Annotated in this window: 53 protein-coding genes and 2 tRNA genes (2 of these 55 cut by a window edge); 33 read left to right on the top strand and 22 right to left on the bottom strand. The window is 60.8% G+C overall.

Annotation, left to right across the window (positions count from 1 at the left end; all coding sequences use genetic code 11):
* From FGE21_RS05325 to ugpC, 4 genes are all read left to right on the top strand, one after another.
* A protein-coding gene (locus FGE21_RS05325; protein WP_139662253.1) for an extracellular solute-binding protein crosses the window boundary here: on the top strand, positions 1-706 show its 3' portion. 602 nt of this gene lie to the left of the window's left edge; the window shows 706 of its 1,308 coding nt (coding positions 603-1,308); its start codon lies beyond the left edge, outside the window; its stop codon occupies positions 704-706.
* Positions 707-780: 74 nt separating this feature from the next.
* Positions 781-1,662, top strand: a complete 882-nt coding sequence (locus FGE21_RS05320; RefSeq protein WP_139662252.1) for an ABC transporter permease subunit — start codon at positions 781-783, stop codon at positions 1,660-1,662.
* 13 nt (positions 1,663-1,675) lie between these two features.
* Positions 1,676-2,587, top strand: a complete 912-nt coding sequence (locus FGE21_RS05315) for an ABC transporter permease subunit (protein WP_139662251.1) — start codon at positions 1,676-1,678, stop codon at positions 2,585-2,587.
* Positions 2,588-2,599: 12 nt separating this feature from the next.
* On the top strand, positions 2,600-3,649 hold the full coding sequence (ugpC, locus tag FGE21_RS05310; protein WP_139662250.1) for a sn-glycerol-3-phosphate ABC transporter ATP-binding protein UgpC: 1,050 nt from the start codon (positions 2,600-2,602) through the stop codon (positions 3,647-3,649).
* Between the two features lie 189 nt (positions 3,650-3,838).
* Here the strand turns inward: ugpC and FGE21_RS05305 are convergent, their stop codons facing one another.
* The 5 genes from FGE21_RS05305 to FGE21_RS05285 form a co-directional block, all read right to left on the bottom strand.
* On the bottom strand, positions 3,839-5,800 hold the full coding sequence (locus tag FGE21_RS05305; RefSeq protein WP_139662249.1) for a hydantoinase B/oxoprolinase family protein: 1,962 nt from the start codon (positions 5,798-5,800) through the stop codon (positions 3,839-3,841).
* 3 nt (positions 5,801-5,803) lie between these two features.
* Positions 5,804-7,831 carry a hydantoinase/oxoprolinase family protein gene (locus FGE21_RS05300; RefSeq protein WP_139662248.1) on the bottom strand — a complete coding sequence of 676 codons (2,028 nt, stop codon included), beginning with the start codon at positions 7,829-7,831 and terminating at the stop codon, positions 5,804-5,806.
* A 101-nt stretch (positions 7,832-7,932) separates the two neighbouring features.
* Positions 7,933-8,898, bottom strand: a complete 966-nt coding sequence (locus tag FGE21_RS05295) for a helix-turn-helix domain-containing protein (RefSeq protein WP_139662247.1) — start codon at positions 8,896-8,898, stop codon at positions 7,933-7,935.
* A gap of 358 nt (positions 8,899-9,256) precedes the next feature.
* A complete protein-coding gene (locus tag FGE21_RS05290) occupies positions 9,257-10,171 on the bottom strand; it encodes an AEC family transporter (protein WP_139662246.1) in 915 nt (304 codons plus the stop codon).
* Positions 10,172-10,278: 107 nt separating this feature from the next.
* A complete protein-coding gene (locus FGE21_RS05285; protein WP_139662245.1) occupies positions 10,279-11,181 on the bottom strand; it encodes a LysR family transcriptional regulator in 903 nt (300 codons plus the stop codon).
* Positions 11,182-11,305: 124 nt separating this feature from the next.
* On the opposite strand from FGE21_RS05285, the gene FGE21_RS05280 reads away from it, so the two are divergent.
* The 19 genes from FGE21_RS05280 (at position 11,306) to FGE21_RS05190 (ending at position 29,008) form a co-directional block, all read left to right on the top strand.
* Positions 11,306-12,085, top strand: coding sequence for a 5-oxoprolinase subunit PxpA (locus FGE21_RS05280; RefSeq protein WP_139662244.1), 780 nt, complete (start codon positions 11,306-11,308; stop codon positions 12,083-12,085).
* Between the two features lie 26 nt (positions 12,086-12,111).
* Positions 12,112-12,348: an acetyl-CoA carboxylase gene (locus FGE21_RS05275; protein WP_139662243.1), complete on the top strand. Its 237-nt coding sequence runs from the start codon at positions 12,112-12,114 to the stop codon at positions 12,346-12,348.
* A gap of 3 nt (positions 12,349-12,351) precedes the next feature.
* The gene (locus FGE21_RS05270) at positions 12,352-13,719 is read left to right on the top strand and encodes an acetyl-CoA carboxylase biotin carboxylase subunit (protein WP_139662242.1); all 1,368 of its coding nucleotides are present in this window, start codon (positions 12,352-12,354) and stop codon (positions 13,717-13,719) included.
* A gap of 16 nt (positions 13,720-13,735) precedes the next feature.
* The gene (locus tag FGE21_RS05265; protein WP_139662241.1) at positions 13,736-14,611 is read left to right on the top strand and encodes an allophanate hydrolase subunit 1; all 876 of its coding nucleotides are present in this window, start codon (positions 13,736-13,738) and stop codon (positions 14,609-14,611) included.
* Positions 14,601-15,572, top strand: coding sequence for a biotin-dependent carboxyltransferase family protein (locus FGE21_RS05260; protein ID WP_139662240.1), 972 nt, complete (start codon positions 14,601-14,603; stop codon positions 15,570-15,572). The genes FGE21_RS05265 and FGE21_RS05260 overlap by 11 nt, the downstream gene beginning before the upstream one ends.
* Before the next feature lie 275 nt (positions 15,573-15,847).
* Positions 15,848-16,972 (top strand): PotD/PotF family extracellular solute-binding protein, encoded by a 1,125-nt coding sequence (locus FGE21_RS05255; protein WP_255731373.1) that lies wholly within the window; start codon positions 15,848-15,850, stop codon positions 16,970-16,972.
* Entirely contained in the window at positions 16,969-17,955 is a 987-nt protein-coding gene (locus FGE21_RS05250; protein WP_139662238.1) for a GntR family transcriptional regulator, read from the top strand. The genes FGE21_RS05255 and FGE21_RS05250 overlap by 4 nt, the downstream gene beginning before the upstream one ends.
* Before the next feature lie 233 nt (positions 17,956-18,188).
* Positions 18,189-19,274, top strand: coding sequence for an ABC transporter ATP-binding protein (locus tag FGE21_RS05245; protein ID WP_139662237.1), 1,086 nt, complete (start codon positions 18,189-18,191; stop codon positions 19,272-19,274).
* Positions 19,271-20,137 carry an ABC transporter permease gene (locus FGE21_RS05240; protein WP_139662236.1) on the top strand — a complete coding sequence of 289 codons (867 nt, stop codon included), beginning with the start codon at positions 19,271-19,273 and terminating at the stop codon, positions 20,135-20,137. Before FGE21_RS05245 ends, FGE21_RS05240 begins: the two co-directional genes overlap by 4 nt.
* Positions 20,138-20,140: 3 nt before the next feature.
* Positions 20,141-20,992, top strand: a complete 852-nt coding sequence (locus FGE21_RS05235; RefSeq protein ID WP_139662235.1) for an ABC transporter permease — start codon at positions 20,141-20,143, stop codon at positions 20,990-20,992.
* Entirely contained in the window at positions 20,989-21,705 is a 717-nt protein-coding gene (locus tag FGE21_RS05230) for an SDR family NAD(P)-dependent oxidoreductase (protein WP_139662234.1), read from the top strand. The genes FGE21_RS05235 and FGE21_RS05230 overlap by 4 nt, the downstream gene beginning before the upstream one ends.
* The gene (locus tag FGE21_RS05225; RefSeq protein WP_139662233.1) at positions 21,702-22,457 is read left to right on the top strand and encodes an SDR family NAD(P)-dependent oxidoreductase; all 756 of its coding nucleotides are present in this window, start codon (positions 21,702-21,704) and stop codon (positions 22,455-22,457) included. The genes FGE21_RS05230 and FGE21_RS05225 overlap by 4 nt, the downstream gene beginning before the upstream one ends.
* Positions 22,458-22,524: 67 nt before the next feature.
* The gene (locus FGE21_RS05220; protein WP_139662232.1) at positions 22,525-23,748 is read left to right on the top strand and encodes a PotD/PotF family extracellular solute-binding protein; all 1,224 of its coding nucleotides are present in this window, start codon (positions 22,525-22,527) and stop codon (positions 23,746-23,748) included.
* A gap of 69 nt (positions 23,749-23,817) precedes the next feature.
* On the top strand, positions 23,818-24,924 hold the full coding sequence (locus tag FGE21_RS05215; protein WP_139662231.1) for an ABC transporter ATP-binding protein: 1,107 nt from the start codon (positions 23,818-23,820) through the stop codon (positions 24,922-24,924).
* Positions 24,925-24,934: 10 nt separating this feature from the next.
* Positions 24,935-26,287 (top strand): amidase, encoded by a 1,353-nt coding sequence (locus FGE21_RS05210; protein WP_139662230.1) that lies wholly within the window; start codon positions 24,935-24,937, stop codon positions 26,285-26,287.
* A 43-nt stretch (positions 26,288-26,330) separates the two neighbouring features.
* The gene (locus tag FGE21_RS05205) at positions 26,331-27,233 is read left to right on the top strand and encodes a polysaccharide deacetylase (protein WP_139662229.1); all 903 of its coding nucleotides are present in this window, start codon (positions 26,331-26,333) and stop codon (positions 27,231-27,233) included.
* 56 nt (positions 27,234-27,289) lie between these two features.
* Entirely contained in the window at positions 27,290-27,595 is a 306-nt protein-coding gene (locus FGE21_RS05200; RefSeq protein WP_139662228.1) for a hypothetical protein, read from the top strand.
* Complete coding sequence (locus tag FGE21_RS05195; protein WP_139662227.1) at positions 27,592-28,563, top strand: GTP-binding protein; 972 nt, start codon at positions 27,592-27,594, stop codon at positions 28,561-28,563. The genes FGE21_RS05200 and FGE21_RS05195 overlap by 4 nt, the downstream gene beginning before the upstream one ends.
* A complete protein-coding gene (locus FGE21_RS05190; RefSeq protein ID WP_139662226.1) occupies positions 28,499-29,008 on the top strand; it encodes a tyrosine-type recombinase/integrase in 510 nt (169 codons plus the stop codon). Before FGE21_RS05195 ends, FGE21_RS05190 begins: the two co-directional genes overlap by 65 nt.
* A 150-nt stretch (positions 29,009-29,158) precedes the next feature.
* Here FGE21_RS05190 and FGE21_RS05185 read toward each other — a convergent pair.
* Positions 29,159-29,244, bottom strand: a tRNA-Leu gene (locus FGE21_RS05185).
* Positions 29,245-29,411: 167 nt separating this feature from the next.
* Here FGE21_RS05185 and FGE21_RS05180 point away from each other — a divergent pair.
* Positions 29,412-29,990, top strand: coding sequence for a YqaA family protein (locus FGE21_RS05180; protein WP_139662225.1), 579 nt, complete (start codon positions 29,412-29,414; stop codon positions 29,988-29,990).
* Positions 29,987-30,451: a disulfide bond formation protein B gene (locus tag FGE21_RS05175; protein ID WP_139662224.1), complete on the top strand. Its 465-nt coding sequence runs from the start codon at positions 29,987-29,989 to the stop codon at positions 30,449-30,451. The genes FGE21_RS05180 and FGE21_RS05175 overlap by 4 nt, the downstream gene beginning before the upstream one ends.
* A gap of 75 nt (positions 30,452-30,526) precedes the next feature.
* Here the strand turns inward: FGE21_RS05175 and FGE21_RS05170 are convergent, their stop codons facing one another.
* Positions 30,527-30,958, bottom strand: coding sequence for an Lrp/AsnC family transcriptional regulator (locus FGE21_RS05170; RefSeq protein WP_139662223.1), 432 nt, complete (start codon positions 30,956-30,958; stop codon positions 30,527-30,529).
* 108 nt (positions 30,959-31,066) lie between these two features.
* Between FGE21_RS05170 and rocF the strand changes: the two genes are divergently transcribed.
* Positions 31,067-31,996, top strand: coding sequence for an arginase (rocF, locus tag FGE21_RS05165; RefSeq protein WP_139662222.1), 930 nt, complete (start codon positions 31,067-31,069; stop codon positions 31,994-31,996).
* Positions 31,997-32,040: 44 nt separating this feature from the next.
* Positions 32,041-33,087, top strand: a complete 1,047-nt coding sequence (locus tag FGE21_RS05160) for an ornithine cyclodeaminase (RefSeq protein ID WP_139662221.1) — start codon at positions 32,041-32,043, stop codon at positions 33,085-33,087.
* A gap of 59 nt (positions 33,088-33,146) precedes the next feature.
* Here FGE21_RS05160 and FGE21_RS05155 read toward each other — a convergent pair whose 3' ends face one another.
* From FGE21_RS05155 to FGE21_RS05140, 4 genes are all read right to left on the bottom strand, one after another.
* Entirely contained in the window at positions 33,147-33,638 is a 492-nt protein-coding gene (locus FGE21_RS05155) for a hypothetical protein (RefSeq protein WP_139662220.1), read from the bottom strand.
* 10 nt (positions 33,639-33,648) lie between these two features.
* Positions 33,649-37,032: a hypothetical protein gene (locus FGE21_RS05150; RefSeq protein ID WP_139662219.1), complete on the bottom strand. Its 3,384-nt coding sequence runs from the start codon at positions 37,030-37,032 to the stop codon at positions 33,649-33,651.
* A 1-nt stretch (position 37,033) separates the two neighbouring features.
* A complete protein-coding gene (locus FGE21_RS05145; protein WP_139662218.1) occupies positions 37,034-38,320 on the bottom strand; it encodes a hypothetical protein in 1,287 nt (428 codons plus the stop codon).
* A gap of 176 nt (positions 38,321-38,496) precedes the next feature.
* Complete coding sequence (locus tag FGE21_RS05140) at positions 38,497-39,081, bottom strand: HNH endonuclease (RefSeq protein ID WP_139662298.1); 585 nt, start codon at positions 39,079-39,081, stop codon at positions 38,497-38,499.
* Positions 39,082-39,340: 259 nt separating this feature from the next.
* Between FGE21_RS05140 and FGE21_RS05135 the strand changes: the two genes are divergently transcribed.
* Entirely contained in the window at positions 39,341-40,036 is a 696-nt protein-coding gene (locus FGE21_RS05135; protein WP_139662217.1) for a pseudouridine synthase, read from the top strand.
* 8 nt (positions 40,037-40,044) lie between these two features.
* Here the strand turns inward: FGE21_RS05135 and FGE21_RS05130 are convergent, their stop codons facing one another.
* A complete protein-coding gene (locus FGE21_RS05130; RefSeq protein ID WP_139662216.1) occupies positions 40,045-40,710 on the bottom strand; it encodes an alpha/beta hydrolase in 666 nt (221 codons plus the stop codon).
* A complete protein-coding gene (locus tag FGE21_RS05125) occupies positions 40,707-41,339 on the bottom strand; it encodes a DNA-3-methyladenine glycosylase (RefSeq protein ID WP_139662215.1) in 633 nt (210 codons plus the stop codon). The genes FGE21_RS05130 and FGE21_RS05125 overlap by 4 nt, the downstream gene beginning before the upstream one ends.
* Positions 41,340-41,417: 78 nt before the next feature.
* Here FGE21_RS05125 and FGE21_RS05120 point away from each other — a divergent pair, with 78 nt between their 5' ends.
* Positions 41,418-42,641: an MFS transporter gene (locus FGE21_RS05120; protein WP_139662214.1), complete on the top strand. Its 1,224-nt coding sequence runs from the start codon at positions 41,418-41,420 to the stop codon at positions 42,639-42,641.
* 5 nt (positions 42,642-42,646) lie between these two features.
* On the opposite strand, the gene FGE21_RS05115 is transcribed toward FGE21_RS05120, so the two are convergent.
* The 4 genes from FGE21_RS05115 to FGE21_RS05100 form a co-directional block, all read right to left on the bottom strand.
* Positions 42,647-43,423: a squalene/phytoene synthase family protein gene (locus FGE21_RS05115; protein ID WP_139662213.1), complete on the bottom strand. Its 777-nt coding sequence runs from the start codon at positions 43,421-43,423 to the stop codon at positions 42,647-42,649.
* Entirely contained in the window at positions 43,413-45,044 is a 1,632-nt protein-coding gene (gene cimA / locus FGE21_RS05110) for a citramalate synthase (RefSeq protein WP_139662212.1), read from the bottom strand. The genes FGE21_RS05115 and cimA overlap by 11 nt, the downstream gene beginning before the upstream one ends.
* A complete protein-coding gene (gene cysS / locus FGE21_RS05105; protein ID WP_139662211.1) occupies positions 45,044-46,414 on the bottom strand; it encodes a cysteine--tRNA ligase in 1,371 nt (456 codons plus the stop codon). The genes cimA and cysS overlap by 1 nt, the downstream gene beginning before the upstream one ends.
* A 240-nt stretch (positions 46,415-46,654) precedes the next feature.
* Complete coding sequence (locus FGE21_RS05100; protein WP_139662210.1) at positions 46,655-47,173, bottom strand: hypothetical protein; 519 nt, start codon at positions 47,171-47,173, stop codon at positions 46,655-46,657.
* Positions 47,174-47,650: 477 nt separating this feature from the next.
* Here FGE21_RS05100 and FGE21_RS05095 point away from each other — a divergent pair, with 477 nt between their 5' ends.
* Entirely contained in the window at positions 47,651-49,198 is a 1,548-nt protein-coding gene (locus FGE21_RS05095; protein WP_139662209.1) for a trimethylamine methyltransferase family protein, read from the top strand.
* Positions 49,199-49,511: 313 nt separating this feature from the next.
* Here FGE21_RS05095 and FGE21_RS05090 read toward each other — a convergent pair whose 3' ends face one another.
* From FGE21_RS05090 to pdxH, 5 genes are all read right to left on the bottom strand, one after another.
* On the bottom strand, positions 49,512-53,162 hold the full coding sequence (locus tag FGE21_RS05090; RefSeq protein WP_139662208.1) for a vitamin B12-dependent ribonucleotide reductase: 3,651 nt from the start codon (positions 53,160-53,162) through the stop codon (positions 49,512-49,514).
* An 825-nt stretch (positions 53,163-53,987) separates the two neighbouring features.
* Positions 53,988-54,064 (bottom strand) — tRNA-Pro (locus FGE21_RS05085).
* Between the two features lie 43 nt (positions 54,065-54,107).
* A complete protein-coding gene (locus FGE21_RS05080; protein ID WP_255731370.1) occupies positions 54,108-54,575 on the bottom strand; it encodes a DUF192 domain-containing protein in 468 nt (155 codons plus the stop codon).
* A 5-nt stretch (positions 54,576-54,580) separates the two neighbouring features.
* On the bottom strand, positions 54,581-55,123 hold the full coding sequence (locus FGE21_RS05075; protein ID WP_139662207.1) for a cold-shock protein: 543 nt from the start codon (positions 55,121-55,123) through the stop codon (positions 54,581-54,583).
* Positions 55,124-55,252: 129 nt separating this feature from the next.
* A complete protein-coding gene (pdxH, locus tag FGE21_RS05070; protein ID WP_139662206.1) occupies positions 55,253-55,858 on the bottom strand; it encodes a pyridoxamine 5'-phosphate oxidase in 606 nt (201 codons plus the stop codon).
* 219 nt (positions 55,859-56,077) lie between these two features.
* Between pdxH and fabI the strand changes: the two genes are divergently transcribed.
* From fabI to FGE21_RS05055, 3 genes are all read left to right on the top strand, one after another.
* Positions 56,078-56,884, top strand: a complete 807-nt coding sequence (gene fabI / locus FGE21_RS05065; protein WP_139662205.1) for an enoyl-ACP reductase FabI — start codon at positions 56,078-56,080, stop codon at positions 56,882-56,884.
* 6 nt (positions 56,885-56,890) lie between these two features.
* Positions 56,891-57,406, top strand: a complete 516-nt coding sequence (gpt, locus tag FGE21_RS05060) for a xanthine phosphoribosyltransferase (RefSeq protein WP_139662204.1) — start codon at positions 56,891-56,893, stop codon at positions 57,404-57,406.
* A 180-nt stretch (positions 57,407-57,586) separates the two neighbouring features.
* A protein-coding gene (locus FGE21_RS05055) for an aminotransferase (RefSeq protein ID WP_139662296.1) crosses the window boundary here: on the top strand, positions 57,587-57,671 show its 5' portion. The gene runs 1,091 nt beyond the window's last position; only the first 85 of its 1,176 coding nucleotides appear in the window; its start codon is at positions 57,587-57,589; its stop codon lies off the right edge, out of view.

The following is a 57,671-nucleotide window of genomic DNA, read 5'->3' as shown; positions in this document are numbered from 1 at the left end:
CAACCTGCCGTTCGCCACCAATGACAACGGCTATGGCGGCGCCGAAGGCACCAAGATCCTCGTCAACAACGATGCCATCAAGGCGCATTTCACCGCACTGACCGAGTGGAAGGAAAATGGTCTGTTTGAATGGTACGGCACCGGCTGGGGCGATAACGCCACGCCGTTTGAGGAAGGCGAAGTCGCAATGTGGATCGGCTCGTCCGGCTCCTTTGGCGGCCTGATGAAAAAAGACCTCGGCTTTGACTTCTCCGCGACTGTGCTGCCCTATTGGGAAGCAGTGACCACCGAGCCCAAGCAAACCTTCATCGGTGGTGCGTCCCTCTTCGCGATGTCCGGTCATGATGCCGCAGAAAACGAGGCCGCGGCCAGGTTCTTCCAGTATCTGACCTCCCCTGAGGTGCAGTATTTCTGGCACAAGGAAACCGGCTATGTGCCGATTACCGAAGCGGCCTATGAGCTGGCCAAGTCAGATGGCCACTACGATCGCTTCCCGGCCGCCGAAGTCGGCATCCAGCAACTGTCGCTGCCCGGTGGCGAGAACACCAAAGGCTACCGTATGGGCTTTTACGTCCAGATCCGCGACGTGATGAACCGTGAATACGGCCGTGTCCTGTCCGGCGAGACCTCTGTCGAGGACGCGTTTGCCAATATCGAAAAAGAAGCCAACGACCTGCTGGCCCGCTTTGCCAAGACCCAGGGCTGAGCTGACCTGAACCCGGGACACCCTGCGCGGCTTGCGCGGGGTGTCCTCATTCTTTTGCCGATGAAAGACCACTCATGAAACGTGCCGGATTTACCACCGTCTGGCTGCCCGTAGCGCTTTTGCTGCCGCAGTTGATGATCATCGCGATCTTTTTCTACTGGCCTGCAGCCTGGGCAGTGCAGTCCTCATTCTATCTGCAGGACCCCTTCGGGTTCGGATCCACCTTCGTCGGGTTGGAGAATTACACGGACCTGATGACCAATGTCGAATACGCCAAGGTGGCGCGTTTCACGGTGATCTATACGGTGCTGGTCACGTTCTTCTCGCTCGCACTGGCGCTTTTGTTGGCGGTGAAAGCCGATACGGTCATCCGGGGGGCAAAGTCCTATCGCACGTTGCTGATGTGGGTCTATGCGATCGCGCCACCGGTTGCGGGCTTTATGGGGTTGATGTTTTTTGACCAGCGCAACGGCCCGCTGACTGAAATGTTTCAGGCCTTCGGCTGGGAGTTTCGCCTTGGAGCCGACTTCAACTCGACCGCCACGGCGATGGTGATCGTCGCGGTCTGGAAGCAGATCCCGGTGAATTTCATCTTCTTCCTCTCCGGGCTGCAGTCGATTCCAAAAGCCGTGCGCGAGGCCGCCTTGATCGACAACCGCTCGGCCACGGGGCGGTTCTGGGACGTCACATTCCCGCTGTTGGCGCCGACCGCCTTCTTCTTGTTGATCATCAACATCACCTACGCCCTGTTTGACACGTTCGGCATCGTCGACACGCTGGTGCGCTCCGAACCGGGCAACAACCCGGTCACATTGGTCTACAAGGTGTTCGTCGATGGGTTCCGTGGCAACGATCTTGGTGGATCCTCGGCGCAGTCGGTCATTCTGATGATCCTCGTCCTTGTGCTCACCGTCTTTCAATTCCGGCTGATCGAACGCCGGATTCATTACACCTGAGGGGGACGCGACCATGGCAGATATAACCCAATCGGGCGATGTCTTCTCCGCAACACCTGTGCGGCGGCGACCTCGGATCAAACTGCGCCACATTGGCGACCATGCCATCCTTGTGGCGGGCGCCTTGTTGATGGTGTTTCCCATTGTGCTGGTTTTGATGACGACTAGCTTCGAGGATGCCGACATCGTCAAGAACGGGCTGCAATTCGGGTTCGAAGGTCAGATGCTGGAGAACTTCGAGGCGGCCATGTTCGAGGCCTCCGGCTTCACCAAAACCATCACCGGCACACGGATGCTGATGAATTCGATGATCCTCGGCCTTGGCTTTGCGATCGGCAAGATCGTGATCTCGATGATGGCGGCCTATGCCATTGTCTATTTCCGGCTGAGGTTCGCGACCTTTGCGTTCTGGATCATCTTCACGACATTGCTGCTGCCGCTGGAGGTACGCATCCTGCCGTCCTACGAGGCGATCCAGAGCATGGGGCTGGCCAATACCTATACCGGTCTCATCGTTCCGCTGATCGCCTCGGCGACGGGGACGTTTTTCTTTCGACAGTTCTTCCGCTCGATCCCCGAGGAACTGGTGGAGGCCGCGCGGATCGACGGCGCCGGGCCGGTGAAGTTTTTCATCGATATCCTCGTGCCGCTGAGCCGGACGATGATTGCCGCCATCTTCATCATCATGTTCGTCTACGGCTGGAACCAGTATCTCTGGCCGACCCTGATCACCACCGATGAAGGCATGTTCACCCTCGTGCGTGGCATCAAACAGATCGTGCAGGTGCTGAGTCAGACCGGAGCCATGATCCCCGAGTACGGCAAGGCGCTGGCCCTGTCGCTGATCGCGATGATCCCGCCGGTGCTGATCGTCATTTTCTTCCAGAGCTGGTTCGTCAAGGGCCTCACGGAATCCGATAAATAAGGAATAGAACCAATGGCACAGGTAACCCTGGACCGTGTCCGCAAGACCTACCCCAACGGACACGAAGCCGTGCATCCCTGCAGTGTAGAAATCCCCGACGGCGAGCTGGTCGTGCTGGTCGGCCCGTCGGGCTGCGGCAAATCCACCTTGTTGCGGATGATCGCGGGGCTTGAGGACATCACCGACGGGGCACTCTCCATCGGCCGCGAAGTCGTGAACGACCGCGATCCCGCAGACCGCAATATCGCGATGGTCTTTCAGAACTACGCGCTCTACCCCCATATGAGCGTCGCAAAGAACATGGGCTACGGGCTCAAGAACCGCGGTGCAAGCAAGGCCGAAATCGACACCAAGGTGCAGGAGGCGGCCCGGATCCTGAACCTTGGCGACTATCTTGACCGCCGCCCCAGCCAGCTCTCCGGCGGTCAGCGTCAACGCGTGGCCATGGGCCGCGCCATCGTGCGTGATCCGGAACTGTTTCTGTTTGACGAGCCGCTGTCGAACCTCGATGCAAAGCTCCGCAACCAGATGCGGATCGAGATCCGCGCGCTGCAACAGCGCCTTGGCGTCACCTCCGTCTATGTGACCCATGATCAGGTCGAAGCCATGACGATGGCGGACCGCATCATTGTCCTGAACGGTGGTCGGGTGGAACAGATCGGGACGCCGACGGAAATATACGAGCATCCCGCCTCCACCTTTGTTGCCGGTTTCATGGGGGCGCCCCCGATGAACCTGATGCAGGCCCATATCGCCGACGGGGTGCTGACGCTCGGGGAGGAGACCCACCTGCCCTTCGCCGCGCCCGCCGTCGCAACCGATAGCGTCCTTGTGGGGTTCCGCCCGGAGGATGTGCGTCTCGGTGGTGACGGGTCTATGATGCTGCATGTCGAGATCATCGAGGAGCTCGGCGCGCATCGTCTGCTGCATGGAAAACTGGGGGGGCAGCCGTTTTCCCTCAGCATCGGCAAGGACGAGGTTGCAGGTCTAGGGGCGCAGCCGATCACGCTCCCCCGCGACCGCATACATTTCTTCCACCCGGAACGCGGCACCCGGATCTGAGCCCCTGCGGGCGGTGGGTGCCTGGCGGCTTGGCGGTGAGACCCGGGCGCAACTTTGTGCCGCACAGCCTCTCCGGCCTGCCACTCCGGCCTGCCGCGCCGCCCCGGCCCGCCCCCCTGGCGCTCACGAGAAACATCACTGGCACAGGCCGCCCGGAAATTCGGCCGAAATTCGGCCTGTGCCTCTGTCTCAAGTCCAATGTGCGACCGACCGCCGCTCAAAGCTCTCGCGGAATTGCTGCGTTGATCTGGGCATCAAGGCGCCGCTGCCCCAGTCGAGGATAACCGCGTATTGGCGCACGGCGTCCATCTCATCGATTTCACCGTCGCGATACATCCGCGACACGTCCTCTGGATCCATGCGTGCCCAGGCGACGCGGTTTGCGCGGATATGCGCACGGGCCCGGTCCGTTGCCGCGCTGTCCACGTCGTAATCCAGCAGATCGGCGTCGTTGACCCGGATCACCACGCCGTAGTCCGTCTTGGCCCGTGCGACCGAGACGTATTCGTCGATCACATCCTGACGCACCCGTTCCGGATCACGTTGCAACGGATCGCCGTATCCGCCGCCGCCGGCGGTGGGGCGGGTGAACTTGTCGCCGCTCCTGATCTTGTAGTTGGAGAAGACCGAACCCAGCCAGTGCTGCTCGGCGGTGTCCGCATGTTCGACCATCAGACCATGCGGCATGGACGGCAGGCCGCCCTCGACACCCCAGACGACCGCGCGCTCGCGGTCGCAGATATAGGATATCACGGTATTGTCGGCCTCCAGCAGCGTCGAGGCCTTGATGACCCCCGCACCACCGCGCCACTTGCCCGGCCCGGCGCTGTCCTGTTTGATCTGGAATTCATCCGCCCGCGTCGGGTTCACCCGCTCGTTGCCCTCTGAGGGCTGCGACATCAGACCAGTCCCGAAACAGGCGGTCGTGACGTCGCTGCCGTCCTTGCCATTGCGCCCGCCCCAGCCTCCGGGAAGCCATTCATAGAACATATAGATCGGCTTCTCCGCCTTGCGCAGGTCATTGCCCCCGGCAAGCAGGTATTCAAGATTGAAGGCGCAAGCGATGGCGCGCTCTGGCATGATCTGCGACCACATCTCGAAAATGGCATTCATGATCTTTTCGAATGGCATCAGGAAGCCGGTGACAGCGACAGGCCATTCCGCACTCACCACGCTGTTCCGGGGCGCCTTGATCGTGACCATGCGGTAAAAACCGCTATTGAGCGGAAGATCCGGGAAAAAAGTCTTCATCCCCGCCACCACGGCCGAGAAAGTGGCCCCATGCGCCGAGTTGTAGATTGACGATATCGTCGGGTGGCTGCCCTCAAAATCATAGAGGATCTCATCGCCCTTGATTGTCATCTTTATATGGATCGGGATCATCCCTTCGCCGGCGCCCGGATCGCGGTCGATGTAATCCACCGCCTCCCAGGTTCCGTCGGGCAAGCCCGAGATGCGCTGACGCACGGCACGTTCTACATAGTCCTGTACCTCCTCCATGCCCTGTGTCACCTGCCCGCGACCATATTTCCCCACAAGGCGCTGAAGTTCGCGCTCCGCGACCTGTGTGGCCTGCGCCTGTGAGTGGATATCACCGATGATGGATGCAGGGTCGCGCGTGTTGGCCGCGATCATATTGGCCACATCAGCGCAGAATTTCCCCTTGTGGAACAGTCGGATCGGCGTGATCCGGACTGCCTCGCCAAACATCTCGTGGGCCGCAACGTTGAAGGAGCCGGGCACCGATCCGCCGAGATCAGACCAATGCCCGTTGGACTGCGAAAAGCCGATCAGCGTTTCCTCGTCGAAAATCGGCCGGATCAGGCGCACGTCGCTGAAATGGGTCCCGCCCGCATAGGGATCGTTGATCGCATAGACATCGCCGGGATACATGTCCCCCTTGAACGCGCGGATGACATCCTTGCAGGTGTAATGCAGCGTGCCCACATGCACGGCGATATCCGAGTTGCCCTGGGCCACACAGTTGCCATCGGCATCATGCAAACCGTTCGAGAAATCGCGGTTGTAGATCACAAAGGAATAGCAGGTCCGCAGCATCTGTTCTGCCATTTGATCGACGGAGGTGATGAAGGAGTTTTTCAGTACTTCGAAGGTCACCGGATCAAGGTCGGGTCTGGAAAGGCGCGTCATGGGTCACTCCTTCACGCGAATATGAATGTTCATGTATTGGTCGATCCAGGTCGTCGCTTCGGGGGGTATCACCACTGTGGAATCGACTTGCTCGACGATGGCCGGACCGCTGAATTCCGCCCCGGCCTTCATTTTGGCCCGGTCATAGATGGCGGCCTCGCAGGCCGCGCCTTTGAACCAGACGGTGCGATGGCCGATTGGATCCGGGGCATGGCTGACCACCTCGAAGGACGGCAATCGGGCTTTTTGCACCAGGCCGGTTGCCTTGACCCCGACCCGGAAGATGCTGACAGGCGACTCTTCGCGCCGGAAATTATATTCCCGCTCGTGTTCGGCGTGAAACCCGGTCACAAGAGCGTCGGTGCTGGTGATTTTGGATGGCGCGGAAACTGCGAGGGACCGCCATTGGCCCTGGTACATCATCTCGACCGTGCGCTGCAGAAGCGTATTCTCGGGCGATACGCCTTCATGGCGCAGTCGCGCCACCGCCTCCTTCTCGATACGGGCAAAAGCGGTCTCGAGGTCATCGGGTGTCGTGCTGGCGGCATCGGCCATAAAACTGTCGGAGAAGTCATGTTGGATATCGACCAGCAAGCAGCCCATCGCAGAGGTCACACCGGGGTTCGGTGGTACAATGACAATCGGGATCGAAAGCTCGCGGGCGACTGCCGCACCATGCAAGGCCCCCGCTCCGCCAAAGGCAATCAACGCGAAATCGCGCGGGTCATGGCCCCGGCTGATCGACAGCAGACGGACCGCATTGGCCATATTGGCATTGGCGACGTCGATGATGGCCTCTGCGGCGGCGTGCAACTCCATTGCAAACGGCTCTGCCACCGTTTCGCGCACCGCCTTTTCGGCCAGCGCCGGGTCGAGCGTGATGTCCCCTCCCGCGAGGCTGCAGCCCAAACGGCCGAGGACAACATTGGCATCGCTGTTCGTGGCGGTCGTGTTGCCGTTGGAGTAGCAGGCCGGTCCCGGATGGGCCCCGGCGGATTGCGGCCCGTTGCGCAGCGATCCCCCCTCGTCCTGCCAGGCCAGCGAGCCGCCACCCGCACCGATGGTCAGCACCTCGATGCTGGGAAAGCGGATCGGGTAGCCATATTCGATGTACCAGTCCTTGGTGACCGTAGAGTTCCCCCTGTAGGTCAATGATACATCGGTGCTGGTGCCGCCCATGTCGAAGCCGATGGAATTCTCATATCCGCAGAGATTGCCGATAAAGCGGCTGGCGATGGCGCCCGCCGCAATGCCGGAACCGGCGAGCCGCGCGGCGAAATCCTTCACGCTCGCCGGTGTCATCACGCCGCCGCCGGTATGCAGCAGCAACAAATCGCGTTTGTAGCCGCCCTCCGCCAGTGTGTCGCTCAGGCGTGAAACGTAATCGACCACAACCGGCGAGACGACGGCGTTGACCATCGTGGTCGAGAACCGCTCATGTTCGAAAATCTCTGGCATGACCTCGGAGGAGATCGAGATATGCACATCCGGCATTTCCTCGCGCAGGATCTCTCGCATCCGGACCTCGTTCTCACCGTTGACGTAGGCGTTGATAAAACACACGGCGATTGCCTTCACCTCCCGCTTCCTCAGCACGGCGGCCACACGGCGGGCGTTATCTTCGTCCAGCGCCCGGATGATCTTCCCGCTCGCGTCGATGCGTTCGCTGACCGTCAACCGGTCCCGCCGGGGAATGTAGGGTTTGGCCACGTCCTTGTAGGTGTCCCAGAGGTCCTCCTTGTTCGACCGCCGGATTTCCACCACGTCGCGAAAACCCTCGGTGCAGACCATCGCCGCGCGCGGCAGCCTGCGGGTGATCAGCGCATTCGTGGCGACCGTCGTCCCGTGAGAAAACATGGTGACATCCGACAGCGCCACCGTCGCATCCGTCACGCCCGTCATGATCGCCCGCATCGGATCATCCGGTGTCGATGGGGTCTTCTCAATCCGGATCCGGCCGGAATCCTCGTCCATGATGCACACATCGGTAAAGGTTCCTCCGACGTCTACCGCCACTCTGGTTCTGGTCATCTGCTGTTCCTGACATGTTGCACGCCTGTCGGATGGCCGACCGACATCGTTCTGTGCCACGGGGGCTCAGTCCTTTGGTTTCGTTGCTCAGTTTAGGTCTGTTAATCGAGGCAGCGCTGCGCCTCTGCCCGGGATTTCTTGCGGGTGTCTGAGGGGGTGCAGCCAAATCGGTTGCGGTAGTGTTTGCAGAATTGCGCGTGGTCGTAGAAGCCCCATTTATGCGCGATCTGCGCCATCGTCGAACTGTCATGGGCCATCGTGAGCGTCTCGTGGCAGCGCGCCAACCGCTTGTCACGGATATAGCCCGCGACCGAGCATGCGTTTTCGGCAAACAAGCCCTGAAGATAGCGCAGGGAAATACCGCAGGCTTCGGCCACCTGCAGCGGGGTGAGTGTCGGGTTGGTGAGGGTGTCGCGGATGAATTGCTCTGCGCGTTGCAGATGCGCCGCGCGGATGGTGGACACGGAACTGTCGAGGATACGGTCGTCGCTGCGCATCGAAAGACAGAGAAGGTCCAGGAGGTGCTGGCCCGCCAATTCCCGCGCCGCGTCATTGATGACGTCGATGCTGTCGATGGTATTGCGGATCGCGCCGACGAAGAAGGAGCCGACACCCGTGGTGGCGTCAAAGGTCAGCGCGCTCAGCCGTTCGGTCGGACCCAGCCGGGATTGCACACTGGAGGTCGGCACCTTCAGCACCCAAAGCTTGTTGCGCTGCTCATGCGAGAATTCATAGGGCATGTCCCCTTGTTCCACCAAAAAGCTCCCCGGCGCGCAACGGGACTGGCGCGATGCCTGCTCAAACAGCACAGTCCCGGTATGGGGGATCGTGATCAGCAGGCTGTTGCCCTTTTCCTCCGCAAAGTGGCTCTTGTGGCGGCGGTACATTACGCCATCGCAGTGCATTTCCGACAGCCCCAGGATCCCCAGCCCCCAGGACCTGAGCGAGCCGCTGAACGCCTGTGGATCGCGGCAGTGTACCGAGAGCGGAAAATAGGTCTCCGAGATTGTCCGGGACCACATCGCATTTTTGTCGGTCGCTGCGTCATTGTCGGTCGAAACAAGCATCCTTTCCCTCCGTACGGCGCGTCACCTGGAACCGCAGACCTCTTTCTCCCGGTTTTCTCCCGGTGAACTCTAGCTGCTCCCGGTGTGCGAAATAGGCGATTTGCGCACAAAAATTTGGACCCGAGCTGGCTGGCGTCCTCCGCAGGCAACTCACATCCCGAAGGGGAAAAGTCCCGGTTGCCTTCGTCCCGCCCGTCCTGCGCATCCCCTCCCTGCTTTCAGCAGAGGGCAGGTCAGCCTGCGGCGCAGAATGGCTGATGGCCGGTCCGGGACACGGATTTTCGCCCCCGCTCTGAACGGACACCCAGCGCCGATCGTATTCGCGCGCGCCGATCGCTGTCAATTCGCGGCCGAAACGTCAGCCGACGAATGATATGATCAAAGGCAATGTTATTGCGGAAAAGGCCGTACCATAGAGCACAGTTCGCGCAGAGAGCGCAACGCTGATCCCCTCGGCGCGCGCCATGACATAAACATTCGCCGCCGGCGGCAAGGCGCCCATGATGATCGCCGTCGCGACCCAGACCGGATCAAAACCAGAGATCCCCCAAAAGGCGAGGGCCACCGCCAACGGATGCACGATCAGCTTGACCCCGAGGCAGGCGCCGAGCCTTGCGCCCATTGCGCCGCCGCGATTGCGCGCCAGTGTGAGGCCAAGCGAGAACAGCGCCGCAGGGGCGGCAGCGTTCTGAAACCCGGTCAACGGCGTGTCGAGGACGGCCGGAAGCGCCAGGCCGGTGCGCGCAAACACGAGCGCCGCCAGCGTTGCGAGGATGAACGGATGGGTCACTACCTTGCGCAGCGACTGGGCCAACCGGGCAACGCCGCGTCGCCCCTCGCCGATCATGGCAGGCCATATGGTAAAGATCAGCAGCACATCAGCGCAAAAGACAAAGGCCGCCGGCGCACCCGCTGCAGGGCCGAGCACGGCAACAGTCAGCGCAGGGCCCATATATCCGATGTTGGAATAGCTCGCCGCGAGCCCAAAGACCGCCGCATGGTCCTGGGTCCTGTTGCCGCGACCGATCAGCCAGCCGATCACGAACATCAGCCCGGTCATCGTGGTTGTCACCGCCAGGAAACCCATCAGGCTGGCGGCGCCAGGCGGGACCGCCCGCACCGACTGGAACAGAAGCGCGGGCAGTGCGAGGTAGAAGACAAAAGCATCCAGCCAGCGCTGTTGTTCCGCCCCATATCGCAACAGGGTCTGGGCCACACCGCCGGCGAGGATGAAGATGAAAAAGGGAGCGATCAGACCCAGAGCGGCGATCAAAACTGGGCGCCCCTCAGGTCAGACACGATACTCTTCCATGCATTGGTTCGGATATTCATGGCGCGACTCTATGGGTAAACTCTTCCGACGGCACAAGGCTCTGTCATTCAAAACTGCAGCTTTGGAGACAGAAAAGCCGAGGTGAAATATGACTTCAGCGCTTGGACGGCCGGGGTCGGCGGTGTGGACCCATTGAGGGCCAGCCCGACGTCCATCGTTGGGATTTCCACATCCGTCGGCACTGTCTCGATCCGCCGCCCTTCCAGCGACCAGGGGCGGTACACCATGTCGGACAGAATCGTGACCCCCTGCCCGTTGGCCACCAGTGAGCGTACGGCCTCGACCGAAGAGGTGCGCAGCTTGATGCTGGGGTGGGCATTGCTGATGTTCCAGTATTTCATAGTCGTATGCGCGGCTTCGTCCACGGTCAGCATGACATAGGGTTCCCTGGCGATGCTGTGCAGTGACACCGCGCCCTCCTCGCAAAACCGGTGCCCCGCCGGAACCCAAAGACGCCTTGGCGACTTAAGCAGGGTGAGCGTTTCGATGCCGTCGCGGTGAATGTTCGACGTCAGGACCACCGCCATGTCGATCTGACTGCGCAGCAGCTGTTCCTCAATGCTCTGCCGGTTCAGTTCGACGATTCGAATCTCGATGGAGGGATGAAGCTGCGCCAAACGGCCAAGGTGATAGGGCAGGAAATACCCAAGGACCGTATAGGTCGCGGCGATGGTCAGGCTGCCACTGATGTCGGAGGTACCGCGATGGATCTGATGGGCCGCATCGACCTTTTCCAGAATGTCCCGCGCCACCGGCAAAAACTCGCGCCCCGCCTCGGTCAGCTCCATGCCCTGCGCGCGGCGTTGAAACAATGTCACGCCCAGAAGCCCCTCAAGATCGCGAACAGACCCCGTAACCGCAGATTGTGAGATCGACAGCATCTTCGCGGCCCGGCTGACCTGTCCAGTCTCCGCCGTTGCGACAAAATACTTCAAGTGTTTGAAATTCAACGGCTATCCCCTTCGCTATCCGCTTATCATTATCTCTTTTTTCGATAATGCAACAATAATAAAAAGAAATACCAATTTCACTACAAGCTGCCATCATGGGTCCAAACAGTGGAGGGATGTGACGATGAAAGAGGCGGTCGATTTGAATTGCGACATGGGCGAGGGATTTGGCCAGTGGGTGCTGGGGGACGCCCCCGACGAAGAGATCATGCAGATCATCAGTTCCGCTAATATCGCGGCGGGCTTTCACGCGGGCGATCCCAATTCGATGGACCGTGTGGTCAAACTGGCTCAGGCGCATGGCGTCGGGCTGGGCGCGCATCCGGGCTATGGCGATCTGCAGGGCTTCGGGCGGCGCTACATCCGGACCGGCGCCGCAGAGCTGATCAATGACATCGTCTATCAGATCGGCGCGATCCGCGAATTTGGCCGCCGCCACGGTGCACCCTTGCAACACATAAAGCTGCACGGTGCTCTCTACATGGAAGCGGCCGTAAACGAAGAAGTATCGGAAATGCTGGTGGACACCCTGCAGGCCACCAGCCCTGACGCCCTGTTGTTCTGCATGAGCATGTCAAAGACCTATGCCGCCGCCAAGCGGGCGGGTCACCCGGTCATCCGCGAATTCTACGCCGACCGGGAATACGACAACTCAGGCTCTATCGTCTTTCGCAGGCAGGTCGGACGGCCGGATCCGCAACAGATCGCCGAGAAATGCGTCAAGGCCTGCCGGACCGGCATGGTCACCACCGTCGAGGGCGACGAAATCGAAATCCCCTTTGACTCGATCTGTTTCCATTCGGACACCCCCGGTGCACTGGTTATGGGGCAAGCCATCCGTGCGGGCCTGCAAGAAGCAGGCATCCGCATTGAAACCGCCGCAGAAGTCGCGAAAACCCTTTGAATACATCACTCAATCAGGAGACCAACATGACCCAGGTTCTTTCTCCCGTTCCGGGCACATTCTACACCCAGCCCGCCCCGGGTGAGCCGCTTTACAAGCAAGTCGGCGACCCGGTCGCGGCAGGAGACGTCGTCGGCCTGATCGAAGTCATGAAGACCTTTATTGACGTCAAGGCCGAGACCACGGGGACATTCACGGGCTATCTCGTTGACGACGGCGCGGCGATTGGTGCGGGCGCGCCGCTGGCAGAAATCGAGGATTGATACATGGCGATCAAACGCTTGCTGATCGCCAACAGGGGCGAAATCGCCGTGCGGATTATCCGCGCAGCCAAGGCAATGGACATTCACACCATCCAGGCCCATTCCGAAGCCGATGCCGACATGCTGGCGGTGCGGCAGGCGGATGAGGCCGTCTGCATTGGCCCCGCACAGGCCGCGCAATCCTATCTGAACGTGGAGGCGGTGGTCGCGGCCGCCAGGGCAACCGGAGCTGATGCGGTACACCCCGGTTACGGTTTCATGGCCGAAAACCCGGCCTTCGTGCGCGCGCTGGAGGCCGCTGGCATCACATTTGTCGGCCCCTCCGCAGACATCATCGATCGCATGGGCGACAAGGTGGCTGCCCGGCAGGCTGCCGAAGCGGCGGGCGTGCCGGTGGTGCCGGGCTCGAAAGGGCGGCTCGATACGGTGGATGAGGCCGTGGCGGTCGCGGCCGGTCTGGGGTATCCGGTGATGATCAAGGCCGCGGCCGGTGGCGGGGGCAAGGGGATCCGCATTGCCGAAACCGAGGCGGATCTGCGCAGGATGGCGCCGCAGGCGCAGGCCGAGGCGGATGCCGCCTTTGGCGATGGCGGGCTCTATCTTGAACGCGCCATCCAGTCGCCCCGCCATATCGAAGTACAGATCATGGGTGACGGCACCGATGCGGTCCATTATTTCGAGCGTGAATGCTCGATGCAGCGCCGTCGTCAGAAAGTCTGGGAAGAGGCCGGCGCCGCCTGTCTGGACGAGACCACGCGCGCTCACCTCTGTGATACCGCAGTGTCCCTGGCCAAGGCCGTCGGTTACGTCGGGGCGGGCACGGTGGAATACCTATATGACAGCGCCACAAGGGAATTCTTCTTTATCGAGATGAACACCCGCATCCAGGTTGAGCATCCGGCAACGGAAATGCTGACCGGCACCGATCTGGTGCAGGAGATGATCCATGTGGCGGGCGGCGGGGCGCTGCGCCAGTCCCAAAAAGACATCACCCGCAGCGGCCACGCAATCGAGGTGCGTCTGAACGCCGAGGATCCAATGATGCAGTTTCTGCCCTTTCCGGGTCAGGTCAGCAGCCTGCAGCTGCCCGAAGGCGCGGGCATCCGTTTCGATCACTTCCTCTACGAAGGCTATCAGGTGCCGCCGTTCTACGATTCCCTTCTGGGCAAGCTGATCGTCCATGCCGAGGATCGGGACACCGCCATCGAGCTGATGATCACCGCGCTTGAGGGGCTGGAAATCGGTGGCCTGAAAACCACCAAGCCACTGCATCTCGCGCTGGCGCAGGACCCGTCTGTGCGGGCGGACGATTTCCATACACAATGGCTCGAGCCCTGGCTGGCGGCGGGCAATCTCAAACCAACCCCCTAACCACAGGAGGCAAATCGTGAAAACACGCTATACCTACGGCGGCGACGAACACATCTACGTCGAGATGGACGATGAAATGTCGCTGGACGCGTTTTTCAAATCCCTTTCGATGAGCAATGCCGTGCGCGACGCCGGAATTGAGGGCGTCACGGAAATTTGCCCGGCAAACGCGTCCTTTCAGGTCCGCTTCGATCCCGAAGTCATCACACCTGAGGCGATGATGAAAAAGGTGCAGGAGCTTGAGCATAAGTCGGCGGATGCAGAGAAACGGTTGAAAACGCGGATCATTGAAATTCCGGTCTACTACCAGGATCCCTGGACCCATGAGACATTGATGCGGTTCCGCGAACGCCATCAGGATCCGTCGGGAACGGATCTTGACTATGCCGCGCGGATCAACGGCTTTGACAGGGCTGAGGACTTTATCGAGGCGCACCACGCGCAGCCCTGGTTTGTTTCGATGGTGGGTTTTGTCGCCGGGCTGCCGTTCCTCTATCAACTGGTCGGGCGCGAACAGCAGTTGCAGGTGCCAAAATACCTGCGTCCGCGCACAGACACCCCCAAGCAGACAGTGGGCTATGGGGGCTGTTTTTCCTGTATCTATTCGGTGCGCGGCGCCGGTGGCTATCAGATGTTCGGCGTGACCCCTATGCCGATTTTCGACCCGGAGCAGAAGCAAAGCTATCTGCGTGACTTTATGGTGTTCTTCAAACCGGGCGACATCGTGAAGTGGAAGCCGATCAACCGGGAGGAATATGACCGCATTCTCGCCGAGGTGGAGGCCGACACCTATGTGCCGCGCATCGCCGAGGTCGATTTCGATCTCGAAGCCTTCAACGCGGATATGGCCGGCACCAACGCCAAACTGATGGAGGCGCTCAATGTCGCTTAAAGTCATTCAACCGGGCCTCTCGACCTCAATTCAGGATTTGGGCCGCCCGGGCTATTTCCATCTTGGCATCCCCATTGGCGGGGCGATGGACCGATTTGCGCTGCGCGTCGCGAATATGCTGGTCGGCAATCCCGAGGGCGCTGCGGGGCTCGAGGTGGTCTTCCTCGGCCCGGAGATCCTGTTTGAAAAGGACGCCCTCGTCGCCGTGACCGGAGCAGACCTGCCGGCAAAAGTCGATGGCGAACCACAGGAGGCTTGGACCGCGTTCGAGGTGAAGGCCGGTCAGACGCTGTCGTTTGACTTCCTCAAATCCGGTGCGCGTGCCTATATCGCAATCAGTGGCGGGCTCGACACCCCCCCGGCCCTCGGCAGCCGCTCCACCTATCCGATCGGTGCGTTGGGCGGTATCGAAGGGCGCAATGTGCAGGCTGGCGACGTGATCCCGCTGGGCGAAACGGAGATGATCGAACCGGGTCTGAATGTGCCCGCGCACTTGCGCCGCCTGCCGGGCACCCCTGCCGAACTGCGGGTGCTGCCCGGCCTATATTGGCACCGTCTGACCGCCGCCGCACAAGAGGGATTTTTCGACGATGACTGGAGCGTCGCCCTTGAGGCAGACCGGATGGGATACCGGTTCAAAGGCGGCAAGCCACTGGCCTTTGTCGACCGAGAACAGCCGTTCGGCGCCGGGGCTGATCCCTCCAACATTGTCGACGGTTGCTATTCCTACGGCTCCATTCAGGTGCCGGGCGGGTTGGAGCCCATTGTCTTGCACCGGGACGCGGTTTCGGGGGGCGGCTATTTCACTTTGGGGGCGGTCATCTCGGCCGATATGGACCTGATCGGGCAGCTGCAACCCCATACGCCCGTCAAGTTCCGCAAGGTGGATATGGACGAGGCTCTTGAGGCGCGGAGCGCGCGCAAGAAAATGCTGGCCGCCGTCCGGACCCATCTCGGCTGAGCCCGCACATGACACCCGTCCCGGCGCCCTGCCCGTTTCAGGCCGCCGGGGCCCTATTCTGACACGCCGCCTTGAATGTAGAACCCGCCTACGCCCTGATGTTTCAGGCAAACATTGATGGCGACAGACGCTCTTCCCCGCCTCGAGGGAAACCAAATCCAACCCTGTCCGTGGATCCGGCCAAAATGAACAGACTTGCCTCCCCCCCTCACAAAAAGCGGCGTTTACTGCGGGTTCGGGGCACCGATGTGACCTTGCTCGCGCAAGTGCGTAACATGGCCGTGGCGGACCTCGGCTTTGACATTGAGCACGAGTCCCTCGACTTTCTGACCTGTCAGCACCGCGCTGCGGTCGACCCGCAGGGCTACGACATCTACGAGCAGTGTTTCCACAACCTCGATATCGTTTGGTACTGGGGGGCCCTGCAGCCGATCCAGACCGACCGGATCACGCAGTGGGACGACATCGGCGACCTCGCCAAGGCGGGGGGCATCAGCAAGTACACCTGGCACGGCCACGGCGATGCCCCGATGCGCAAGCTCTATGTCCAGCCCGACGGCACATTGGGACCACACCCAATGTCAACCATCAGTATGCTGCCAACCGCGCATAACGTTGACAGCTTTGGATTCGACCGCCGCCTTTTTGGCGATGAGGGGCCGGAGGGATCCAGCTGGGCCTGGCTGCTTGACCGGCGTGCCCGCGGGCGGATCGCCCTGGTGGATGAACCTGCAATCGGCATTTTTGACGCCGCTCTTGCGGCAGAAGCCAATGGCGATCTGACGTTTCAGGACATCGGCAATATGACCGTAGACGAAATCGACAGCCTGATGGCGCTGCTCGAAACCCTGCGACAACAAGGTTTTTTTGTCGGCAGCTGGCTGTCGCCCGACGAGGCCGAAGCCTTCATTCAGGCAGACCGCGTCTCAGTGCAGAGCATGTGGTCGCCGTCCTATGGAAACCTGGGCGAGATGACGGGGATTTTTCGCGAAAGCGTGCCGCGTGAAGGGTACCGGGCGTGGCATGGTGGTGCATCGCTCGCGCGCCACCTTACAGGCGCAAAACTGGACATGGCCTATGAATATCTAAATTGGTGGCTGACCGGCCCGGCCGGAGCGCTGATGGCGCGGCAGGGACATTATATGACGAATTCCAAAGGGGTGCGGGAATATCTGAGCCCGGAGGAATGGGGCTATTGGTATGATGGAGATCCCGCGCGCTGCGACCTCAAGGGGCCGGACGGCAGGATCGTCGTCCGCACTGGCCAGCGCCGCCCCGGCGGGGCCTACCGGGAGCGGGTCAGCAGGATCGCGCTCTGGAATACCGTCATGGACGAATATAATTACGCAGCCCGCGCCTGGAAGCGCTTTATCAGGTCGCTGGGGAGCCCCGCCTCATGAGCCCGAAACCCACACCCCCTGGGCAGGCGCCGCTCTATGAAACCATCAGCAGCGTTCTGCGCCACAATATCCGCTCGGGGCGCCTGCCGGATGGGTTTGTCCTCATCGAAGGGCCGATCGCCAAGCTGATGCAAACCAGCCGCGCGCCTGTGCAGGCCTCCTTGCGGATGCTGAACGCCGAAGGGTTGATCCACAGGTTCCGCGGGCGCGGATATCTGGTGGGCGACGGCCAGACAAACCCCGCCCCGATCCGCAGGCCGCTCGAAGAGTTCGGCTTTGAAATTCCGCACATATCCCGCTCGGCCCTTGCGGTGCGCGGCACCTGGCAGCGGGTCTATGACAAGGTCGAGGCCGAAATCGCCTCCTGCCAGATTTTTGGCGAGTTTCGGGTCATTGAAACCGAATTGGCCAACCATCTTGGCGTCAGCCGTACCGTGGCCCGCGACGTGCTCAGCCGACTGAATGAACGTGGGCTGATCCGCAAAGGCGCAACCTCGCATTGGCTTGCCGGGCCGCTGACGGCGAGAACATTGCGCGAAAAATTCGAGCTGCGCAGCATCATGGAACCGGCCGCCCTGATACAGGCCGCCGACCACATCGACCACGCTCAGATCGTGGAGATCAGTCAGCAGATCGACAGCGGCAAGGTAAAGGACTCGGCTGAACTGGATGATGCCCTGATGCGGCTGTGCTTTGAACGGGCGCCAAACAGCGCGCTGGTGGAAATCATCAGCAACAACCGCCTACTGCTCTCGGCGATGGACAAAGCGCTCAGCGATCTTGGCCTGCCGGAAGATCCAGTCGCGCAGGATCAATACCGCATTCTGTTCGAGCTGATCGGCTCCCGGCAAACCGATGCCGCAACGGCCTACCTGAAGGAACATCTGCGCATCCTGTCGTTCAAGAGCCTCGCCCGGCTCAAGATTGTGGCGCTGATTCCCGAAAGCGAGTCGCGGCCCCCATATCTGATTCCGGTCCACTAAAATGCATTTCGCATCCAAAAGGCATTTGTGATGTGGAATAATTGTTCACATTCCGGCAAATCTTCTATCTCAGGTAGAGTATTTCACGGAAACCTTCGAAAAGATGGCTATTGCCGTGGCACAAAATTAGCCATTTCATACTTTATACAATTTGCGATGTGGGCGCCGGAAAACCGTCCTATTGCTGCCCCAACCCGGAATGAGGGCGGCCTTCGCAAAAGAGAGAGGGCTCTATGACGCAAAGCGAACCTATATTTCGGTTGGAGGGTGTGACGCATAAGTACGGCGACCTGACCGCACTTGACGGCATTGATTTTGTCGCCGAAGACAACAGCTATATTGCCCTGCTTGGGCCCTCGGGATCCGGCAAGACCTGCCTTCTGCGCGTGATCGCAGGGTTTGAGAAGCCGGACACCGGTCGTATCTGGTTTCAAGGCCGCGATATCACCGACCTGCCGGCGCATGAGCGTGGCATTGGCTTTGTGTTTCAAAACTTCGCCCTGTTCCCGCATCTGACGATCTTTGAGAACGTGGCCTTCGGTCTGCGCAATGGGGCCCTGAAAATATCCGCCGCCGAAATCACCGACCGGGTGTCGAGCGCCATCGAGATGGTGGGGCTCAGCGGGATGGAAGATCGCAGCCCCGATCAGATTTCCGGCGGTCAGAAACAACGTGTTGCGCTGGCGCGCTCGCTGGTGCTGCAGCCGAAGCTGGTGCTTTTGGATGAACCCCTGGGGGCACTGGACGCCAACCTGCGCGAACGGATGCAGACCGAGCTTCGCGCCATCCGTGAACGGCTCGACGTGACCTTCCTGCATGTGACCGGCAGCGAAACCGAAGCGCTGGCGATGGGCGATCAGGTGGCCGTTCTGGACAAAGGCCAGATCGTGCAATACGGCACGCCGGAGGCGATCTACGACAGCCCTGCCCTCTCGGATGTGGCGCTGTTTCTCAATAGGTTCAATCTCTTCGACGGCCGGCTTGATGGTGCCATCTTTGAAGGACCATTCGGCGCGACGCCCGTCTCCTCTGTCCGGGCGAACACAAGCGACGTCTACGCAATCCGATATGACCGCACCCGTATCTTCGATGCAGACGTGGTGGATTTGCCGGGTCCGGCTCTGCCCGTTCGCTACCTCGCCAGCGAATACCTCGGATCGTCAATCGTCTTCCTGTTCGAGACCGAGGACCGCAAAACCGTCGAGGTCGACCACCACCTCAGCCTTGGTGAGCCGCGCGATCTGACGGTCGGTGAGAAATACACACTGTCATGGGATCCCGCGCAGGCGATCGTATTCGGAAAGGAAACCGCAAGATGAGCGCTGCAACCCCGTCCCGGGAGACGTCAAACACCGTCCGCCTGCTCGCCCCCGGCGTTGTCTGGATGATCCTGTTCCTCGTCGCTCCGATCATGATGATCCTATATGTTTCATTCTGGACCCAGACGACATTCGCCATCAACTCCACCTTGACCCTCGACAGCTGGAAGAATTTTTTCGGCTCCGAAGCCTATGTCGGGGCATTGTGGACGACCATTCGCCTGTGGCTGATCGTTCTGTCGCTGACCATCCTGATCGGCTATCCTGCGGCGCTCTATGTGGGGCTGCTGGTCAAGAGCAAGACTGTCTCGACCATCCTGCTGGTGCTCTGTGTGATCCCCTTCTGGACCTCCTTCCTGATCCGCGTGCTGGCCTGGCGGCCGATGCTGGGCAAGGAGGGCGCGATCAACATCATTTTGCAAAAGCTCGGCCTCATCGACAGCCCGATCGAAGTGCTGCTGTTTTCAGAGTTGTCGGTCATCATCGGCATGACCCAGATCTATGTGGTCTTCATGGTCGGCCCTATTGCCTTCATGCTGGGGCGCATCGACCGCAATATTATCGAGGCCGCCCGCGATCTTGGCGCAGGCTTTGGGCGCATTTTCTGGAAGATCGTCCTGCCGCTCAGCCTGCCGGGCGTTGTGGTCGGCTCTATCTTTGTCAGCGTCATGGTGCTCGGGGAATTCGCCACATCAGGCGCCTTGTCGGGACGCAAGGTGAACCTCCTCGGCAATATCATCGTCACCCAGGTTGGATCGCTGAAATGGGCGATGGCCTCGGTCGTCGGAGTAATCCTGACAATACTGTTGGGCATCGTGGTTGCAGGCTTTCTGCGCATTGTCGACCTGAAGCGGGAGATCTGAGAGATGGAATCCAAGGTCCTTAAACCGATCCTCGCCGTATACGTCGGCCTGTTCATCCTGTTTCTTTATGGCCCGTTCATCGTTTTGGGCATCCTGTCCTTCCAGCAAGGCCCCGAAGGCGGTCCCCAGTTCCCGATCCTCTCCTGGTCAACCTACTGGTATCAGCACCTTTTCGGCCTGACGCCGCCCTCGCGGATCGCACCCTTGCCGGTTGGCGAAGCGCTGATCCGGTCATTGGTGCTGGCCTTCATGACAATGGTCACCTCGACTGTCCTTGGCGTCATGGCCGCACAGGCGTTTCGCAAACGGTTCCGCGGGTCGGGCATCGTGTTCTACCTGATTGTGCTGGGCATGATGGTGCCGGGCGTCCTGACGGGGCTGGGCACATCGCTGCTCGCCAACAATGTGCTGGGCATTGACCGGCACTGGTGGAGCACGGCGTTTCTCGCCCATGTGGTCTATACCTTCCCCTTTGCCTTCCTGGTGATGCTGGCGATCCTCAACCGCTTTGACGGATCGGTGGAGGAAGCCTCCTGGTCGCTGGGCGTGTCCCCCATCAGAACCTTCCGCAAGGTGACCTTTCCGCTGATTTTTCCGGGCGTGCTGTCGGCCATGCTCTTTGCCTTCACGCTGAGCTTCGACGAGTTCCCGCGCACCCTCTTTGCATCCGGGCGGGACCAGACCTTGCCGCTGGCGATCTACGGCACCTTCTCGGTCGAAATTCATCCCAACATCTTCGCTTTTGGCGTCATGACCACATTGTTCTCATTCGCGCTGCTATCGGTCTACGGCATCCTGATGGCGCTGAGCGTCCGGCGCGCCAAGAAGATGGCTATGCAGGAAGACATCGCATGAAAACCGTCATTATTACAGGCGCAGGATCCGGGATCGGACTTGCCGTCGCCACAAAGCTCGCGGCCCTCCGATACAATGTCGTCGTCAATGATTACGACGCCGAGGCCGCGGACCGCGCAGCAAAGGAGATCGGCGGCGTGGCCGTGCAAGGCGATGTCTCAAACGAGGCTGATGTCGCGCGCATGGTCGAGCGCTGCACCGAGGTATTCGGCGCGCCAACGCATCTGGTCAACAATGCAGGCCACGTTCATCAGTCGCGCTTCGTCGATCTGGAGCCTGCCGACTTTGACCGCATGATCGCGGTCCACTTGCGCGGCACCTATCTCTGCACCCGCGCGGTCCTGCCCGACATGTTGAAAAGAAAATCCGGTTGCGTGGTCAACATGGCGTCGCAACTGGGGCAGATCGGAGGAATTGAACTGGTCCACTACTCCGCCGCAAAGGCCGGGATCATCGCAATGACCAAGGCGCTGGCGCGCGAGGTCTCGACCGGGGGCGTGCGCGTCAACGCCGTGGCGCCCGGCCCGATCAACACGCCGCTCGTGCGCGCCCTGTCAGACGACTGGCGGTCGGCCAAGGCCGCCGAGCTGCCACTGGGCCACTTTGGCGAGCCGGAAGATGTGGCCGAAACCGTCGCATTCCTCTGTTCTGACGCTGCGCGGATATACGTAGGCCAGACCCTTTCCCCCAATTCCGGAGACGTAATGCTATGACCTCAATCGCTTTGATCACCGGCGCCGGAATTGGCATCGGACGGGCCACCGCCAAGGCGCTCGCCGCCCGCGGAGACCATGTCGTGGTCACCGATGTGCTGGAGGATGAGGGCCGCAATGTGGTGCAGGAGATCCGCAAGGCGGGCGGCGAAGCCGAATTTCAGCATCTTGATGTGACCGACACCCGGCGCGTCGATGCCGTGGTCAAGGACATCGAAACCCGTTTTGGCAGGATCGACACAATCGTCGCAAACGCGGGCATTGCGCACCGTGTTCCGCTCGAACACCTCACCGACGAGAAATGGGATCAGACCTTTGACATCGATCTCAAGGGGATGCTGCGGGTGATCCGCCCTGCCGCGGCCGGGATGAAGGCGCGCGGCAGCGGGGCGATTGTCTGTCTGTCGTCGATCATGGGCGTCGCTTATGGCTGGGACGAACATGTCCACTACTCCGCCGCGAAGGCGGGCGTGGTCGGGCTCGTGCGGGGGCTGGCGGTGGAACTGGGCCGGCACGGGGTGCGCGTCAACGGCGTGGCACCGGGCTACATCCGCACCGCTCAGCTGTTGTCAGAGAAACATTCACTTGGTCCCGAAGGTGCCAAAACAGTGGGCGATATCGTGCCCCTGGGACGCATCGGTCAGCCTGCCGACATTGCTGATGTTGTGGGTTTTCTCGCGTCCGATGCCGCGCGGTATCTGACGGGACAGGTCATTACCGTGGACGGTGGGCTGATGGTCGGGCGCTACTGAACACCAAAGGAAGGTCTGCCTTCCCAAAAACAACCAAAATCAAACGACCTCAACAAGGAGTATAACAGTGACACATGCGACTCTCTCTCGACGCAACTTTTTGAAGACCACAGCAGGCAGCGCCGCGCTTGCGGCTGGCGGGGTGCCGTTTCTCGGCGCGCAGCAGGCCTTTGCGGCTGAACTGGGCAACCAGGAATTGCGCACTGTCGGCCTGTCGGTGACGGTTCAGGAACGCATCCTGAACGACTTCAAACAGAAATCCGGCGTCGGCGCCGTCAGCGGCAAGGCCGACATCTTCCCCAACACCCAGACGGAAATCCTGTCCGGGTCAGATGCCTATGATTGCTGGGAAATCATCGGTGAACGCCTTGCGGCGATGGTTGCCACCGACAAGCTGGCACCGATTGAGGCCGCAAACCTCGAGAACTGGGCCGGGATCCGCGACACGTTCACCAAATCGTCCGACCGCTGGGACCTCAACCGTCAGATCGTTGGTCAGATCTGGGAAGACGAAAGCCAGACGCGCCTCAATATGGTGCCGACGGTCTACAATTTCGACTCCATTGGCTATCGCCCTGACCTTGTCGAAGCAGAGGAGGCCTCCAAATGGTCGTCGCTGTTCGATCCCAAATTCAAGGGCAAGACCGGCCTGAACGTTGACCCGCTGATTGCATTCGGTCAGGCGGTTCTGGCGATGAACGAATTGGGTCTGTTGGAAGTCTCCAACCCCGGCAACCCGGACGCCGAAGCCATTGAAGAAGCGGCAAAGTTCCTGATTGCCAAGAAGAAAGAAGGGCAGTTCAGAGCGCTTTGGGGGGACTTTGGCGAGCTGGTGAACCTGCTGGCATCGGGCGAGATGGTCATTGCCGACGCCTGGCAGCCTGCTGTCATGGCCGTCAAGGCGCAGGGCGTTGAATGCTCCTATGCGACGATGGAAAGCGGCTACCGTGGCTGGGCAATCGGGGTCGCCCCCCTCAAGACCTCGACGAACCTCGAAGCGGTCGCAGCCTACGCCGATTACTGGCTGTCCGGTCCCCCCGCCATCGCGGTGTCCGAACAGGGCTACTACTCCCCCACAACCAACGTCAAAAACGTCATGGACGCCGACAAATATGCCTTCTGGTACGAGGGCAAACCCTGGGTTGGCGCAACCGAGCGCGGTATCAAAGAGGGCGATCTGCGGGATGGCGGCTCGCTTGAGGAACGCGCCTCCAACGTCGCCTACTGGCACCAATGGCCGGATGAATACGACCTGCTCATTCAAAAATGGGACGAATTCCTTTCCGCATAACGCCCCCGGTTCAGCCGGCCAACCGGCTGAACCCACCCTTCCCTCTCCCCCCGAACAGGACGATTTCCCTTGGCCTACGATCTTCAGCTTACAAATGTCTTCAAGACCTACGACAATGGAACACCGGCCGTTATCGACTTCAATCTGGACGTCGATAAAGGGGAATTCATTGCATTCCTAGGCCCCTCGGGATGTGGGAAATCCACCACCCTGCGGATGATCTCGGGGTTCGAAACGGTCACCTCCGGCGATCTGATGATCCGCGGCAAACGCGTGAATGATCAACTGCCCGAAAAGCGCCCCACCTCGATGATCTTTCAGAACTACGCGCTGTTTCCGCATATGAATGTGCGCCAGAACGTGCTCTTTGGCCTTGAAGTCAAGAAGATGCCGCGCGGCGAAGCAAACCGCAAAGTCGATGAAATTCTTGAAAAACTGGGTCTGAGCAGCATTGCGGATATGGCGACCACCCGCCTGTCGGGGGGGCAGAGGCAGCGTATCGCGCTCGCCCGCTCGCTGGTGGTCGAACCCGACATCCTGTTGCTGGATGAACCGCTTGGCGCGCTTGATGCGAACCTGCGAAAAAGCATCCAGAATGAATTAAAACTCCTCCAGCGCGATCTTGGGATTACGTTTGTATTTGTGACCCACGCACAGTCCGAGGCGCTCGCCCTGTCGGACCGGATCGTGGTGATGAACGCAGGTCGGGTGGAACAGGTCAGCCCCCCGCGTGAACTCTATACCCGCCCCAGCAGCCAGTTCGTGGCCCGTTTTATCGGCTCCAACGCCATCCTGCCCGGAACCGTCCGGACACAACAGAACGGCACGGTGATGCTGGATACGGCCTTTGGCACCTTTGGCGGCGCCAACCGCGCAGGCCTCGACGCGCACCCGGGACGAGAGATGAGCATCATTCTGCCCGCCGAAGCGGTGGACCTTGTGCCCGCCGATGTGCCCGAGGATGACATCCGCGCCAGCTTTGGCTCCAACGCGATCCCCTGCACCATCGACAGCCTGCAGATCGTGGGCCACATCATGCATATGATCGTGCGTTTCGCCGACGGCAAACTGATCAATGTCGAAGGCCATGTGGACAAGTATCGCGACAGGCTCAAGGCCGGGGGGCGCGCGTTCATTGCGTGGAAGTCCGCCAATTCCACTGTCATCGACCATTGAGGGGGCTCAGATGGCTCCTCTGACCGCAAGCGATATTTCTGTTGGGCTGCGCTCCGGCAAACTTGACCCGGTGACCGTGACGGAGCAGGTTTTTGACCGGCTGGCGGCGCATGGCGACGATGCAATCTATATCGACACTCTGCGAGACCGGGCGATGACCGAGGCGCAGGCGTCGCGGCTGCGGTATCGGGCCGGCCTGCCCGCCAGCCCGCTCGATGGGGTGCCCGTTGCCTGGAAGGATCTGTTTGACCTCAAGGGCCGCGTGACCACCGCCGGGGCCGTGGTCACCAAAACCGATCCCGCGGCGACCACAGATGCGCCCGTGGTGGCGACGGCCCACCGGGCGGGCATGATCAGCACCGGCACGGTGAATATGACCGAGTTCGCCTATTCCGGTATTGGCCTCAACCCGCATTATGGCACCCCGCGCAATATCCATGCCCCTGCCGGACAGGCGCGCAGCCCCGGCGGATCGTCCTCGGCCTGCGGCGTGGTTGTGTCGGCTGGGATCGTGCCTCTCTCGATGGGTTCGGACACCGGCGGATCGGTGCGGATACCGGCCGCATTCAACGGGGTAGTCGGATACAAGACCTCGTTCGGACGCTACCCGATGGAGGGGGTATATCCGCTGGCCAGATCGCTCGACACGATCGGTCCGCTGGCCCACACCGTGACGGATTGTGCGCTGTTCGATGCGGTTCTGCGCGGCAAAGACGCGCCAGAGACCCCTTCCGCAGACCCGGCCACGCTCAACTTCGTTATTCCCGATGACGTCCTGCTCGGGGACCTGGCACCCGCCGTCGCCGTGAACTTTGACGCCACCGTATCGCGGCTGCAGGACGCAGGTTCCCGCATCCGGCGGATTTCCCTGCCCGAACTTTCCGAGCTGAGCGACCTGATCGCGCAACATGGTGTTCTGGCCGGTGCCGAGGCGCTGGCGCTGCATCGCGACCGGATCTCCGGAGCTGCAGCGCAGCAGATGGACGCCCGCGTGGTCCGGCGCATCAAACTGGCCGAGCGCATGAGTGCAGTCGACGTGCTTCTGCTTCAACAGGCCCGGACCCGGACCAAAGCCTCGACAGCCAGAGCCATCGGCACGGCCATCGTCTTGTGCCCGACCACGCCGACGACCGCGATGGAGACCGCCCCCCTGGAAGCGGATCAGGATGAATTCTTCCGCGCCAACGCCCTGACCCTGCGCAACACGTCGCTGGGCAATTTTCTGGATTGGTGCGGCGTTTCTATCCCCAATGGCACCGATGCGGACGGCATGCCCACCGGTTTTCTGCTCTCGGCGCCGACGGGCCAGGATACCGCCCTGCTGGCCGCGGCCATGGGATGCGAAGACATCATCCGCGGCTGACGCCGCCCTGACAGCACTTGGAAAAATCAGAGGAGACTGAGAAATGAGCAAGAAAATCTATTGTGCCTTTGGCACCGATATCGACTCCGTCGCGGGCCAGATCGGGTCCTATGGCGGGGGCGATTCCCCCAATGACATTCAACGCGGTATCTTCGCGACAGAGGTCGGGGTGCCGCGGCTGCTGCGCCTGTTCAAAAAATATGAGATGCGGACATCATTCTTCATTCCCGGCCACTCGCTTGAGACCTTCCCCAAGGAGATGGATATGATCGTCGAAGCCGGCCACGAGATCGGTGCCCACGGCTATCTGCACGAAAACCCCGTCGCGATGACCCCATCCCAGGAAGAGGACGTTCTGGTCAAGTCGATCGAGCTCATCAAAGGGCTCACCGGTGAGGCGCCAAAAGGCTATGTCGCCCCATGGTGGGAAATGTCCAACGTGACCGCGGCCCTCCTCGGCAAGTACGGCTTCTCCTACGACCACAGTCAAAGCTATCGCGACTTCCAGCCCTTCTATGCCCGCGTCGGTGACGAGTGGACCGTGATTGATTATTCCAAGACCGCTCAGGAGTGGATGCACCCGCTCAAACACGGCAAAGAGATCGACCTGGTGGACATTGGTGCGAACTGGTATGTCGACGACCTGCCCCCGATGATGTTCATCAAGAATGCGCCCAACAGCCACGGCTTTGTGAGCCCGCGCGACATCGAGCAGATGTGGAAAGATCAGTTTGACTGGGTTTACCGCGAGATGGAATACGGCGTGTTTCCGATCACCATCCACCCCGACGTTGCAGGCCGCCCGCAAGTGCTGCTGATGCTGGAGCGGCTGATCGACTATATCAATGAACATTCCGGCGTCGAATGGGTGGACTTCAACACCATCGCGGACGACTTCCGCAAACGCTTCCCCTTTGACAGCGACAAACGTCCCGAAGTGATCTGATCACCAGCGGGCAGCGCGCTCTGCGCTGCCCTATGCCCAAGCTATGAGGTCTCAAGATGTGCAACGCCTGTGGTTTTCCAACACGCCCCGGCCATTGGACCGACGCGGGAGCGGATAATGCCGGCGACCGTCTGCGGCTGCAAATGCGGCGCGCGCAGATTTTGAACCGGTTGCTCAACAGCTATGGGCTGAGCGCCCGACCGCCCGGTCACGGACCGGGTTTCGCGCTGTCTTCTTTCACCGGCCGGACTGCTCTGCTGCCCGATCTCGAAGCCGTCTGGGAAGAGGCCGCACGTCAGATCGGCGCTCCTATTGACCCGCTTGCCCCGCGCTTTACCGCAGCGCCCGCCGCCCCCCAATGACCACGCAAACCGACGACGGCCGCCTGCGCCTGACCATCCTGGGAGGCTACCTGGGATCGGGAAAGACGACGTGGCTGCGCCATCAATTGTTCGAGGGCCACTTTCCCGCGGCTCATATCCTCGTGAACGAAGCGGCCCTGACACCCGTTGACGATACGTTGCTCGCCGCGCAGGCCGCCAGCATGACGCTGCTCGTTGGGGGCTGCGCCTGCTGCACCGGCAAAGAGGATCTGATCGCCGCATTGCGGGCCCTGTGTGACACCCGAAGCCGCCAAAGCGCCAAAGCGCGCGGCAGCAATCACATCATCCTTGAGACCAGCGGTCTTGCCGATCCTGCTGCCATTCTGACTGCGATCCAGTCCGACGGGGTGCTGGTGCATCATATCCGTGCGGTCCAGACCATCGTGCTTGTGGACGCGCTCCACGCGGTCAAACAGCTGCACAGCGAACACCTGAGCCGCGCACAGATTGAGGCTGCCGACCGCATTATCCTGACCAAGGTTGACACCGTCACCGACCCTACACTCGCGGCCGTCAAATCGACTGTGAAACAGCTGAACCCCGGTGCAAAAATCGAGGCGGCGGCGAAGGGCCTTGCCGTCTGCCTGCCGAACCTGCCGGAGGCCAAAGCCTATGCACTGCCGCTGTTGTCAGACGGCACCGCTCCGATCCTCCCCACCAGGATCGAGATCCCTCCGGATGTGGACTGGGCCACGTTCTCGGTCTGGCTCTCGGCCCTGCTCTATGCGCGCGGAGACGACCTGGTGCGGGTCAAAGGTGTGTTCGACACGCCCGCGGGCCCGCTTTTGCTGCAGGCAGTGCGAAAATCCGTCCAGCCGCCCGAACGTCTTCCCACCGCGGATCACGACCACCGAAACCAGATTGTCTTTATCGGTCGCGGCTATGAAAGCGAAGATCTCCGCAACTCACTTGCCTATTTCAGGGGTAAAAGTTCAGCCACGATCTGAGCCGCGTCGGTGTTTGCGCCGTTTGGCGAGGGTTTGCGTGATGAGGGGCACCGGCCAGCGCCCTGGTCCGGCTGTGGCGATGCGTTTCGATCAGTTTTCGGATCACTACATGAAGGTCACCGACGAAAAAGGAGGTCAGTCCTTCGAAATCTACGGCCCTGAGTTTCTACGGGAATACGTCAGCTCCCTCCCGAAAAAGGGAGCCCATCTGATGGCGCGTAATCTGACGCAGCCACTTGGATATGACGCTGTGCAAAAGAAATTCGCGGCATGGCGCAAAAATCTGGGTGATGAGGCCAGGGCGTTTACCCTGCATGGCCTGCGCAAACTCGCGATTATCGAGCTGGCAGAGGCAGGAGCGACCGACGCCGAGATCCAGGCGGTGACCGGACAGAGCGCGGAAATGGTGGCCTACTATAGAAAAAAGCCAGCCGAAAGACTTTGAGTCGGGCGGCTCAAAGCCGCAGAGACCAGAACGGGAACAGAACGTGACTGTGGGTATCGGCTGTGGGTAACACCAGTCAAGCCAGCCCTGAACGAAAAACCGCCGATCTTGCGACCGGCGGTTTTCTCTAGCGAAAGCAATGCTTTGCGATGGTACCCAAGGCCGGACTCGAACCGGCACGCTGTCACCAGCGGGGGATTTTGAATCCCCTGCGTCTACCATTCCGCCACTTGGGCCTGAGGCATTTCCTACCGTCGCTTTTGCCCAAGGTCCAGAGGCAAAATTACGCAAGAGAGAGGAAAGTGACGGAAAATCCGACCCGTCGCGCACTGTTGAGTTGACGCCCGGGCCGACCCATGCGACCCCGGCTGCGATGATCTGCAGTTTGGACTTTATGTCACTGATGTTACGCCCCCTTTATGACCGCACGATGGCTCTGGCCGATCATCCCAAGGCGCTGTGGTGGCTGGCTGCCGTCGCTTTTGTGGAAAGCTCCGTCTTTCCGATCCCGCCCGATGTCCTGATGATCCCGATGATCCTGGCGCGGCCATCGCGCGCCTGGCTCATTGCGCTGGTTGCTCTGCTGGCCTCGGTTGCAGGCGGGCTTCTGGGCTATGTGATCGGGGCGTTCTTCTACGACAGCATCGGTCAGCCCATCCTTGAGGCCATGGGCAAGGCAGACAAGATGGCGGAGTTCAATACCCGCTTCAACGATTTCGGGTTCTGGGCCGTGCTGATCGCCGGTGTGACACCCTTTCCCTACAAGGTCATTACCATCATGTCCGGCTGGACCGGCATGCCAATTGTGACTTTCGTGGCGACGTCGCTGCTGGCCCGGTCGCTGAGGTTCTTTCTGGTCGGGGGGCTGTTGTGGAAATTCGGCGCTCCGGTGCGGGACTTCATTGAAAAACGGCTTGGACTGGTCTTTACCGTCTTCTGTGCCCTCCTGCTGGGTGGCTTTCTTGTTCTGAGGTATCTATGACGTTCAGCCGATTTCTTGTTTTGCTGGCCGCAGGCGGATCTGCGGCGCTGCTTCTTGGGGCCTTCGCGTTTCAGCATATCGGCGAGCTCGCGCCCTGCAAGATGTGCATCTGGCAACGCTATCCCCATGCTGCCGCCGTTGGCTTCGGGGCGCTGGCCCTGGTGATCCCGGGTGCCATCCTGCCCTATCTCGGGGCGCTGGCCGCATTCACGACCGCAGGCATCGGTGCCTTTCATGCCGGAGTGGAACGTGGCTGGTGGGAGGGGCCGACAACATGCACCTCCGGGCCGATAGAGGGGCTAAGCAGCGAAGAGCTGATGAACCAGATCATGTCCGCGCCCCTTGTGCGCTGCGACGACATACCCTGGGAAATGCTGGGCCTGTCGATGGCAGGCTGGAACGCAGTCCTGTCGTTGGGCTTGGCGGCGCTCTGGATCGCGGCGGCACGGTCTGTGCGCTGACCACGAACCCCCGTACAGCTGCCCCGGATCACAGATCCCCTGGGCCCGTTCCGAACCTATGACCCGCTCGAAATTTCAGACCCGGCTGTCCTTCTTTGTCGCCAGCAGAAGGTTCGTCTCGCTGGTCACTACACCATCAAACATGCGGATCTTGGCGAGCGCTTCATCCAGCGTCTCAAGGGTTTCGGTTCCAAGCTCAAGGATCAGATCCCAACGCCCGTTGGTTGTGTGGATGGCCCGGACCTCCGGCAGCCCCTGAAGCTGACGGGTAATCCGCGCCGTGCCCCGGCCTTCGATCCCGATCATCATCAGCCCTCTGATCGGATCACGGAGCACGTCTTCTTTCAGCACCACTGTAAACCCGAGCACGTCTCCACGGGCCTGCAGGCGTTCAATCCGGCTGCGTACGGTGGTACGGGACAATTCCAGTTGCAACGCAAGGTCAGACAGCGACGCCCGGGCGTCATGACGCAGCGCACTGATCAGGCGTTCATCCGTTTTGTCCATATTTGGCCTCCGTTTTGAATTTTCTTCTCCCCTTATGAGCAATTTGCCCTCTGTTTTCCACCTCAATTCGGAGAAATATCAGGGGCAGACCAAATCACGGAGAGCCGTATGTCCACTCGTCATTGTATTCTTGTTGGTGCGCCCGTTGACAGCGGCAAGCGGCGTGCGGGGTGCCTCATGGGGCCAGACGCCTACCGGACCGCCGGTCTCGCAGCCGCGCTTGAGAGCCTGGGTCACACGGTCGAAGACATCGGCAATGTCATCCCTGCCCCCCACGCGCCCGACGACGGCTCTGGTAAACTGTACCAGCCCAACCTGACCCGCGCCTGGACCGAGAGCCTGTCCGAGGCCGCCGAAGCCGCGATGGCGCGCGGTGTCCCGATCTTTCTCGGGGGCGACCATGCTCTTGCGCTGGGGACTGTGCGCGGGGTGGCAAATCATGCGGCCACGGTGGGCCGTCCGCTCTTCGTGCTCTGGCTGGATGCCCATTCAGACTACCATACGCTCGACACAAGCGATTCCGGTAACCTGCACGGCACCCCGGTCAGCTACTTCACCAATCGCGCGCCCTTTGAGGGGTTTCCCCCGGTTCCGCATCCGGTACCGCCTGAGAACGTCTGCATGATCGGGCTCCGCTCTGTGGATACGGCAGAGCGCGAGGCGATGGAGACGGTCGGTATCCGCCGCCATGACATGCGCGACATCGATGAAAACGGCATTGCCCGCCCGCTGACCGGTTTTCTGGAGCGGGTCGCCGAGCAGAACGGGATGTTGCATGTGTCACTGGACGTGGATTTCCTCGACCCGTCCGTGGCTCCGGCGGTCGGCACCACGGTGCCCGGTGGCGCCACCGTCCGCGAAGGTCACCTCGTCTGCGAGATCCTGCACGATTCCGGGCTAATGACCTCGATGGATCTGGTCGAGCTGAACCCCTTCCTCGACGATCGCGGGCGGACGGCCCATCTGATGGTGGATCTCTGTGCCTCCTCCATGGGACGACGGGTCTTTGACCGCCCCACCCGAAGCTACAACGCGTGATCAGCCGGGGCACCGCGCCGGACCTCTTGTGAAAGGACATTGAAATGACCCAACCCTCAGACAAGGCCCTGGTCCCTTTTGTCAGCGTCGACAATATGATGCGGCTCACTCATCATGTCGGCGTGGAGCAGATGCTGCGGGATCTGGCCGACTATATAGAGGCGGATTTCAAGCGCTGGGAGCTGTTTGACAAGACGCCGCGGGTCGCCAGCCATTCGGATGTCGGGGTGATCGAGTTGATGCCGACCTCCGACGGCGAGGCCTATGGGTTCAAATATGTGAACGGGCATCCCAAGAACACTTCCGAAGGTTTGCAGACGGTGACCGCATTCGGGCTGCTGGCGGATGTATACACCGGCTATCCGGTCCTGCTCACCGAAATGACCATCCTGACCGCGCTTCGCACGGCTGCGACCTCGGCCATGGTGGCGAAATATCTCGCGCCCAAAGGGGCCCACACAATGGCGATGATTGGCAATGGCGCCCAGTCGGAGTTCCAGACCCTCGCGATGAAATCGATCTGTGGAATTGATGCCGTGCGCCTCTATGATATCGATCCCGCCGCATCCGAGAAATGTGCAACGAACCTCGCAGGCCTCGGTGTCGATGTGACCATCTGCAAAACACCGGAACAGGCGATCGAAGGCGCGCAGATCCTGACCACCTGCACCGCCGACAAGCAATGCGCGACGATCCTGACCGACAATATGGTCGGCAGCGGTGTTCATATCAACGCGATTGGTGGCGATTGCCCGGGCAAGACAGAACTGGCAGCAGCCATTCTCAATCGCTCTGATGTATTTGTGGAATACCCGCCACAAACCCGCATCGAGGGCGAAATACAGCAGATGGGTGCGGATTTCGCCGTGACCGAGCTGTGGGAAGTCATCCTTGGCAGGAAACCGGGCCGCACGGGCGAACGTCAGATAACCCTCTTTGACAGTGTCGGTTTCGCGATCGAGGATTTCTCGGCGCTGCGGTATATCCGGGATCGTATCGCGGGCACCGGCTTTTTTGTCGACCTCGACATGCTGGCAGATCCCGACGACCCGCGCGACCTCTTTGGCATGGTTCAGCGGGCCCAGGTCTGACAGCAAAAAATCGGTGGGGGTGGTCCGCAGGGCGGCTGGCCAACCCCACGCCGCATCACTCAGTCGCCTGACAGCGCCTTGATGGCCGCATCGGACCGTGGCCCGAGGCCATCGCGGTCTTCCCGGCTCGCGTCTGGCCAGATCTCAGCGGCGATGGTCCGGAACCGGATCCCCGCATCAAGGAGCGCCTGTAGCACTGCCTCTTTGGGGTAGCTTTGCGGATCCATATCCTCGCCGCTGATGGTGATCCTGTCGTCCTCGGCGTTCAGGGTCACCTCCTGCGCCGTGCCCCAGCTGGCATAGGGGGCGGGCTCGCCGGCCAGGAGTTTGATCACCGCATCAAAGCAAAACGCGGGCATCATGAAAAACAGCGGATCATCGATGTCGTACAGAGCGTCCTTTGATTTGATCGTCAGCCTGCCCTCCTGCAGGTAGCTGACATCGAACGCGTCGGGCTCGCGTGCCAAAATCCCGGGCAGCTCTTGCTCCGGCACGATACGATCCGGTCCCAGGATCACTTCAAATTCGACGGATACGGGGTTCGCAGTCATACGCTCGGCCTCATATATTCAGCGCGTCCTTGATGGCGTGCATGTCCTTGTTGTGTACCTTCTGCAGGTTTGGTCCGCTAACAGGAAAGAACTGCCCGACGTAGGTTTTTGGAGGGGTATCGGTGCTGCCGGGGTCCGGGTTGAAACCGATCTTGCTGGTGACCGGCTGCACATGACCGTCGGCGTCGGTATATGAGCCGTTGACCGGCGAAAAATACCCGTAGTTCCCGGTGAGGTCGTCCACATCTTCCGGTGGGCTTCGGCGGGCCGTGACACCATCCGGGCGCAGAAGGTTTGTGTCCGGACTGCCGCCCCCGAGCATCCGCTGATAGGGAGGAGGGCCACCGGGGAACCCTTCGAGCGATTTGGTGACCGCCTCGCTGATTTCGGCGCAGCCCACGTCGCGCGGATAGAGCGTCACGGGCGTGTTGGCGTTGATCGAGAGCAGCTGGAACTTGTGATTCTTGCGCGTGTGCCGTTCCAACACATGGTCAGCACGTAGATTGGTCGCCGCCTTGCCGGATGGGGTCAGAGCCACGGTTTGCTGGCTCGGCGGGACAGTTTCACATTCAAACGACGCAGCCGTATAGATCAGCGTGTTCAAATCCAGCTTGGGCGTCATTCCGGTCTGGGGCGCTCCGTCCCGGGCGTTCAGCTTGTCAAAGAAACAGGTCTTCAGATCGGAAGGGTTCCCGTTCCGGGTGCTGCCCGCAAACATGATGTTGCGCAGCCCCTTGCCCGGTTGCATCGGCGCGCCGTCAGCAGAGGGTTCAAGGACCCAGTCCGGCGCAGAATCGATCGCATCCAGCGTGGTCTTCAGATCCGCCATGTGATCGCCGCCGGTCATGAAGGCGTCATAGATCCCCCGGAGCGCGCCACCCGCTTTTGCAGAGCCGTCCTTCGGCGCAATGCCATAGCGCATGATGCTCGCCAGTCGCGACTCCTTGCCGGTGGCATCCCGTTGGCTGAGCCCGCCATCATCGAGCAGTTTCTTGAATTTCGGGGCATCGGTGGTGCCGCTGAAACCGGCGAGCATATCGATCAGAACCCCGGGCGCCTTGGTGCCGGTTCCGTCCGCTGCACCATCGGGATCGGCAAGACATCCGTGTTTGTAGAGATCGCCCAGCACCGCCGGATACCGGCCAAGATCCCCGGCAATCATCACCCCCTTGAAGTCGGCAAGCGCATTGGGGGAGGCCGTGGTGTCATTCAGCGCCGCCAGAAGGGTCGTCAACCCGGTCGGGTCACCATCGCACCCCACCGCAAACAACTGGGCGAGACAGTCCTTTTCAGTCCCATTGGCATGCCCGCCGCCGTCCAGTGTCCCAAATCCTCCGTCTTGCAGGAGGTTCTTCAAATTCAAACCGTTGGGGGCAGTGCTCAACGCGGTCGTCAGCGCCTTGAGACGGCCCGCCTCCGCCTTGCATCCGGTGCCGATCAGATGCCCGAGCACCTCGGGATCCTGACACAGGCCGCTGTCTTGGATGGTTTGTTTCAATCCTGCGCATGCCGCCGAATCCATACCGGCGCAGAGAGCCGCAAAGGCGGCGCAGCTTTGACTGGCGTAGTCACTGTCCGATTGCCCGACAGAGCGCGGACCGCCCGCGAACTTCAACATGAACCCAAGGCATTTGGGATCTGTATCTTCGGGACCAGCCAGACCGTCCGTGCCGGCGAGGCCGCCGGTGGTCAGCATCTGTTTCAGCCCCTTCATGGCCCCCGCGTCCGCCATTGACTGGCCCAGCCGGATCACTTCGGCCGGATCCCCGTCGCAGCCTGTGGCAATCAGCGCACCGAGCGTATCCGGCGCCTCCCCGAGGCCTCCCATTTCGACCATTTGCTTGAGCCGGAGGCGGTCACCCTCCTCGGAAAACCCTTTGCAGAAGTCCCGGAATTTCTCCGCATTTCCTGCGCATCCGACCTGCAGAATCGCTTGCAAGGCTTTGGGTTTGCTTTCTAATCCAGACTCAGAGGTCAGCGCTTTGAACGCAGCTATATCCGTGCCGAAAGCCGCGTGAAGATCGCTCACCCCACGCCCGTCCCCCGTCTTCAACAGCTCGGCCACGAAGGAGGTGCCAAAGTCCGTGCAGATTGCAAAGATCTCGGCCTCGGTCTTTCCGCTCTCGGTGAGTTTTTTCACCGCAGCCTCACCGCCAAGATCCTTCATCGCCGTTTTGAACGCAGCGGCGCCGCCGAATGCATCCGCCAGCGACAGCAGCTTTTCGGCAGAGAGCGTTTTCGCAACCGAGCCCAATTCCTCGGCGGCAAAGACCTTGAGCAATTCGGAAACTGCCTTGCGCCCGCCGAACCTCGCTTCGAACTCCGCATAGTCGTCGAGGGTGGTGCCGGCGGCGGTGCACAGCGCCTCGATGCTGTCGCTGCCGCCAAGAGAGGCCAGTTCCTCTGCCACCTCGTCCGCCAGGCGCAAAAGATCCGTGCAGGCGTCATCCGCGGCCTGATTTCTGTCCGTGGTGATCGGCGGCTCAAGCGCGGTGTCCAGCCGGTTGCGCGCGTCGCTCAGGCGTGTCTTTTGATCGGCAAGATAGCCGGTTTCCGTGACAGCCGCGCCCTTGTCCCGGATGCGTTGGTGTTCCTCCGTCCGCAGTTTGACGGCCTGCGCGATCTCCTCCGTGACCAGGCGCAGCTCCGCCAGCGCCTGCCCGGCCGTTCCCAGTGCCTCGTCCGTCAACGGATCCGATGTCAGGGCGCTGTCGATTCGCGTGCGAATCTCGGCGATCCGTGCGGCCTCACCGCTGTCCCATCCCACCACATCGTCACAGGACCCGGCCGCGTCGCGACATTCCCGGGCCCGCGTGGCCCGCGCAGTCACCGTTGCTGTCACCTCTGCGATCCTCTGGCGCAGATCCACCAAACCGGTCTCTGCAAGGTCCAGTGCTCCGGGCGTCATCGGGTCGGTCTGCAGCGTCAGGGCAATCTTGTCGCGTTGAGCCATGATCGTGGAGTGTTCTCCAGAGACGCATCCCGCGGGCGGCATCAGGCTGGTCAAGTCGTCGGACAGGCTCTCTCGCCGCTCAAAACGGTCGCCAACCCGCCGTCGCACCGTATCCAGAACGGGTCCAAGCGCAGCGATATCTTCCTCAATCTGACGCAGCCGATCCTCAGTGGCCTCCCCAATCTCGGCGCTCAGGCGGTGGGCCGTCGCCAAGACGTCTGACAGCTCATCCGCAAGCGCCCCCGCGACCAGCATCTGCGCCGTTGCATCGGCGGGCACGACCCGGCGCAACGCCGTCATCACCCGGCCCCGCAAGGCCTCTGTTTCAACCGCCTGCGGATCCGGGACATCGAGATCGATTTCGATGTTCATCAGACGGGCAACCTCGGTCAACCAGGCGAGATCCTCCGCGTCGGAGAGATCGTCAAGCGGCTCTCCCATCCTAGGCCTCCTTGTCGCCGTGATCGCCGGCAAGCGACAGATCGATGGATTTCAGCGCCCGGGCCAAGGTGCTGCGGACGTTGACCTTGACACCGAGCGGATTGGTTTCCAGCAGCGGCAGGAGCTTGTCCGACTTCAGGAACTCCAGCATGTCGGACCGCGCTTTCCTGAGATTTTTGAGCGCCGTCGCCCGGGTGGCCTCCGTTGCGGTGTCCATGTCCATGAGAGCGGCCTGAAGGCGCACCAGACGGTTGCCGGTTATGCCATTGAATCCGGCATCGGCAACACGCTGAAACAGGGGGTGTGTTCTGGACCGCATCGCGGCCTGCAGCGCCGAAAACTGAACATCAACGCTTTCTCGTGCCGATTGCCAAATTGGCAGAAGACGCGCGCCGGACGACCCACCTGCCCCACCTGCCGCTGCGGCTGTCCGGCCATGCTCGGCAAGGGCCTGTTCGACCCCTGCGAGGGTTTCGGCTGCCGACACCGTTTCCGACGCGCGCAGGTGTGAGGTTGCATCCTCAAGTGATCTACTGAGCCGAGATTGCACTCCGGCGTCCGAAACCGCAGCCACGGCTTGCTTCAGGGCCTTCAGGCGCGGGATCAATTGCAGGATCGCCTCTTTGTCAGCCGACCGCTTGGCGCCGGGCCTCTCCTCAACCTTGGTGATCGCGGCCTCGATCACGTCGATCCGCTCCGACGCGGCTGCGAGGTCTCCGGAGGTGATCAGGGCCTCTGTCTGGGCGATAGCAGACTGCAGCTTTGTCTGGGCATCGCCAGGCAATGTCGCCAGCCGTGACCGCTGCGCCTCCAGTCTGCTTGCAATGTCCTGCGCATCCAATGGCTCCGGCGTTGGGACCGGGGCCCTTTGCGAGGCGACAACGACCGACGGACCCGCGGTCTCCTCCATCAGCTCGGGATCCTCCGCGATATTGTCCTCGATGTCAGAGTCGAGAATGTTTCCATCGCGGTCCAGAACCTGAACATTCAACGATACCTTGTTGAATTTCAGGTATTTCTTCACCTGCTTTGCCAGCGCGGGAAGGATGCGGTCACAGGTCAGGATCAGGCATGTCCCGTCGACCTCAGCAGAGCCAAAAGCGACCTTCGCTCCGGCCCCCTCCTTTTTCGCCACCTTGGCGATCAGGGCCGGTTCCCGTTTCCGGTGCATCCCAAGGTAGTGTTCTGAGTTGGATTTTCCGGGATTGAAGGCAAAAGCAACAGGCTGTTTCCGCGCGAATTTGACCATCGTCTTGAGTTCGGGACCGGAGACGGCGAAATCGACCATGCGAGCGTCAGCTCCTTTGAAAACTGGACCGGTGAATTAAAGTGACGCTCAGACTAATCGCCTCATGGTAATATGCAATAATTTTTGCGCGGGCGGACGGTCCGCGCTGGTGTATAACTCCGGTAGACCATGGAACCATCTGTTCACGCTGGCTTTCGCCGCGAAACTGCAGCGTCTCAGGCGTCGAGCTCACTATCCCAATACAGATAGTCGATCCAACTGTCGTGCAGGTAGCCCGGCGGAAACTTCCGGCCGACATTGCGCAACTCTTCTGCGGCAGGACGGCGGGGCGGTTTGCGCAGGTTCATGCCCGCACGGTGCAGTGACTTGGACCCTTTCTTGAGGTTGCACTTGGAACAGGCGGCCACCACATTCTCCCAACTGGTCACCCCGCCGGCCGCACGGGGGACCACGTGATCAAACGTCAGATCTCCCTTGGCGCCGCAGTACTGGCAATGAAACTCATCCCTCAGAAATAAATTAAAGCGCGTGAAGGCCACGCGCTTTTGAGGTTTTACATAGTCTTTCAGTACAACGACCGAAGGTATTCGGATTTCAGTACTGGGGCTGCGCACCACTTCGTCATACTCGGCCACAATGGCCACCCGGTCGAGCCAGGCCGCCTTGACCGCATCCTGCCAGGGCCACAGCGACAATGGATAATACGACAAGGGACGATAATCCGCATTCAACACCAGCGCCGGGTGCTGTTTCAGAGCGCTCGGCTCTCGTACGAATTCAGTCCTGAAGTCACCGTCCATATATGTCACCCTCGTCCTGCTTGCCACCACCTGGCACCAAAGCGGAGACCACGCTCCAGATTACGTTTGACTATATATCGTGGCCGAGACCTGACAAGCCCCCACGACACACCAGATATCGTGTGAAATAGGATGATTCCGTTACAGGGGCATGACAGTTATCCACAGCGCAAAAAACGGGCACAAAAACCGCCGTCCGGATCCGTGCCACTCTTTCGCGAAGGTTGCGCATGGCAGCGGACGGACGTAGGACGCCAGCATGACTCGCCTGATCCGTTTCAACAAGCCCTTCGATGTGCTGCCGCAATTTACCGATGCCGGAACCGACGGCAGCCCGAGGTCGACCCTCAGCGCCTATATCGATTGTCCGGGCGTCTACCCGGCCGGACGGCTGGACCGCGACAGCGAAGGGCTGATGCTGCTGACGGATGACGGCAGGTTGCAGGCCTGGATCAGCGATCCGAAGCACAAGCTGGAAAAGACATATTGGGTGCAGGTCGAAGGCCAGATTGATGCGCAGGCGCTTGCAGCCTTGCGCCAGGGGGTCGAGCTGAAGGACGGGTTGACCCGCCCTGCGACGGCCCGCGCTATCGAAGAGCCGGAGGGGCTCTGGGCGCGGACCCCTCCGATCCGGGCGCGAAAATCGGTGCCGACCTCCTGGCTCGAACTGCGCATCGCGGAAGGACGCAATCGCCAGGTGCGCCGGATGACGGCGGCTGTGGGCTACCCGACCCTGCGGTTGATCAGATATGCAATCGGAGCCTGGACGTTGGACGGGCTGACGCAGGGACGGTGGGAGGTGCTTGACCCACCGCGCATTCCCGGGCCGCCAAAACCCGCGCAGAAACCGCCCCGCCGGAAAGCACTCACCGCCACAAGACCACAGTCCGACAAATCCGGCGCGCCCAACCAAACGTCTCCGCGCCGGAAACCGCGTTCAAAAACAAAGCGCTGAGCGGCAGATCAGAGGCTCAGCTTGTCCCGCATGAACGCCAGCGCCACGCTCAACCCGTCCGGGGCAATTCCATGGGCTGTGTCTTTCATCACATGGGCAAAGACGTCCTGGAACCCGGCGTCCTGCAGCGCCTGCGCCGCTTCGGGCAGCGACTGTGGCGGCACCACATCATCCTGATCGCCGTGCACCAACAACACCGGCATCCGGCTCACGACCTCGTCCTGGAAGGTCTCGGGCGAGAGCAGACGCCCGGAAAAGGCAACGATGCCCGCAACAGCATCCTCGCGTCGCGGTGCCACATGCAGGCTCATCATAGTGCCCTGCGAAAAGCCGAACAGAACCACCTGTTCCGGCAGCAGATCCTCATCAACCATCAGCGCATCGAGAAAGGCGTTCAGGTCCTCCACCGCCGCCATCATACCCCGCATGGATTCCTCTTCCGAGGAGCCGTCGATCCAGGGGATTGGGAACCATTGGAACCCGAACGGCGCCCCGGCGCAGGCCTCCGGCGCATCCGGCGCCACAAACAATGTGTCCGGCAGGTGCTCTGCCAGCGGATCGGCCAGCCCCAAAAGGTCGGCGCCATTCGCACCGTAGCCGTGTAAAAACACCACCGCCGAGCGGGTTTCGCCAGACAGCGCCTCTTTGCGGCCGGCGTTCAAAACTCGAGTCATCGGATCCCTTCCCTGTCCTTTGCCACATGGTAATAGGCCCACAAAAGCCGCGCTGCAACTGACCGCCAGGGGGACCAGTCCTCGGCCATCTGGCGCAGCTCTCTTTCCTTGGGACGTGCGGGGAGATCAAACAGCAATCGTGCGGCCTCCTGCAGGGCAAGATCACCGGGCGCGAAAACATCTGCCCGCCCGAGGGAGAACATGGCGTAGATTTCCGCGGTCCAGACCCCAATCCCCGACACCTGCGTCAGTTCAGCGATCACATCTTCGGTTTCTCTGCCGCGCAAGCCTTTGAAATCGATGCGGGCTTCGGCCAGGGCGCGGGCGTAGCGAATTTTCTGGCGGCTCAGCCCCACCGCACGCAGGTCGTCATCGCTGGCCCGAAGGATCTTGCGCGGCCCCGCCAGATTCGCCTGTTGCAGACGGTTCCAGATTGCGTTGGCTGAGGCCACGCTGACCTGCTGGCTGACGATCGCGCTCAGCAATTGGGCAAAGCCGTCGGGTTTGCGCCGCAACGGCAGCGGACCGGTGAGCATCAGCGCATCGCCAAAGCGGCGATCCTGCTCCGCCAGCCATGCTGCCCCCTCTGCCACGCAGGCGGGCGTCTCGATGATGCGGTCAGTCGTCATTCGGGCAGAGGCTCAAAAATTGTATCGGTGCATTGCACGTGGCTTGTTCCTTCCCCTGTACAGGTTTACGCAATCGCCATGACTATGCCCCTTTCCGTCTCCGACGACCACGTCGCAAAACGCAATGTTCTGATTTTGGTGCTCGCGCAGGCCTTTTTGGGCGCGCAAATGCCGATGATTTTCATCGTTGGCGGTTTGGCCGGTCAATCGCTTGCCAGCAATCCCTGCCTCGCGACCCTGCCGATTTCACTGATTGTCGCCGGATCAATGATCTCGGCCACGCCGATTTCGGCGATCATGCAACGATACGGGCGCAGCATCGGCTTCGTGGTCGGCGCAATCGGCGGGGCCCTTGGCGGTCTGATCGGAGGATACGGGCTCTATCTCGGGTCTTTCCCGGTCTTTCTGATTGGCAGTTTCATGACCGGTATCTACATGAGCGCGCAGGGTTTTTATCGCTTTGCCGCGGCCGATACCGCGTCCGACAGCTACCGGCCCAAGGCGATTTCCTATGTCATGGCGGGCGGGCTGTTGTCGGCCATCGTCGGCCCGCAGCTGGTCAAGGCCACCAGCGACGCCTTTGTGATTCCGTTCCTCGGCACCTATCTGGCGGTGATCGCCGTCAATGTGGCCGGGGTCGGGCTCTTTGCCTTCCTGCGCATACCGCGCCCCGAGGCGCCAAAGGAAGACACCCCAAAAGGCCGCAGTCGATTGGAGCTGTTGCAGACGCCGACCATCGCCGTGGCGGTGATTTGTGCGATGGTGTCCTATGCGCTGATGAACCTGGTGATGACCTCGACGCCGCTTGCGGTTGTCGGTTGCGGCTTCTCCCAGAACCGGGCTGCGGATGTGGTCACCAGTCACGTGCTGGCGATGTATGTCCCCTCCTTCTTTACCGGCCATCTGATCGCGCGGTTTGGCGTTGAAAAAATCGTCGGCGCGGGATTGGTCATCCTGTCATGCGCCGGCGCGGTGGCGCTTCAGGGGGTTGAGATCGGCAACTTCTTTCTCGCGCTGGTGCTGTTGGGGATCGGCTGGAACTTCGGGTTCATCGGTGCCACCACCATGCTGGCGAGCGCCCATGAACCCTATGAACGCGGCCGTATGCAGGGGTTGAACGACCTGTTGGTCTTTGGCGGTGTCACAATGGCGTCACTGGCGTCGGGTGGGCTGATGAACTGTTCCGGTGGCAATGCGGTTGAGGGCTGGACCGCGGTGAATATGGCCATGGCGCCTTTCCTGATGCTGGCCGGCGGCGCGCTCTTGTGGCTGGTTCTCAAGGCCCGCCCCCAAAAGGGCTGAGACGGCTACCAGCGTCCGGTGCCGGCCTGCCACATCAGCGATAGCCGGGTGCGAAACTCCGAGCGCCCGAGGGTTCCCGCCGCCACCCGGCCTGGATCGCAGAGCACCTGCCGTAGAGTGGACTCCGCCTGCCACCCCGCCAACAGCGCAGGACGGCTGACGGCCGAGACCAGCGCACGGTCCTTGCGCGCCTGTGCCAATCGGTCCAACCCGCGTTCCGCCAGCTCCCGCACCCCTTTTTCGGTCCCATCCAGGAGCGGCACCCGCTTTTGCGCCTCCAGTTCCGGAATGGCGCGCAAGAAATTGGCCAGTCCGACCCCATAGGCATAGGCCCGGACTACGCGCTCTTCGGCGGGCCCGAGCGAGGCCGCGGCCATCCACATCAAGCCGCCGGATGTTGCGTCAATATACCGATCGAACGCGGCTTCATCCTCGAATGGGTCGCGGTAGATATCCCAGCGCCGAGCCTCTGCCATCGCGTCGATCGCCTGTGCGGCGGCGGGATCAAGGAGCCGGGCCAGCGGCGTTGCCACGAAATGCCGCCGCACGGGCGCGCCGGAGGCAATTTCGCCCCCCACATCGCGCCACCACTGAACCCGCATCTCGGCAATCATGCTCTCCTGACTGGCCCAAGGCGCCCGCGACATCTCGATATTGAAGGCATAGAGCGCAAACAGCAGCGGCCGCGCGGTGACCGGCGCCGCCATCGTCGCCCTGAACCGCTCCGGGTCGCCCTTGTGGACGGCCTCGGCGCAGGCCGTCAGGTCGTCGTCAAACTGCATCCACCGCCCCTGCCCTGTCGTCGCGCAACAACTTCCAGTTCATGGCATCCAGAAGCGCCTCGAAGGAGGCATCGATGATGTTCGCGCTGACACCGACCGTGGACCAGCGCCGCCCCCTGCTGTCTTCGCTGTCGATGATGACACGGGTCACCGCCTCGATCCCGCCCTGGGTGATCCGCACCTTGAAGTCGACCAGCCGCATGTCGTCCAGAACCTGCGAATAGCGCCCAAGATCCTTCCGCAGCGCCTTGGCCAACGCATTGACCGGCCCCCGGTCGCTGCCAGTCTCATCCATCGACTCGCTGACAGAAAGGAGCTTCTCCCCATCCACTTTCACGACCACGACCGCCTCGGACAGGCTGACCATCTTGTTGTACTTGTTCTTGCGCCGCTCCACCGTGACCTTGTAGCGTTTCACCTCGAAGTAGCTCGGCAACTGTCCCAGCTCATCCCGGGCCAGCAGTTCAAAGGAGGCCTGGGCCGTATCGTATGAATATCCCTCGGCCTCGCGATCCTTGACCCGATCGAGGATCCGGGCCAGCGCCGGATCGCCCTTTTCCACCGCCAGCCCCGCCTCGGCCAGCCGCTTGCGCAGGTTGGATTGCCCGGCCTGGTTCGACATCGGAATGATACGGGAATTGCCGACCACCGACGGATCCACATGTTCATAGGTCGAGGGGTCCTTCAGGATCGCGCTCGCATGCAGCCCCGCCTTATGCGCAAAGGCCGAGGCCCCCACATAGGGCGCCTGCTTTTGAGGCACCCGGTTCAGGATCTCGTCCAGCATCCGGCTCGCATTCGTCAGCCGGGACAGGGCCGCCTGCGGGACTCCGGTTTCATAGGCGCTCTTGTAGGGCTCTTTCAGCAGCAATGTCGGGATCAATGTCGTCAGATTCGCATTGCCGCAGCGCTCTCCCAGACCATTGAGGGTGCCCTGTATCTGGCGGACACCGGCATCCACTGCTGCCAGCGAACAGGCGACCGCGTTTTCGGTGTCGTTGTGGGTGTGGATACCGAGCTTGCTGCCGGGAAATCCGGCCGCGATGACCTCGGTGACGATGCGGTGGATCTCTCTGGGCAGGCTGCCACCATTGGTGTCGCATAGAACGATCCAACGCGCGCCCGCGTCCAGTGCGGCGCGACAGGCGGCGAGCGCATAGTCCGGATTGGCTTTATAGCCGTCAAAGAAGTGCTCCGCATCAAACAGGGCCTCGCGCCCCTGCGCCACAAGATGCGCCACCGATTGGGCAATATTCACGAGGTTTTCCTCCAGCGTGATGCCCAATGCCGCGGTCACATGATAGTCATGGGACTTTCCCACCAGGCAGACGCTTTTGGTCGAGGCATTCATCACCGCTGCGAGCACCTCGTCATTTTCGGCTGAACGTCCCGCCCGTTTGGTCATGCCAAAGGCCGTCAGCCGGGCACGGGTCTCGGGCGCCTCGTCGAAAAACGCGCTGTCGGTGGGGTTGGCGCCGGGCCAGCCGCCTTCGATGTAGTCCACACCTAGGTCGTCAAGCGCCTGGGCGATCTTCTTTTTTTCCGAAGTTGAGAACTGCACGCCTTGGGTCTGCTGGCCATCCCTGAGCGTAGTGTCATACAGATAGAGCCTCTCAGGCATCACAGCGCCTCCAGTTTGGCGGCGTCGAAGCCGGGTCCGGGCAGCAGTTCCACTGCGGTCTTGGACATGCGCACCTCAAGGCCCGCCTTCGTGTAGGCGGCTTTCAGGCGGTCCACTTCCGAGAAATCTTTGCTGGCCATTGCCGCCTGGCGTGCCTCAGCCAGCCGTGCCTCATGGGACGAAAGATCCACCGAAGGCGCTTTGGCCCAGGCGCCCAATTCATCAGTCAGCATCCCAATCAGACGCGCCGACGCCAGCAGGGACGCAGCATCGCCAACAGTCGCCAGCCGGTGCATTTCCGAAATGGCGCCAGCGGTGTTGAGATCATCGGCGAGTGCCTCAACGACCGCGGCAGCAGCGCTGGCAGCGGGTTCGATGCCCGCTGTCAGCGCCCGCCACCTGCGCAACGTCGCTTCGGCCTCACGGGCCTTTTTCTCGGTCCAGTCCATCGGCTTGCGGTAATGGGTCTGAAGAAACACAAACCGAACCACCTCCCCCGGCACCCCCTGATCCAGCAGGTCGCGGACGGTAAAGAAATTCCCCAGGCTCTTGGACATTTTCTTGCCCTCGACCTGAAGCATTTCATTGTGCAGCCAATAATGTGCGAAGTCGCCTTCCGGATGCGCGCAGCAGCTCTGCGCAATCTCGTTTTCGTGATGCGGGAACATCAGGTCGTTGCCACCGCCGTGAATGTCGAAACTGTCCCCCAGCAGATCATGGCTCATGGCCGAACACTCGATATGCCAGCCCGGCCGCCCGCGCCCCCAGGGGCTGTCCCAGCCCGGCTGATCCGCAGCAGACGGTTTCCAGAGCACAAAATCCATCGGGTTCTTCTTGTAGGGGGCCACCTCGACCCTTGCGCCTGCAATCATGTCATCGACGGAGCGTCCCGACAGCTGTCCGTATCGGTCCTTCCAGCTGTCGACGGCAAACAGAACGTGGCCCTCCGCCTCATAGGCGTGACCCTTGCGGATCAGATCCGCAATCATCGTGACCATCTGCGGTATATAGGCCGTCGCGCGTGGCATATGGTCCGGCTCCAACGCCCCGAGAGCGCCCATATCCGCCAGAAACCACTCTGTGGTTTCGGCTGTGATCTCGGCAATCTGCCGCCCGCTTTCCTTTGCCCGCGCGTTGATCTTGTCATCCACATCGGTGAAATTTCGAGCGTAGGTGACGTGCTCTGGGCCATATATGTGACGCAACAGCCGATAGAGCACGTCAAAGACGACCACGGGACGAGCATTGCCCAGATGCGCCCGGTCGTAGACGGTCGGGCCACAGACATACATCCGCACGTTTTCCGGATCGATGGGCACAAAATCCTGTTTTGTCCGGGTTTTGGTGTTGTGCAGTTTGATCGTCGTCATGTCAGCTCCTTCGACATCAGCTCGGCCCGGCGCCACAGGTCGACCCGGAGGCCGATGCAACAGCATTGCGCGCAGCGCGGGCTTAGCAACTTGTCAGAATAAATGGAACGACAGAAACCAGCCCGCAGAACGTTCAGCAGGCAATACAGGCGGAAATGAGGGTTTCAACTCGTGTCATGAGGTCCGCCTATCACATCAGGACAAATTCGCCAAGCCCTCGGCCGATCATGGGCCGCGGTGCTAAAATCGAAACGCCGCTGTGACGCCCAATTGCCGATACTCCGGCGCCAGTGAGGGCCGCCCCTCGCCATTGTCGCCGCTGCTGAGCGAGCCCCGCAATGTCACCTGCGAGGACAGCTGCACCTCCATCCCGACACCTGGCATCGCCGGATCGTCGGCCCCGTGAAGAACGGTGCCTGCGCTGCCATCCAGCATGTAAAACCGTGGCCCGGATCCAAAGCCACCGCCGACGTGGCCGGCCCCCGTGGTCTGCTCTTCCATCCCGGCAAGCCCCTGTTCGAGGTCAAATAAATCAATAGGTGGCATATCATTCAGCGCCCGGGCGCCGATCTCCCCCGGATCCGGAAAAACCTCAGTCCGCGGCGCTGCCATCGTGCTGTCCCGGCTCCACGCGCCCAGAAAACGCCCCGACCAATCTTCGGCGCGGACAAAGGCGGGCGCAGAGGCCAACAGTCCCGCGATCATGCCGCAACGGACAATCGGGTTTGTGCCGCTGCGATGGAGAGCTTCATTCACCATGAGGGTGTCCTTCAAACTGGCGCAAGGCAGCGACGTGAATGTTCAGTTTTGGTTGGATATGGCTCGACGGAATGGTCGCATATTATGATTAACAGTTCGTTCAGATCCCGGAGTCATCGCAGGCAACGATCGCGACGCGCATACCCCCAGGCCTGCACGCCATAAAGGCCTGAGAAGATGGCGTTGCCGGGCTACGTAGGGCGCTCCACTCAGGCGCTCCATGCCGATCCCCGCCGTCGTCCGGGACTAAATTTACGTCGTTTTTCTGACGCAGGTCGCAAGTGGGACAGAATCGCCAAAAGCTCTGCGCCTAGCCTGATCCTGTTGGGAGGCGTCGCATGCAGGAACCGCTTTGCATCATCCATATCGTCAGCCGGACCATTGGTGCGGCGCGAGGGCGTGCGGCCCGGGGGCGCCCAAGGGTCACTTGATGTGTCGTCAAGCGTAATTCCCACTTCCCTGGACCGAGAGACCCCAATGACCTTTGAAAAACCTGTATCTGCAGGGCGCTCTGGCGGGCGTGCTGCCCGTCGTGCCGCCCGTTCGGCCCCTCTGACTGATGACCTCCGCGCGATCCGCCCCGGCCTGACGGGCGGCAGCCTCAAGGTGCTGACCGAGCCTGAGATCCTGCGCATCCACCACGCCGCCCTTGAGGCGCTGGAGCGTATCGGGCTGGCCGACGCTCCGGCCTCTGGTGTTGCGCGACTGACTGCGGCGGGCTGTGTGCTGGGCGATGACGGGCGTCTGCGGTTTCCGCGCGCACTGGTCGAGGATATGCTGGCGCTGGCGAACCGGTCCGTGACCCTCTGCAGCCGCGATGGCGCGACCGATCTCGACCTGAGCGGTCAGCGGGTCCATTACGGAACGGCCGGCGCGGCGGTGCATCTGGTGGATGTGGACGGCCGCCACTATCGCGACTGCACCGTTCAGGATCTCCACGATGCCGCCCGGATCTGCGATGCCCTCGACAATATCCACTTTGTGCAGCGGCCCATGGTCTGCCGCGATATCGCCGACAATCTGGAGATGGATCTCAACACCATCTATGCCTGTACCTCCGGCACCTTCAAACACATCGGCACGTCCTTTACGGATCCCGCCTATGTCGCGCCGGCGATGAACATGCTGCATATGATTGCCGGGAGTGAGGCCAGCTGGCGCGCGCGGCCGTTTGTGTCCAATTCCAACTGCTTCGTGGTACCGCCGATGAAATTTGCCACCGAGGCCTGTCTGGTGATGGAGGGCTGCATCCATGCGGGCATGCCCGTGCTGTTGCTGTCGGCCGGCATGGCCGGGGCGACGGCGCCGTCCACCGTCGCGGGTGCAATCGTTCAGGCGGTCGCCGAATGTCTTGCCGGGGTGGTTTACGTAAACACGCTAAAGCCCGGACACCCCACAATTTTTGGCACCTGGCCCTTCGGCCTTGATTTGCGGACGGGGGCCATGACCGGCGGCTCGGGAGAGCAGGCCCTGCTCAGCGCCGGCTGCGCGCAGATGCATCACTTCTATGGGCTTCCGGGTGGCGCGGCGGCCGGAATTGCCGACAGCAAACTGCCCGACATGCAGGCCGGATGGGAACAGATGTGCTCCAATGTCATGGCGGGGCTCTCGGGGTTGAACATGATCTACGAGGCTGCGGGCATGCATGCGTCCCTTCTGGGCTTCTGTCACGAAAGCCTTGTGCTGGGGGACGATCTGATCGGTCAGGCCTTGCGCTGCGTGCGCGGGATCGAAGTGACGGATGAGACGCTCGCGCTCGATCAGATGGCCGAGGTTTGTCTGGGCGGCAGCGGTCACTATCTTGGCACCGGCCAGACGCTCAACCGGATGCAGCGCGACTATGTCTATCCGACGCTCGGCGACCGCACCTCGCCAAAAGAATGGGTGGAACGGGGCAAACCGGATCTTGTGGCGCGCGCCACCGCACGCAAGGAGGCGATCCTTGCACAGCGCGCTCCGGCCCGGTTTGCGCCCGATCTGGACCTGCGGCTCCGGGACAACTTCCGGATCCACCTGTCGGCATAGCCCTGTTTCAGACACAAAAAGACCCCCTCTGTGACAGAGGGGGTCAGTTTCGCCGATCAGGCTCTTTTCATTGACCGCCCGGTGTTTTTTCTTGCCTGGTCCATCTCGGCGTATGGAGCGAGCGCACCCGCTCCAGACATCAATCAAAAGCGCCGGTCACGCTCTCGATGGGGTTGAAGGCACGCAATACGCACGTATCTCCTGTTTCGTCGGGGAGCGCGCGGATCTTCTGCCGTCCCCTACGCATCGCCAATGTGGAAAGCCCCACGGATGCGGTGTCGTGTGCCGGCGCGGGTCGCGCCGGGAAATCGCCCTAGCTGCAGCCCGAAGTGGAGCCGCAGGTGTTGCATTTCATGCAGGTGCCGTTGCGCACCAACGTGTAGTTGCCGCATTCTCCGCAAGGATCGCCCTCATAGCCCTGCATCTTTGCCTTTGTGCGCGCGTCCATGCCTGTCGGAACCGAGGCCTCGCCTGCCTCCGGGACCAGGGTCTGCAGGGCGGCAACCGGATCGGTGCCGGGGGTGAGCGCGGTGACCGCAACGCTGGTCTGACCGCCCTGAAAGACTACAAGCTCCTGTGGCAGACGCTTGCGCAGATAGCCCGTCGATGAGATTTGTTTCAGAACTTCCAGGGACTTGGACGCGGCGCCGTCACTCAGCTCTGACAGATTGGAGAGCCCCTCTTCTGCGTCGCCCCGGCCGAGGTCATCAAAGCTGGCCCCTTCCGGTTTCACATGAGCGAGATCGGTCCGGTCGAGGTAGGACACCGCCAGTTCCCGGAACACATAGTCGAGGATGGAGGTCGCGTTCTTGATCGAGTCGTTGCCCTGAACCATGCCGGCGGGTTCAAACTTGGTGAAGGTGAAGGCGTCGACGAACTCCTCCAGCGGCACGCCATATTGCAGCCCGACCGAGACGGCGATGGCAAAGTTGTTCATCATCGCCCGAAAGCCTGCGCCTTCCTTGTGCATATCGATGAAGATCTCGCCGAGTGTGCCGTCCTGATATTCGCCGGTGCGCAAATAGACCTTGTGTCCCCCGACCACTGCTTTTTGGGTATAGCCCTTGCGGCGTTGGGGCATCTTGGTGCGGTGGGACTTCAGCACCTCCTTGACGACGATCTTCTCTACGATCTTTTCCGCCAGTGTCGTGACTTTTTCCGGCACCGATCCGCTCTCGAGGATCTCGGCGGCCTCGTCGTCATTTTCAACAAGCGACGCGGCCAGAGGCTGGCTGAGTTTTGAACCATCGCGATACAAGGCATTCGCCTTCACGCCCAACGACCAGCTCAACTCATAGGCCTTCAGACAGTCTTCGATCGAGGCCGAGTTGGCCATGTTGATGGTCTTGGAAATTGCCCCGGAGATAAAGCTCTGCGCCGCGGCCATCATCCGAATATGGCTCTCAACGTTCAGATAACGCTTGCCTTTTTTGCCACAGGGATTGGCGCAGTCAAAGATCGCGTAGTGTTCTTCCTTGAGGAAGGGCGCCCCTTCCAATGTCATCGTGCCACAGACGTGATCATTCGCCGCATCGATGTCGGATTTGGTGAAGCCAAGGTGGCGCAAAAGATCAAAAGTCGGATCGGTCAGCTTGTCGGTGGGAATGCCCAGAACACCGGTGCAGAACTCTTCGCCCAAGGTCCATTGGTTGAACACGAACCGGATGTCAAAGGCGCTCTCGAGGGCGGCGTCGATCTTGGCCAGCTCATTGGGTCCGAACCCATGCCCGGTGAGGGAGGTATGGTTGATGCCCGGCGCATTGCCGATGGATCCGTGACCAACCGCGTAAGAGACGATTTCCTCGATCTGCGAGGAGGAATACCCCAGCCCTTCGAGGGCGGACGGAACCGAGCGGTTGATGATCTTGAAATAGCCACCGCCTGCGAGCTTTTTGAATTTCACCAGGGCAAAGTCCGGCTCAATCCCGGTGGTGTCGCAATCCATCACCAGACCGATGGTGCCGGTGGGGGCAATCACGGTGGATTGCGCGTTCCGGTATCCATGTTTCTCGCCAAGGCTGACCGCCTCGTCCCATGCGCTCATGGCCAGCTCGGTCAGCCGTGCATCGGGGCAGTTCTGAAGATCGAGCGGCACCGGTTTGACGGTCAGCCCGTCATAACCTTCGGTGGCGCCATAGGCCGCATTCCGGTGGTTGCGCATCACCCGCAGCATATGCTCGGCGTTGCGTTCGTATCCGGCAAAGGCACCCAGCTCGGAGGCGACCTCGGCAGAGGTGGCATAGGCCACACCGGTCATGATCGCGGTCAGCGATCCGCAGAGCGCCCGTCCCTCGTCGCTGTCATAGCTGTAGCCCATGTTCATCAGCAGGCCGCCGATATTGGCATAGCCAAGGCCCAGGGTCCTGAAATCATAGGACAGTTGCGCAATTTCCTTGGACGGGAACTGCGCCATCATGACCGAGATTTCCAGCGTCAGCGTCCACAGGCGGCAGGCGTGCATGAAATCTTCTGCCTGGAACACCCCATCCTTGAGGAAGGTCAGCAGGTTCAGCGAAGCCAGATTGCAGGCTGTATCGTCCAGGAACATGTATTCCGAGCACGGGTTGGAGCCACGGATTTCGCCGTCTTCGGGACAGGTATGCCATTCGTTGACGGTGTCATGAAACTGGATGCCCGGATCGGCGCAGGCCCAGGCCGCATGGCCGACCTTTTCCCACAGATCCCGCGCTTTCACGGTCTTGGCGACCTTGCCGTCTGTGCGGTTGAGCAACTCCCAGTCGGCGTCCTTCTTGATCGCGTGCAAAAACGCGTTGGTCACCCGAATGGAGTTGTTGGAGTTCTGGCCGGACACGGAGCTATAGGCCTCGGAGTCCCAATCGGTGTCATAGGTCGGGAACTCGATACTGTCATAGCCCTGTTTGGCATAATCCAGCACCCGTTTGATGTAGGTCTCTGGAATTGCGACTTTCTTGGCTTCGCGGATCGCGGTCTTCAGGGCGGGGTTCTCGGCCGGATCATAGGCGTCCTCGGCCAGACCATCCCAGCTGCGCAGAGCTGCAAAAATGCCGTTGAGCATCTTCTCATGCATCTTGGATCCGGCGACGATGGAGGCAACTTTCTGCTCTTCCAGCACCTTCCAATCGATGAATTGTTCAATATCGGGGTGGTCAGCATCGACGATGACCATCTTGGCCGCGCGGCGTGTGGTACCGCCGGATTTGATCGCGCCGGCTGCCCGGTCGCCGATTTTCAGGAACCCCATCAGGCCGGACGATTTGCCCCCGCCGGAGAGCTTTTCCCCTTCTGCCCGCAGGTGGCTGAAGTTGGTGCCGGTGCCGGAGCCGTATTTGAACAGGCGGGCCTCGCGCACCCAGAGATCCATGATGCCGCCGTCCTGCACCAGATCATCAGAGACAGATTGAATGAAACAGGCGTGCGGCTGCGGATGCTCGTAGGCACTGTTGGATTTTGTCAGCTTGCCGGTCTTGTAATCGACATAGTGGTGCCCCTGCGCAGGGCCGTCGATGCCATAGGCCCAATGCAATCCGGTGTTGAACCACTGCGGGGAATTCGGCGCCGCGCGCTGGCTGGCGAGCATATAGCGCATCTCGTCGAAATACGCGCGGGCGTCCTCTTCTGAGGAGAAGTAGCCGCCCTTCCAGCCCCAGTAGGCCCAGGCCCCCGCAAGCCGGTCAAAGACTTGTTTGGAGGAGGTTTCACCGCCGAACTCTACGTCGTCATCCGCAGGCACAGAGCGCCACAGGAACGACGGTACGTCTTTTTCCCGCACCTTCTTCAGGCGCGAGGGCACTCCGGCTTTGCGAAAATATTTCTGCGCGATCACATCGCTGGCAACCTGGCTCCAGCTGGAGGGAACTTCGATGCCTTCCTGGCGGAAGACGATGGTGCCATCCGGGTTGCGGATTTCAGATGTGGCGCCGACGAACTTCAAAGCAGCGTAAGCGTCCTGACCTGCTTTGGTAAAATGACGTTCAATTCTCATGGCCACATCCGTTCCGTTCTGTCTCGTATTGTCGTTCTGATGCACAGGCACCAACCTCACTTGCCGCCTGCGGCCGAGCAAAAGACGCCTCGCAAAGCGATGGGATGCCCCACGCTCCTGGACCATATACCGGCCCGATTTCAGCGGTTTTGCTCGAAGAGCTGCTTTGGGGGTTGGCGTAAATATATCTCAATATCTAGTGCTGACCCCAGCGACAGCCACAATGTCGCGTAAGTCCCCCTAGATGGTCAACGGCAAAAATCTCTTTTTTTGGGATTCAAATCTGTTGACCATCTCAACCGTTTCGAGGGTCAGACTGCGCCCCGATTCATCCACAGGTCGATGGGTCGAATAGGGTTCTTATGATGTGGGTTAATGGAATGTAAAAACTTGCGGTCTGGGAGGGGTTTGCCGGAGCAAGGTGATTTGGATCGGGCGGGACTGGCCGCAACAGATTGGCGGCGGCCGAAGGTGTCATGACGCGCGACCAGCTCGCAAATCATGATCGGCAGAGCCGCAACACTCGGCCGCCGGAAGAAACTCAACGCAAAAAAAAGCAGCGGCGGTTGTTGGCCCTGACGCGCAGCAGAGCCAGTTGGTAAATGAATGGTAAATATCGCAGATCGGATGATGGCGAATCCCCGCCTACTCACGGGTCCGATTCTGACGGATCCTCCGGGGCGTTCCCCCCGGATGTGGGACCCTGATGTGGGTCCTACGGATCAACGACCGCAAAAGCGGCTTGAGGAAGAGGGATCTGATCCCCAAATACGGTCAAACATCCCCGGCAATGCCGGGAGTGTTTGATCTCGTATTTAGTAGAAGTGGTCGGGGCGGCGAGATTCGAACTCACGGCCCCCTGTACCCAAAACAGGTGCGCTACCAGACTGCGCCACGCCCCGGACCGTGCGCCTTCCTATCGCTAAGGTTCTGGATTGAAAAGCCCTAACAGGGCCAAATTGCGCGTTCTTGCAAAAAAACTTCATGGCGCATCTGGCTGCCGACCGTGATCCCGTATGTCTCGACAATACCGGCGTTCACTTCGAGCACCACCAGCACCTTATCGCCACCGGGAATCGGGGTCAGATCGCCGGGAACGGCATTCTGATGGATGTGGCTGACGGTGCCGTCGGCTTCGACAAAGATCATATCAAGGGGAATCAATGTGTTCTTCATCCAGAAGGCCACACGCTGCGGGTGCTCGTAGACAAAGAGCATGCCATCACGAGCGGGCATCTCGGCCCGGTACATCAGGCCCATCGCACGGCCGCCGGGGGTATCAACCACCTCGACCCCGAAGCGCGCCTCGCCCCAGGGCCCTCTGAGGTCAACCTGATCGCGTTGACACGCAGCCTGAACAGAAACCGCAGACAGCCACAGCAAGACAGCTCCGGCGACAGAGCCGACCTGCACGGGCCTCAGGCCTCTTTCTTCTGGGTGGAACTGGCTATCTCCCAGGCGAGCACTTCCACGGCCATGCGGCCTCGTTTGCCATCGATCACCCGCATGGCAAGCGCCTCGCCGGACTGAACATCGGACAGACCGGATTGACGCAGGATCTCCACATGAAGGAACACGTCCTCCTCGCGGCCAAAGACATTGGCAAATCCGAACCCTTTTGCCTTGTCGAACCATTTGACGCGGGCCGGCTCCAGCGGGCTGTTGCTCAGCTCCACCGCGTCAAGATCCGCAAGATCGCTCAGGACCGGTGTGTCATCCCGTTCGGGAGGCGCAATGGCGACAATCTCAACCGCCTGAACCCCGCGGTCCGTGCGATGAGTGACCACTTCGATTTCCGAGCCATCCGCAATGGAGCTCTGCCCAAAGTTTCGCAGAACATTCACGTGCAAAAGGATGTCAGGCCCATCATTAGGACATTTGATGAACCCATACCCTTTGGTTGGATCGAACCATTTCACGCGTCCACGGACTTGTTGCAAGCTGCTTAGATCTTCGGCCACTAAAATATTCCACAGGTTCGAGTGTTGATTTCCGTGTTGCCTATCTAACTGCGCGATTTCGACACAACAATTCAAGAGCAAAAAAGTCGGAATTTATAGAGTTAACTAAGTCCGTTACGTTACAAAACGTCAAGGACTTAGTCTGGTTACCGACCAATTTTCACCCGGCTTCCTGCGGCGCCAGGTAAATCGGTCATGAAGACGGAACGCCCCATCTGCCCAAAATTCGATCTCAACCGGGGTCAATCGGTAGCCTCCCCAGAAATGGGGACGTTTGGGATTCGGTCCCTTCAGCGCCGTCACTTTCGCGACTTCGGCCATCAGGGCCCCTCTGGAGGCCAGAGGTTGCGATTGTTTCGATGCCCAGGCACCGATCCGGCTCTTGAGAGACCGGGAGTTGAAGTAGGCGTCGGCCTGGGGGCCGTTTTCCTTTTCCACGTGACCGCGTACTCTGATCTGCCGCCGCAGGGATTTCCAATGCATCACAAAGGCTGCGGTGCCGCTGCTGTCCAGCTCGCGGGCCTTGGCGCTTTCGTAATTGGTATAGAACACAAAGGCTGCGCTTTCGATTTCCTTCAGCAAAACCATACGGGAATTGGGCATCCCCGATGCATCCACCGTCGCAAGAGCGATGGCGTTCGGGTCGTTGATTTCACTCGCCTCTGCTTCCGCCAGCCAGCTGCGGGCGATGTCAAAGGGATCGTCTCCGGCGAACAATCCTTCTCGGTCCGACATAATTTCCCTGTCTTAGTCTTTGCTTTGGTCTCAGCCCGGTTTGGTCTAAGTCTTTGCCACTTGTCATTCCCACCGGGCGTCAACTTCAATGCGTGTTTGCCGTTAACCTAATGGCATTTTTCCACGATTGAAAGACCAGAGCACAGTGTCCACCCTTGAAGCGATGCCCACAGCGGGCTAAAGGACGTTCCATTAACGGATCACAGGCGGAGAACCTGCATGTCTACTCAACTGATGGCCGGGAAGCGTGGCCTGATCATGGGCCTTGCGAACGACAAATCCATTGCGTGGGGCATTGCCAAGGCCTGCGCCGAGGCCGGAGCGCAACTGGCGTTTTCCTATCAGGGCGATGCATTGCGCAAACGCGTCGATCCGCTGGCCGCGCAACTCGGCAGCGATCTGGTGCTGCCCTGTGATGTGGGGGACGAGGCGTCGATAGACGCTCTGTTTGCGGCGCTTGAGGAAAAATGGGGCAAGCTCGACTTCGTGGTCCATGCCATCGGCTTTTCCGACAAGACCGAACTGCGGGGTCGCTACGTCGATACCAGCCGCGCCAATTTCACCATGACCATGGACATTTCCGTCTATTCCTTCACGGCGGTTGCCAAACGGGCCGAGAAGATGATGACCGACGGTGGGTCGATGCTGACGCTGACCTACTACGGCGCCGAGCAGGTCATGCCACATTATAATGTGATGGGCGTGGCCAAGGCAGCGCTGGAGGCTTCGGTGAAATATCTGGCCGAAGATCTGGGCAAGGACGGCATTCGCGTCAATGCGATTTCGGCAGGCCCGATCAAGACATTGGCCGCCTCGGGGATTGGCGACTTCCGCTACATCATGAAATGGAACGAGTATAACTCGCCGCTGCGCCGTAATGTGACGACAGACGATGTCGGCAAATCCGCGCTGTATCTGTTGTCGGACCTGGCTTCGGGCGTGACCGGCGAAAACCTGCATGTGGATGCCGGCTACCATGTGGTGGGCATGAAGGCCGTTGACGCCCCCGATATCGAGAAAGGCTGACGCCAAATGAGCACCAAGGACCCGAACCGTCTGCCCCATGAAAAGGGGTTTCATATCTCATGGGATCAAATCCACCGCGACAGCCGCGCGCTTGCGTGGCGGCTTGACGGGCTGGGTCCGGACAATGGCCACTGGCGCGCGGTCGTAGCGATCACCCGTGGCGGTATGGCGCCCGCGATGATTGTCAGTCGCGAGCTGGATATTCGCACCGTCGACACCATCAGCGTCCGCTCCTATCACCATCAATCGCAGGGCGAAGTTCAGGTGCTGAAGGCGCCGGATGCCACTCTGATGGGCGATGGCGAAGGCATATTGATCATCGACGACCTTGTGGACAGTGGCAAGACGTTGGAACTGGTGCGGAAAATGTACCCAAAGGCGCATTTCGCCACCGTTTATGCCAAGCCCAAGGGGCGCCCGATGGTGGATACGTTCATCACCGAAGTCAGCCAGGACACCTGGATTTTCTTCCCCTGGGACATGGCGTTGCAATATGTGGAACCCTATCGCGGCACCGACTGAGCACGCCCCCCAACTCCACCCGCAGCTCCAGTCACTCCATCCAAAGCGCGTTTCCATCGGGAGCGCGCTTTTTCTTTGATATCCGGTCGTTGCGCTCTTGCAAGCCGGACGCGAAGACCTCCTAATGCTGAAGGCCCACCGGGCCGAAAGACATAGATGACTGTTGAAGGACCGCAGCCGATGCCGCTCGCCAGAACCGAAGCGACCTTTGTTTCCCCAATTGTCGAATCCCGCCGCTGGCTTCAGGGGCTGACGTTTTCCGACG

The sequence above is a fragment of the Phaeobacter sp. B1627 genome (assembly GCF_006265095.1).
GTDB lineage: Bacteria > Pseudomonadota > Alphaproteobacteria > Rhodobacterales > Rhodobacteraceae > Epibacterium.
This window is presented reverse-complemented; position numbering and strand designations above follow the sequence as displayed.

Coding starts and splice junctions, on each gene's coding strand:
- FGE21_RS05210 (WP_139662230.1), top strand. CDS start 24,935: ATGGCTCCTCTGACCGCAAGCGATATTTCTGTTGGGCTGCGCTCCGGC.
- FGE21_RS05205 (WP_139662229.1), top strand. CDS start 26,331: ATGAGCAAGAAAATCTATTGTGCCTTTGGCACCGATATCGACTCCGTC.
- cysS (WP_139662211.1), bottom strand. CDS start 46,414: ATGACGACGATCAAACTGCACAACACCAAAACCCGGACAAAACAGGAT.
- FGE21_RS05140 (WP_139662298.1), bottom strand. CDS start 39,081: ATGGACGGTGACTTCAGGACTGAATTCGTACGAGAGCCGAGCGCTCTG.
- FGE21_RS05115 (WP_139662213.1), bottom strand. CDS start 43,423: ATGCAGTTTGACGACGACCTGACGGCCTGCGCCGAGGCCGTCCACAAG.
- FGE21_RS05260 (WP_139662240.1), top strand. CDS start 14,601: ATGTCGCTTAAAGTCATTCAACCGGGCCTCTCGACCTCAATTCAGGAT.
- FGE21_RS05250 (WP_139662238.1), top strand. CDS start 16,969: ATGAGCCCGAAACCCACACCCCCTGGGCAGGCGCCGCTCTATGAAACC.
- FGE21_RS05225 (WP_139662233.1), top strand. CDS start 21,702: ATGACCTCAATCGCTTTGATCACCGGCGCCGGAATTGGCATCGGACGG.
- FGE21_RS05170 (WP_139662223.1), bottom strand. CDS start 30,958: ATGGACAAAACGGATGAACGCCTGATCAGTGCGCTGCGTCATGACGCC.
- FGE21_RS05095 (WP_139662209.1), top strand. CDS start 47,651: ATGACCTTTGAAAAACCTGTATCTGCAGGGCGCTCTGGCGGGCGTGCT.
- gpt (WP_139662204.1), top strand. CDS start 56,891: ATGAGCACCAAGGACCCGAACCGTCTGCCCCATGAAAAGGGGTTTCAT.
- FGE21_RS05300 (WP_139662248.1), bottom strand. CDS start 7,831: ATGACCAGAACCAGAGTGGCGGTAGACGTCGGAGGAACCTTTACCGAT.
- FGE21_RS05180 (WP_139662225.1), top strand. CDS start 29,412: ATGTTACGCCCCCTTTATGACCGCACGATGGCTCTGGCCGATCATCCC.
- FGE21_RS05270 (WP_139662242.1), top strand. CDS start 12,352: ATGGCGATCAAACGCTTGCTGATCGCCAACAGGGGCGAAATCGCCGTG.
- FGE21_RS05275 (WP_139662243.1), top strand. CDS start 12,112: ATGACCCAGGTTCTTTCTCCCGTTCCGGGCACATTCTACACCCAGCCC.
- FGE21_RS05230 (WP_139662234.1), top strand. CDS start 20,989: ATGAAAACCGTCATTATTACAGGCGCAGGATCCGGGATCGGACTTGCC.
- fabI (WP_139662205.1), top strand. CDS start 56,078: ATGTCTACTCAACTGATGGCCGGGAAGCGTGGCCTGATCATGGGCCTT.
- FGE21_RS05255 (WP_255731373.1), top strand. CDS start 15,848: ATGGCCGTGGCGGACCTCGGCTTTGACATTGAGCACGAGTCCCTCGAC.
- FGE21_RS05305 (WP_139662249.1), bottom strand. CDS start 5,800: ATGACGCGCCTTTCCAGACCCGACCTTGATCCGGTGACCTTCGAAGTA.
- FGE21_RS05280 (WP_139662244.1), top strand. CDS start 11,306: ATGAAAGAGGCGGTCGATTTGAATTGCGACATGGGCGAGGGATTTGGC.
- FGE21_RS05315 (WP_139662251.1), top strand. CDS start 1,676: ATGGCAGATATAACCCAATCGGGCGATGTCTTCTCCGCAACACCTGTG.
- FGE21_RS05120 (WP_139662214.1), top strand. CDS start 41,418: ATGACTATGCCCCTTTCCGTCTCCGACGACCACGTCGCAAAACGCAAT.
- FGE21_RS05100 (WP_139662210.1), bottom strand. CDS start 47,173: ATGGTGAATGAAGCTCTCCATCGCAGCGGCACAAACCCGATTGTCCGT.
- FGE21_RS05135 (WP_139662217.1), top strand. CDS start 39,341: ATGACTCGCCTGATCCGTTTCAACAAGCCCTTCGATGTGCTGCCGCAA.
- FGE21_RS05090 (WP_139662208.1), bottom strand. CDS start 53,162: ATGAGAATTGAACGTCATTTTACCAAAGCAGGTCAGGACGCTTACGCT.
- FGE21_RS05145 (WP_139662218.1), bottom strand. CDS start 38,320: ATGGTCGATTTCGCCGTCTCCGGTCCCGAACTCAAGACGATGGTCAAA.
- pdxH (WP_139662206.1), bottom strand. CDS start 55,858: ATGTCGGACCGAGAAGGATTGTTCGCCGGAGACGATCCCTTTGACATC.
- FGE21_RS05175 (WP_139662224.1), top strand. CDS start 29,987: ATGACGTTCAGCCGATTTCTTGTTTTGCTGGCCGCAGGCGGATCTGCG.
- FGE21_RS05320 (WP_139662252.1), top strand. CDS start 781: ATGAAACGTGCCGGATTTACCACCGTCTGGCTGCCCGTAGCGCTTTTG.
- FGE21_RS05200 (WP_139662228.1), top strand. CDS start 27,290: ATGTGCAACGCCTGTGGTTTTCCAACACGCCCCGGCCATTGGACCGAC.
- FGE21_RS05295 (WP_139662247.1), bottom strand. CDS start 8,898: ATGCTTGTTTCGACCGACAATGACGCAGCGACCGACAAAAATGCGATG.
- FGE21_RS05245 (WP_139662237.1), top strand. CDS start 18,189: ATGACGCAAAGCGAACCTATATTTCGGTTGGAGGGTGTGACGCATAAG.
- FGE21_RS05125 (WP_139662215.1), bottom strand. CDS start 41,339: ATGACGACTGACCGCATCATCGAGACGCCCGCCTGCGTGGCAGAGGGG.
- FGE21_RS05130 (WP_139662216.1), bottom strand. CDS start 40,710: ATGACTCGAGTTTTGAACGCCGGCCGCAAAGAGGCGCTGTCTGGCGAA.
- FGE21_RS05235 (WP_139662235.1), top strand. CDS start 20,141: ATGGAATCCAAGGTCCTTAAACCGATCCTCGCCGTATACGTCGGCCTG.
- FGE21_RS05195 (WP_139662227.1), top strand. CDS start 27,592: ATGACCACGCAAACCGACGACGGCCGCCTGCGCCTGACCATCCTGGGA.
- ugpC (WP_139662250.1), top strand. CDS start 2,600: ATGGCACAGGTAACCCTGGACCGTGTCCGCAAGACCTACCCCAACGGA.
- FGE21_RS05190 (WP_139662226.1), top strand. CDS start 28,499: ATGAAAGCGAAGATCTCCGCAACTCACTTGCCTATTTCAGGGGTAAAA.
- FGE21_RS05160 (WP_139662221.1), top strand. CDS start 32,041: ATGACCCAACCCTCAGACAAGGCCCTGGTCCCTTTTGTCAGCGTCGAC.
- rocF (WP_139662222.1), top strand. CDS start 31,067: ATGTCCACTCGTCATTGTATTCTTGTTGGTGCGCCCGTTGACAGCGGC.
- FGE21_RS05240 (WP_139662236.1), top strand. CDS start 19,271: ATGAGCGCTGCAACCCCGTCCCGGGAGACGTCAAACACCGTCCGCCTG.
- FGE21_RS05150 (WP_139662219.1), bottom strand. CDS start 37,032: ATGGGAGAGCCGCTTGACGATCTCTCCGACGCGGAGGATCTCGCCTGG.
- cimA (WP_139662212.1), bottom strand. CDS start 45,044: ATGCCTGAGAGGCTCTATCTGTATGACACTACGCTCAGGGATGGCCAG.
- FGE21_RS05155 (WP_139662220.1), bottom strand. CDS start 33,638: ATGACTGCGAACCCCGTATCCGTCGAATTTGAAGTGATCCTGGGACCG.